General features: G+C 67.2%; 43 protein-coding genes (2 of these 43 cut by a window edge). 22 read left to right on the top strand and 21 right to left on the bottom strand.

Features of this window, described 5'->3' with window-relative positions:
• The 13 genes from ACZL02_RS22575 to ACZL02_RS22515 all read left to right on the top strand — a co-directional run.
• Positions 1-1,323, top strand: the 3' portion of a protein-coding gene (locus ACZL02_RS22575) for a response regulator (protein ID WP_472940969.1). The gene continues 699 nt to the left of window position 1, outside the view; only the last 1,323 of its 2,022 coding nucleotides appear in the window; the start codon falls outside the window, past its left edge; the stop codon is at positions 1,321-1,323.
• Positions 1,324-1,511: 188 nt separating this feature from the next.
• The gene (locus ACZL02_RS22570) at positions 1,512-2,393 is read left to right on the top strand and encodes a glycine betaine ABC transporter substrate-binding protein (protein WP_472940952.1); all 882 of its coding nucleotides are present in this window, start codon (positions 1,512-1,514) and stop codon (positions 2,391-2,393) included.
• Between the two features lie 79 nt (positions 2,394-2,472).
• Positions 2,473-3,096 carry an ABC transporter permease gene (locus ACZL02_RS22565; protein WP_472940951.1) on the top strand — a complete coding sequence of 208 codons (624 nt, stop codon included), beginning with the start codon at positions 2,473-2,475 and terminating at the stop codon, positions 3,094-3,096.
• Complete coding sequence (locus ACZL02_RS22560) at positions 3,093-3,740, top strand: ABC transporter permease (RefSeq protein ID WP_472940950.1); 648 nt, start codon at positions 3,093-3,095, stop codon at positions 3,738-3,740. The genes ACZL02_RS22565 and ACZL02_RS22560 overlap by 4 nt, the downstream gene beginning before the upstream one ends.
• A complete protein-coding gene (locus tag ACZL02_RS22555) occupies positions 3,737-4,672 on the top strand; it encodes an ABC transporter ATP-binding protein (RefSeq protein WP_472940949.1) in 936 nt (311 codons plus the stop codon). Before ACZL02_RS22560 ends, ACZL02_RS22555 begins: the two co-directional genes overlap by 4 nt.
• The gene (locus tag ACZL02_RS22550) at positions 4,669-5,568 is read left to right on the top strand and encodes an LLM class flavin-dependent oxidoreductase (RefSeq protein WP_472940948.1); all 900 of its coding nucleotides are present in this window, start codon (positions 4,669-4,671) and stop codon (positions 5,566-5,568) included. The genes ACZL02_RS22555 and ACZL02_RS22550 overlap by 4 nt, the downstream gene beginning before the upstream one ends.
• Positions 5,565-6,773 carry an LLM class flavin-dependent oxidoreductase gene (locus ACZL02_RS22545; protein ID WP_472940947.1) on the top strand — a complete coding sequence of 403 codons (1,209 nt, stop codon included), beginning with the start codon at positions 5,565-5,567 and terminating at the stop codon, positions 6,771-6,773. The genes ACZL02_RS22550 and ACZL02_RS22545 overlap by 4 nt, the downstream gene beginning before the upstream one ends.
• Positions 6,770-7,786, top strand: coding sequence for an ornithine cyclodeaminase family protein (locus tag ACZL02_RS22540; RefSeq protein WP_472940946.1), 1,017 nt, complete (start codon positions 6,770-6,772; stop codon positions 7,784-7,786). The genes ACZL02_RS22545 and ACZL02_RS22540 overlap by 4 nt, the downstream gene beginning before the upstream one ends.
• Before the next feature lie 301 nt (positions 7,787-8,087).
• Positions 8,088-9,251 carry a glycosyltransferase family 4 protein gene (locus tag ACZL02_RS22535; protein ID WP_472940945.1) on the top strand — a complete coding sequence of 388 codons (1,164 nt, stop codon included), beginning with the start codon at positions 8,088-8,090 and terminating at the stop codon, positions 9,249-9,251.
• A 214-nt stretch (positions 9,252-9,465) separates the two neighbouring features.
• Positions 9,466-11,721 carry a UDP-galactopyranose mutase gene (gene glf / locus ACZL02_RS22530; protein ID WP_472940944.1) on the top strand — a complete coding sequence of 752 codons (2,256 nt, stop codon included), beginning with the start codon at positions 9,466-9,468 and terminating at the stop codon, positions 11,719-11,721.
• Positions 11,721-14,963 (top strand): glycosyltransferase, encoded by a 3,243-nt coding sequence (locus tag ACZL02_RS22525; protein ID WP_472940943.1) that lies wholly within the window; start codon positions 11,721-11,723, stop codon positions 14,961-14,963. Before glf ends, ACZL02_RS22525 begins: the two co-directional genes overlap by 1 nt.
• A 5-nt stretch (positions 14,964-14,968) precedes the next feature.
• A complete protein-coding gene (locus tag ACZL02_RS22520) occupies positions 14,969-17,236 on the top strand; it encodes a glycosyltransferase (RefSeq protein WP_472940942.1) in 2,268 nt (755 codons plus the stop codon).
• A 519-nt stretch (positions 17,237-17,755) separates the two neighbouring features.
• Positions 17,756-18,871, top strand: coding sequence for a helix-turn-helix transcriptional regulator (locus ACZL02_RS22515; protein ID WP_472940940.1), 1,116 nt, complete (start codon positions 17,756-17,758; stop codon positions 18,869-18,871).
• 151 nt (positions 18,872-19,022) lie between these two features.
• On the opposite strand, the gene ACZL02_RS22510 is transcribed toward ACZL02_RS22515, so the two are convergent.
• The 9 genes from ACZL02_RS22510 to ACZL02_RS22470 all read right to left on the bottom strand — a co-directional run bounded on the left by ACZL02_RS22510 (position 19,023) and on the right by ACZL02_RS22470 (position 28,586).
• Positions 19,023-20,756 carry a nitrilase-related carbon-nitrogen hydrolase gene (locus ACZL02_RS22510; RefSeq protein ID WP_472940968.1) on the bottom strand — a complete coding sequence of 578 codons (1,734 nt, stop codon included), beginning with the start codon at positions 20,754-20,756 and terminating at the stop codon, positions 19,023-19,025.
• 117 nt (positions 20,757-20,873) lie between these two features.
• The gene (locus ACZL02_RS22505; RefSeq protein ID WP_472940939.1) at positions 20,874-21,872 is read right to left on the bottom strand and encodes an acetamidase/formamidase family protein; all 999 of its coding nucleotides are present in this window, start codon (positions 21,870-21,872) and stop codon (positions 20,874-20,876) included.
• Positions 21,873-21,965: 93 nt separating this feature from the next.
• On the bottom strand, positions 21,966-22,682 hold the full coding sequence (locus tag ACZL02_RS22500) for an ABC transporter ATP-binding protein (protein WP_472940938.1): 717 nt from the start codon (positions 22,680-22,682) through the stop codon (positions 21,966-21,968).
• Positions 22,675-23,391, bottom strand: a complete 717-nt coding sequence (locus tag ACZL02_RS22495; protein ID WP_472940937.1) for an ABC transporter ATP-binding protein — start codon at positions 23,389-23,391, stop codon at positions 22,675-22,677. Before ACZL02_RS22495 ends, ACZL02_RS22500 begins: the two co-directional genes overlap by 8 nt.
• The gene (locus ACZL02_RS22490; RefSeq protein ID WP_472940936.1) at positions 23,391-24,470 is read right to left on the bottom strand and encodes a branched-chain amino acid ABC transporter permease; all 1,080 of its coding nucleotides are present in this window, start codon (positions 24,468-24,470) and stop codon (positions 23,391-23,393) included. The genes ACZL02_RS22495 and ACZL02_RS22490 overlap by 1 nt, the downstream gene beginning before the upstream one ends.
• Entirely contained in the window at positions 24,470-25,342 is an 873-nt protein-coding gene (locus tag ACZL02_RS22485) for an ABC transporter permease subunit (RefSeq protein WP_472940935.1), read from the bottom strand. The genes ACZL02_RS22490 and ACZL02_RS22485 overlap by 1 nt, the downstream gene beginning before the upstream one ends.
• 92 nt (positions 25,343-25,434) lie before the next feature.
• Positions 25,435-26,670: an urea ABC transporter substrate-binding protein gene (locus tag ACZL02_RS22480; RefSeq protein WP_472940934.1), complete on the bottom strand. Its 1,236-nt coding sequence runs from the start codon at positions 26,668-26,670 to the stop codon at positions 25,435-25,437.
• Between the two features lie 114 nt (positions 26,671-26,784).
• Positions 26,785-27,432 carry an ANTAR domain-containing response regulator gene (locus ACZL02_RS22475; protein ID WP_472940933.1) on the bottom strand — a complete coding sequence of 216 codons (648 nt, stop codon included), beginning with the start codon at positions 27,430-27,432 and terminating at the stop codon, positions 26,785-26,787.
• Positions 27,429-28,586 carry a transporter substrate-binding domain-containing protein gene (locus ACZL02_RS22470; protein WP_472940932.1) on the bottom strand — a complete coding sequence of 386 codons (1,158 nt, stop codon included), beginning with the start codon at positions 28,584-28,586 and terminating at the stop codon, positions 27,429-27,431. Before ACZL02_RS22470 ends, ACZL02_RS22475 begins: the two co-directional genes overlap by 4 nt.
• A 309-nt stretch (positions 28,587-28,895) precedes the next feature.
• Between ACZL02_RS22470 and ACZL02_RS22465 the strand changes: the two genes are divergently transcribed.
• From ACZL02_RS22465 to apnL, 6 genes are all read left to right on the top strand, one after another.
• Positions 28,896-29,657, top strand: coding sequence for an SDR family NAD(P)-dependent oxidoreductase (locus ACZL02_RS22465; RefSeq protein WP_472940931.1), 762 nt, complete (start codon positions 28,896-28,898; stop codon positions 29,655-29,657).
• 497 nt (positions 29,658-30,154) lie between these two features.
• On the top strand, positions 30,155-30,361 hold the full coding sequence (locus tag ACZL02_RS22460) for a hypothetical protein (RefSeq protein ID WP_472940930.1): 207 nt from the start codon (positions 30,155-30,157) through the stop codon (positions 30,359-30,361).
• A gap of 28 nt (positions 30,362-30,389) precedes the next feature.
• On the top strand, positions 30,390-31,217 hold the full coding sequence (locus ACZL02_RS22455; RefSeq protein ID WP_472940929.1) for a phosphogluconate dehydrogenase C-terminal domain-containing protein: 828 nt from the start codon (positions 30,390-30,392) through the stop codon (positions 31,215-31,217).
• Between the two features lie 191 nt (positions 31,218-31,408).
• Positions 31,409-32,740, top strand: a complete 1,332-nt coding sequence (locus ACZL02_RS22450; protein ID WP_472940928.1) for an MFS transporter — start codon at positions 31,409-31,411, stop codon at positions 32,738-32,740.
• 70 nt (positions 32,741-32,810) lie between these two features.
• Complete coding sequence (locus ACZL02_RS22445; protein WP_472940927.1) at positions 32,811-33,842, top strand: Gfo/Idh/MocA family protein; 1,032 nt, start codon at positions 32,811-32,813, stop codon at positions 33,840-33,842.
• A 3-nt stretch (positions 33,843-33,845) separates the two neighbouring features.
• Positions 33,846-35,789, top strand: coding sequence for a D-apionate lactonase (apnL, locus tag ACZL02_RS22440; RefSeq protein ID WP_472940926.1), 1,944 nt, complete (start codon positions 33,846-33,848; stop codon positions 35,787-35,789).
• Positions 35,790-35,812: 23 nt separating this feature from the next.
• Here the strand turns inward: apnL and ACZL02_RS22435 are convergent, their stop codons facing one another.
• Positions 35,813-36,526, bottom strand: a complete 714-nt coding sequence (locus tag ACZL02_RS22435; protein WP_472940925.1) for a transcriptional regulator NanR — start codon at positions 36,524-36,526, stop codon at positions 35,813-35,815.
• Between the two features lie 117 nt (positions 36,527-36,643).
• Between ACZL02_RS22435 and oiaX the strand changes: the two genes are divergently transcribed.
• Complete coding sequence (gene oiaX / locus ACZL02_RS22430; RefSeq protein WP_472940924.1) at positions 36,644-37,918, top strand: 3-oxo-isoapionate-4-phosphate decarboxylase OiaX; 1,275 nt, start codon at positions 36,644-36,646, stop codon at positions 37,916-37,918.
• A gap of 42 nt (positions 37,919-37,960) precedes the next feature.
• Entirely contained in the window at positions 37,961-39,292 is a 1,332-nt protein-coding gene (locus ACZL02_RS22425; RefSeq protein ID WP_472940923.1) for a four-carbon acid sugar kinase family protein, read from the top strand.
• A gap of 153 nt (positions 39,293-39,445) precedes the next feature.
• Here ACZL02_RS22425 and ACZL02_RS22420 read toward each other — a convergent pair whose 3' ends face one another.
• The 5 genes from ACZL02_RS22420 to ACZL02_RS22400 form a co-directional block, all read right to left on the bottom strand.
• Complete coding sequence (locus tag ACZL02_RS22420; RefSeq protein ID WP_472940922.1) at positions 39,446-40,246, bottom strand: ABC transporter permease; 801 nt, start codon at positions 40,244-40,246, stop codon at positions 39,446-39,448.
• Between the two features lies 1 nt (position 40,247).
• Positions 40,248-41,429, bottom strand: coding sequence for an ABC transporter permease (locus ACZL02_RS22415; protein WP_472940921.1), 1,182 nt, complete (start codon positions 41,427-41,429; stop codon positions 40,248-40,250).
• Positions 41,426-42,499, bottom strand: coding sequence for an ABC transporter ATP-binding protein (locus ACZL02_RS22410; protein ID WP_472940920.1), 1,074 nt, complete (start codon positions 42,497-42,499; stop codon positions 41,426-41,428). The genes ACZL02_RS22415 and ACZL02_RS22410 overlap by 4 nt, the downstream gene beginning before the upstream one ends.
• 96 nt (positions 42,500-42,595) lie before the next feature.
• Positions 42,596-43,645, bottom strand: coding sequence for an ABC transporter substrate-binding protein (locus ACZL02_RS22405; RefSeq protein WP_472940919.1), 1,050 nt, complete (start codon positions 43,643-43,645; stop codon positions 42,596-42,598).
• Between the two features lie 170 nt (positions 43,646-43,815).
• Positions 43,816-44,364 (bottom strand): cupin domain-containing protein, encoded by a 549-nt coding sequence (locus tag ACZL02_RS22400; protein WP_472940918.1) that lies wholly within the window; start codon positions 44,362-44,364, stop codon positions 43,816-43,818.
• Positions 44,365-44,517: 153 nt separating this feature from the next.
• Here ACZL02_RS22400 and hisD point away from each other — a divergent pair, with 153 nt between their 5' ends.
• Positions 44,518-45,804 (top strand): histidinol dehydrogenase, encoded by a 1,287-nt coding sequence (hisD, locus tag ACZL02_RS22395; RefSeq protein ID WP_472940917.1) that lies wholly within the window; start codon positions 44,518-44,520, stop codon positions 45,802-45,804.
• A 166-nt stretch (positions 45,805-45,970) separates the two neighbouring features.
• Here hisD and ACZL02_RS22390 read toward each other — a convergent pair whose 3' ends face one another.
• The 6 genes from ACZL02_RS22390 to ACZL02_RS22365 all read right to left on the bottom strand — a co-directional run.
• Complete coding sequence (locus ACZL02_RS22390; RefSeq protein WP_472940916.1) at positions 45,971-51,043, bottom strand: DUF4011 domain-containing protein; 5,073 nt, start codon at positions 51,041-51,043, stop codon at positions 45,971-45,973.
• 232 nt (positions 51,044-51,275) lie between these two features.
• Positions 51,276-52,265, bottom strand: a complete 990-nt coding sequence (locus ACZL02_RS22385; protein WP_472940915.1) for an ABC transporter permease — start codon at positions 52,263-52,265, stop codon at positions 51,276-51,278.
• A complete protein-coding gene (locus tag ACZL02_RS22380; RefSeq protein ID WP_472940914.1) occupies positions 52,262-53,242 on the bottom strand; it encodes an ABC transporter permease in 981 nt (326 codons plus the stop codon). The genes ACZL02_RS22385 and ACZL02_RS22380 overlap by 4 nt, the downstream gene beginning before the upstream one ends.
• Positions 53,239-54,870: a sugar ABC transporter ATP-binding protein gene (locus ACZL02_RS22375; RefSeq protein ID WP_472940913.1), complete on the bottom strand. Its 1,632-nt coding sequence runs from the start codon at positions 54,868-54,870 to the stop codon at positions 53,239-53,241. Before ACZL02_RS22375 ends, ACZL02_RS22380 begins: the two co-directional genes overlap by 4 nt.
• A gap of 60 nt (positions 54,871-54,930) precedes the next feature.
• A complete protein-coding gene (locus ACZL02_RS22370) occupies positions 54,931-56,019 on the bottom strand; it encodes a sugar ABC transporter substrate-binding protein (protein ID WP_472940967.1) in 1,089 nt (362 codons plus the stop codon).
• A 606-nt stretch (positions 56,020-56,625) separates the two neighbouring features.
• Positions 56,626-57,671, bottom strand: partial view of a M20 family metallopeptidase gene (locus ACZL02_RS22365; protein ID WP_472940912.1) — the 3' portion only. It continues 100 nt past the right edge of the window; the window shows 1,046 of its 1,146 coding nt (coding positions 101-1,146); its start codon lies off the right edge, out of view — the gene reads right to left on this strand; the stop codon is at positions 56,626-56,628.

The following is a 57,671-nucleotide window of genomic DNA, read 5'->3' as shown; positions in this document are numbered from 1 at the left end:
GAGACAGGGCTGCCGACCCGCTTCGAAAACCGGATCGCGACGTCGGACGGGGGCTGGAAGCCGATCGAGTGGACCGTGGCACCGGAGGAGGACGGCTTCCACTTCATCGCCGTCGGACGGGATCTCAGCGCGGTCAAGCAGCAGCAGGCGGAAGTCGCGCTGATGCAGGATGCCTTGCGGCAGAGCCAGAAGATGGAAGCCGTCGGCCAGTTGACGGGGGGCCTCGCGCACGACTTTAACAACCTGCTCGCCGGGATCTCCGGTAGCCTGGAGATGATACAGAACCGGATCACGCAGGGCCGGATCGGCGATATCGAGCGCTACATGATCGGCGCACAGGGTGCCGCCAAGCGCGCGGCGGCCCTGACGCACCGCCTCCTCGCCTTCTCGCGCCGGCAGACGCTCGCGCCCAAGCCCACGGATGTGAACCGCCTCGTCCGGGACATGGAAGAGCTGATCCAGAGAACGGCAGGTCCGCAGATCACCGTGGAGTCGGTTGCGATGGCGGGCCTGTGGACCACGCTCGTCGATCCGCACCAGCTCGAGAACGCACTCCTCAACCTCTGCATCAACGCGCGCGACGCCATGCCGGACGGCGGCAGGCTGACGATCGAGACGGCCAACCGGTGGCTCGACGACCGGGCGGGCCGCGAGCGCGACCTGCCGCCGGGCCAGTACGTTTCCATGTGCGTTTCCGATAACGGAACGGGAATGACGCCCGACGTCATCGAGCGTGCCTTCGATCCGTTCTTCACGACCAAGCCCCTCGGCGTTGGCACCGGACTGGGTCTGTCGATGATCTACGGGTTCGCCCGGCAGTCCGGCGGGCAGGTGCGGATCTACTCTGAAATCGGGCAAGGCTCGATGGTCTGCGTCTACCTTCCCCGTCACCACGCCGAAGCGGCCGTCGATGCCGAGACGGCGCCCGAGCCGCCCGATGGCAACGGGTCCGGTGAAACCGTCCTGGTGGTGGATGACGAACCGCTGGTGCGCATGCTCATCGTCGACGTTCTCGAAGACCTCGGCTACACCGCGATCGAGGCGGGCGACGGACCGCAGGCGCTGAAGGTCCTTCGGTCGGAAACACGCCTCGACCTCCTCATCACCGACGTCGGCCTGCCCAACGGGATGAACGGTCGTCAGGTTGCGGATGCCGCCCGGGAGCTTCGGCCGGACCTGAAGGTCCTCTTCGTCACGGGCTATGCCGAGAACGCCGTGCTCAGCCACGGCCATCTCGATCCCGGCATGGCCGTCGTCACCAAACCGTTCGACATGGCGGTGCTCGGCAGACGGATCGAGGCGATGTTCAACAGCACCCCGTGACGAGGGATAAAGACGGTCATGCCGAAGGAGCGGCTGCGCTCGGCAACGCGCCACCCAACGCAGCGAGCTCCCGAGCATTCCATTCCCCACGGCGCACCGAATAAGGAAACGAGGTGCGCGAAACCTCGCTCTCGATCCCCTACTCTGACACCGGCCATCGCCGTCGCGCATTCCACGAAAGTCGAGACATGACGCTCAGATCACTGCTGTTCGCCGGCCTCGCCGCTGCCTTTTCACTGGCGGTTGCGGGCAACTCTGTCGCCGCGCCGGTCAAGGTCGGCAGCAAGAACTTCACCGAGCAGTTCGTGGTCGCCGAGATCTATGCGCTGGCCCTGGAGAAGGCCGGCATCGAGGTCGAGCGCCGGCTGAACCTTGGCGCCACGCTGATCGCGCATTCGGCGCTGGTGAACGGCGAGATCGACCTCTACCCGGAATATACCGGGACGGCGCTGGCCGCCGTGGTGAAGGGCGATCTTCAGGGTGACGAGACCACGATCTACAACCAGGTCAAAGACTTCTACGAGAAGAACCTGAAGCTGACCCTGTTGGACCCGACCAAGATCAACAACGGCTATGCCATCCTGACGCTCCCCGAGACCGCCGAGAAGTACAAGCTGAAGACGCTCTCGGATCTCGGTCCCGCCTCGAAGGAGCTAAGCTTCGGTGCCGAGGGCGGCTTCGGTGACCGCGCCGACGGCCTGCCCGGCCTGAAGCGGGTCTACGGCATCGAGTTCAAGGATTTCCGGATCTTCGCCAAGCTCGGCATCCGCTACAAGGCGCTGGAGAACAAGGACATCGATGTCGGCTACGGCTTTGCCACCGACTGGCAGATCGCCGACGGCAAGCTCGCCGTGCTCGACGACGACAAGAAGCTCTTCCCTCCCTACTTCCTCGTCCCGGTCGTTCGGCAGGATGCGCTTGCCGCCAATCCGAAGATCGCCGAGGTGCTGAACAAGATCAGCCCGCTGCTGACCACCGACAATGTGCGCGAGCTGAACGCCCGCGTCGATCGCGACAAGGAGGAGCCGGCCGACGTCGCCGCAGCTTTCCTCGAGGCCAACGGCCTCTAGCTATGCGCCGGCCGGATCTTCCGGCTCCCTTGGCGGCGCGGGATCGATCCCGCGCCGGATTATCTCGGACTGCGCGCGTTTGACCTGGGCACCCCGTCACCTTCCGGAAATTCTCGAGGCGCTCTGGGAGCATCTCGTCCTGTCCTTCTCCTCCGTCGCGATCGGCTTTGCGATTGCCCTCGCGCTCGGCATCGTCTGCGCCCGGCGGCCGAGGCTCTACGCCTTGGTGCTGACGATCACCGGGATCATCTTCGTCATCCCGAGCCTTGCTCTGTTCGCGCTGCTGATCCCGATCATGGGGCTCGGCGCCGCGCCGGCGATCACCGGCCTCTCCTCGTATTGCCTGCTGATCCTTCTGCGCAATGTCGTAACGGGCCTCCGCGGCGTGCCGGCCGAGGTGCTCGATGCTGCGGACGGCATGGGCTACAGCCGAACCCAGCGCCTCCTGCGGATCGAGCTTCCGCTGGCACTGCCGCTGATCGTCTCGGGGCTGCGCATCGCCCTCGTCACGGTGATCGGCATCGCGACGGTCGCCGCCTTCATCGACGGCGGCGGCCTCGGCACGATCATCCTCACCGGCCTCGACCAGGACCATATCGAGAAGATCCTCGTCGGCGCCCTCCTCACCGCGGCCCTCGCAACCGGCATGGACATCATCCTCGGTCGCGGCGAGAAACTCCTCTCCCGCTGGCGGCCGGCATGACCATTGTCACCAGCGCCGTCGCCTGGATCTGGGAGCATCCCGATACGTTCGGCCAGGCGCTCGGCCGCCATCTCGTGATGTCCTCGGTCGCCATGGTGGTGGCACTCGCCATCGGCTTCCCGCTGGCGATCCTCATCATCCGCCACCGCAAGCTCGCCGTGCCGGTGGTCAACGCCGTCAACGCGCTGCGCACGGTGCCGAGCCTTGCCATCCTCGCCCTGATGATGCCGCTGATCGGCATCGGCCTGTGGCCGACCGTGGTGGCGCTGATCGTGCTGGCCTTACCGCCGATCCTGATCAACACCTTCGTCGGTCTTCGCGATGTCGACCCGGATGCGGTCGAGGCGGCGACTGGCATGGGCATGACCGAGAGCGAGGTGCTGCGCCGCATCCGCCTTCCGCTCGCGGCGCCCGCGATGTTCGCCGGGGCCCGGACGGCATCGGTTCAGGTGCTCGCGGGCGCGACGCTCGCGCCGTTCATCGGCGGCGGCGGGCTCGGCGACTTCATCGCGGTCGGCATCGGCATGATGGACATGTCGCGCCTTCTCGTCGGCGCGGTGCCGATCGCGATCCTGGCGCTCGGCTCCGAGCTGATCCTCGGCCGTCTCGAGAAGACCTTCTTTCCCGAAAGTGCCACCGCATGATCCAGATGAGCCATGTCTTCAAGCGCTTCGAGGGAACGAGCGGCGCCGCGGTGGACGATCTCTCGCTCGAGGTCGCCGAGGGCGAGACGGTCGCGCTGATCGGCCCCTCCGGCTGCGGCAAGACCACCACGATGCGCATGATCAACCGGCTGATCGACCCAAGCGCGGGCAGCATCCACGTTGCCGGCCGCGACATCGCCGCGGTCGATCCCGTCACCTTGCGGCGCGGCATCGGCTACGTCATCCAGCAGGTCGGCCTGTTCCCGCACATGACCATCGGCGAGAACATCGCCGCCGTACCGCGCCTTCTCGGCTGGGCGGAGGCCCGGATCCGGCCGCGCATCGAGGAACTGCTGCATCTCGTCGGCCTCGATCCGGCGGCGATGCGCGACCGCTATCCCCGGCAATTGTCGGGCGGCCAGCGCCAGCGCGTCGGCGTCGCCCGGGCGCTAGCGGTCGACCCTCCGGTGCTCCTGATGGACGAGCCTTTCGGCGCGCTGGACCCGATCGCCCGGGCACGGCTGCAGGACGAGTTCCGGCAGATCCTGCAGCGGGTGAAAAAGACCGTCGTGCTCGTCACCCACGATCTCGACGAGGCGATCCGCCTCGGCGACCGGATCGCACTGATGCGGGCCGGGCGGATCGTCCAGTATGATACGCCCGACGCCGTCCTGTCGCGGCCCGCCGATGCCTTCGTCGAGAGCTTCGTCGGCGTCGACCGCGCCATCAGGCGGCTTGGGCTCTTTACGGTCGCCCAGGCGATGGCGCCTTCGGAGACGGCGCCGGCGGGCGCCAGTGCCGTTGCCAGCACGGCGAACCTGCGCGATGCGCTGGCGCTGATGGTCGGTGCGAACGCGAGCGAGCTTGCGGTTGTCGACATCGGCGGAAAACCCGTCGGCCGCCTGACGCGTGACGCGATCTTCGCCCTGTGACCCGTGCCCCCATCCTCGCCTTGTCGATCACCGCCGGCGCCGAAACCTCTTTCGCCGAGCTTCGCGATCTCGTGCTGTCGGCGGAGGCGTGCGGCGTCGATTTCATCCAGCTGGGCAGCCAGACGGCCCCGGACCTCGACGCGACGATGCTCGCCTCGGCATTGGCCGCGGAAACAAAGCGCATCGGCATCGTCGCCGCCGCCGCCCCCGGTTACCACCGGCCCTACAATCTCGCCCGCCGCTTCGCCTCGCTTGATCTCCTCACCGCCGGACGCTCCGGCTGGGCGGTCCAGGGCCTGGGCGAAGAAGACGGGGAATATCTCACCGTCGTCGCCGCTCTCTGGCAAAGCTTTGAGCCGGACGCCTTCGCCTACGACAAGATCTCGGGCCAGGTGTTCGAGCCGGCGAAGATGCACGTTCTCGGCCACGAAGGGCCCCGCTTTTCCGTCCGGGGGCCGCTCAACGTGAACCCCTCGCCCCAGGGCAGCCCGCTCGTCGTCATCGAGGCCTGCCCGAAGACGCTGAGGCTGGCGGCAGGCCATGCCGACGTGGTCGTGTTCCGGACCGGCCAAGACGGGATCGACGCCACGAGGATCGAAGCGATGCTGACCGAGGCCGGACGGGACCGGGCGGCGGTACGCCTGCTCGAAGTCCGGCCGATCGCACAGGCAGGCCCGGCACCCTCCCCGTCCGGCGGGGCTGACGGGCGGCTGTTGGAAGGATCGCCGTCTGCTATCCGGAGCTTCCTCTCGTCGAGCGGCAGGCTCGACGGCACCGATGAGGCGATGACGCTGCGCGCCCGGCTCGGCCTGGCCGAGCAGCGGACGCCCACTGCCGGACGGGCGCATGCGCCGCACCCGTCGGACGCCGGGTGCGGCGCCGGGAGCCGCCGATGACCGTTCGCCGCATGAGGCTCGGCGCCTTCCTGATGGCCGGTGGCCACCACATCGCCTCTTGGCGGCATCCGGATGCGGAGGCCCGTGCCGGGATCGATCTGCCGCATTTCATCGCGATGGCGCAGCTGGCGGAGAGTGCCGGCTTCGACCTCCTCTTCCTCGAGGATGCGGCGGCGATCCGCGAGCGTGATCCGGAGATCGCCTCGCAGGCGGCAAGGTCGACGACGTTCGAGCCGCTCAGCCTGCTGGCGGCTCTGGCGCCCCGGACACGCCGCATCGGCCTCGTCTCGACCGCCTCCACCAGCTACAACGAGCCCGAGACCCTCGCCCGTTCGCTGGCGACGCTGCAGCATGTCAGCGGCGGTCGCGGCGGCTGGAACCTCGTGACCTCGGCAAGCGAGCTCGAGGCAGCAAACTTCGGCTCCAGCCTCCGCCCCCCGGCCGAGCGCTACGCCCGGGCGGAAAGCTTCATCGACGCGGCGATGGACTACTGGACGGCCAAGGGGATCGAGCGGCCGCTGATCGTCCAGGCCGGCGCCTCCGAGGCCGGGCGGGCGCTGGCGGCCCGCACCGCCGAAGTGGTCTTCACGGCGGCACAGACCCTGGAAGAGTCCCGCATGGGCCTTCGCGCCCTGAAGGATATCCTGCCGCGTTTCGGCCGCCAGGATGCCGATCTCATCGTGATGCCCGGCGTCTGCCCTTACGTCGCGGAGACGCGCGAGGCCGCCCGGGCGAAGTACGAGACGCTGCAGCAGCTGATCCCCGATGCCGTCGGCGCCGCACTGCTGGCGAGCTATCTCAGCCTGCCCGACCTCAGGGAGCATTCCCTCGACGGGCCGCTGCCCGACATGCCCGCCAATGCCGGCATGCAGAGCCGGCAGCAGCTGATGGTCGATCTCGCCCGGCGCGACGGCCTGTCGATCCGGGACCTTTCCCGCCAGTTCGCCGGCGCGCGCGGCCACTGGCAGGTGATCGGCACGCCCGAGGACATCGCGGACGCGATGGAGGAAAGGTTCGAGGCCGGCGCCGCCGACGGTTTCAACGTGATGGCGCCGTTCTTCCCCGGCGGTCTCGCGGATTTCGTGCGCCTCGTCCTGCCCGAACTCCGCCGCCGTGGCCTGGTTTCCAAGCCCCCGGATGGCGGCAGTCTGCGCCAGCGCCTCGGCCTTTCCACCCCGCCTTCTCCTCGAGGACATCCCGCATGACCGATACCGCCCACGATCCCATCTACATCGACTACCTCAACGCCCTCGACATCGAGGCGTTGAAGCTGACCGATGCGGAGATCCTTTCCGCCGTCGAGGCGGGACTGGCGGCGCAAGGGCGCGGCGAGACGGTGATCGAGCCGCGCGTCCACCTCGAGCCGGATCCGGCTTTTCACGGCCACTTCAACGTGCTGCGCGGCTACGTCGCGCCGCTCGGCCTTGCCGGGGTGAAGGTCGTCGGCGACTTCGTCGACAACTACAAACAGAACCTGCCGTCCGAGTTCGGTGTCCTCAACCTCTTCGATCCCCGCACCGGCGCGCCGAAGGCGATCCTCGATGCCACCGCGATCACCGACATGCGCACCGGCGCCGTCACGGCGCTTGGCGCCCGGCACCTCGCCCGCAAGGGGTCGAAAGTGCTGGGGCATATCGGCGCCCGCGGCACCGCCTACTGGAACGTCCGGCTGCTCGACCACGAGTTCGACTTCGACGAGATCCGCATCCATTCGCGCCGCCCGGAGAGCCGCGAGGCTTTCGCCGCCAAGCTCGAGCGTGATCTCGGCAAGCCCGTGATCGTGACCACGGACTGGCGGAGTTGCATCGAGGGCGCGGACATCGTCGTCGAGGCGTCCCGCCTGCCAGTGCCGGAACCCTTGCTGCTGACCGAATGGATCAAGCCCGGTGCGCTGGTGGTGCCCTACGGCACGATGAGCGCGGTCGAGCTCTCGCTGACCGATATCATGGCAAAACTCGTGGTCGACGACTGGGGCCAGTGCAAGGGCGGCAAGTTCGGATCGCTCCGCGCCCATGTCGAGGCCGGCAAGCTCTCGGCGGAAACCCTCCACGCCGAACTCGGGCAGATCATAGCCGGACTGAAGCCCGGACGCGAGAACGACGCCGAAACCATTCTCTTCTGGCACCGCGGCCTATCGTTGAGCGACATCGCTCTGGGTGCCGCGATCCTTCAGAAGGCGGGGACGGCTGGCATTGGAACGCGGTTGCGGTTCGCCTGATGCGGCGAGCCGTGTCTCTCCGCATGCAATCCGACTGACGGGCTCTCTCCCCGAGCAGCTCAAGTCGCAGCAGCGAAGACATCAGCTTTTGCGCAGCCGCCGCGCCGCGAACACGGAATGTTGAACGTGCGGGGCAAAAGGGCGTTACGGTCGTCGGAACGCTGCCGGCCGGTGGCTCCTTGCTGTGCCACGGAGGACGCCTTGGCATGACACATTCGCGCTTTGATAGAGATGATGGCCTTGCCGGCATCCCGCAGGATGGACTTCTACAGCCGCTCGGAGCGCCGCGTCGGATCGAAGCATGACGGCGCAGCCGCTGACGAAGGTGCCGTCGATCGTCGTCATCAGCGATTTCGTCGACGACAGCCCTCCGCGCAATTCTGAAGCGGCCGTTGCGACGGGCGCGGACAGCCGCCATCCACACGAGGCTTTCGGGCCAGCTGAGGAAGTTTCTGGTGCGCGCGAAGGGCTCGACGTCGTCGGCGGTTATCTCGAACGGCTGCCGCTGGCCTGCATCAAATCCGGCATCGTCGACTACGCTGAAATCTGGCATCACCGGAGGAGCCATGGCGCTGAGCGGTTTCGCCGCGACGGGCCGCTGCTCTCGCGCCGCAGTTTCCAGCTGGACCGAGAACCGGCGCCTTTCGGCTCGCGCGACATGCTCGGCTTCCTCGAAGCCAACGGCGCGCCGCACATCCTCTGCGTATACGGGCTCGGCGTCGATGCCGACATTCTCCGCGCCTGCCGCAACAGCTTCAAGATCTACAACTCGATCGACGCGCCGGCGCTGCGGGTGCCACCGGACGTCAGTGGGCTCTTCGACCTCGTCCTCACCGGCGCCGAATGGCAAAGCCGGGAAGTCGAGGAGCGCCATCCCGGCATGGCGACGGCGATCATGCCGATCGGCCCGGAATTTGCCGATCCGCTGACGTTTCGCCCGCTCGGCATCCCGAAGGACTACGACATCATCTATGTCGCCGCGGCGCAGCCCTACAAGCGGCACGATATCCTGTTCGACGCGCTGGAGCGGCTGCCGCGCTCGCTGCGCACGCTCTGCGTCTTCGGCTATGGCGAAATGGCCGGCGATCTCCGCCGGCGTGCGGAGGAGAGCGGCCTCGATGTCGACTTCGTCGGCCCGCCGGGCGTGCCCTTCGAGGAGGTCAACCGGCTGATGAACCGCGCCCGCATCGGGGTCGTCTGCGGCATCGACGATGGCGCGCCGGCGATCCTCACCGAGTATATGCTGGCGGGCCTGCCGGTCCTCGCCAATGCCCGGTTGAGCTGTGGACGGCAGTTCATTCTCCCGGCGACGGGGAGCCTGGCGGAGGCCGGGGACTTTGCCGGCGCCATCACGGCGATGCTCGCGGACACCGATAGGTTGTCGCCGCGACAGGCGGTTCTCGACCGCTGGATCTGGCCGCGGACGATCGAACGGCTCCAAGAGTTTTTGCCCCAGTCAGGCTAGGGCGGCTACGTACGCTTTCGTACAGGAACACGCCCTTCACCTTGCTGTTCAGTTTTACCTGCTTATGAGAGAATTCCCCTTGTCGAAGCCTACGCACTATAATTCCGGATTAGTTGACGTCAGCGCTGTCGATACGAAATTTGCAGACCAATCGCCGATCATTTGCTTCTCCCATCTTCGGTGGGACTTCGTCCTGCAGCGGCCGCAACATCTTATGCGCCGTTTTGCTGCAGGACGCCGGGTCTTCTTCTTCGAGGAGCCGATCGGGTGTGACCACCCCTTGCCCTATCTCGAATATCATCCCTTCCCCGCCGACAACGTGATCGCGCTGCGGCCCCGGCTGCCGCACTGGTGGAACGAGGCGGAACGCGAGGCCGGGCTGCGACAGTTGCTGGAGATGCTGGTTGAGACCAGCATGACCACGCCGCCGGTGCTGTGGTTCTATACACCGATGATGTTCGCCTTCGCCGGGACGCTGCCCGCCGCCGCGGTGGTCTATGACTGCATGGACGAACTCGCCGGCTTCCGATTTGCCGATCCGAGGCTGCAGCAGCAGGAGCGCGCTCTGCTGGCCCGGGCCGACGTCGTCTTCACCGGCGGGTACAGCCTGTACGAGGCCAAGCGCCATCTGCACGCCGCCGTCCACCCTTTCCCCTCCGCAGTGGATGCGGTGCATTTCGGCGCCGCCCGCGACAGCGGCGCCATCGTGCCAGCCGACCAGGCTGCCCTTTCGGGACCCATTCTCGGCTTCTTCGGCGTCATCGACGAGCGTATCGACCTCGCGCTGGTCGAGGCAGTCGCGACAGCGAATCCGGACTGGACGATCGTGATGATCGGCCCGATCGCCAAGATCGATCCCGCCAGCTTGCCGCGCCGGCCGAACATCCATTGGCTCGGCAACCGGTCCTATGCTGAACTACCGGCCTACCTCTCCGGCTGGGATGTCGCGCTGATGCCATTCGCGATCAACGAGGCGACCCGCTTCATCAGCCCGACCAAGACGCCGGAATATCTCGCCGGCGGCGTTCCCGTGGTCTCGACCGCGATCACCGACGTCGCGCGCCATTACGGCGCGCTCGACGCCGTATCGCTGGCGCACTCGCCGGCCGAATTCATCGCCGGCTGCGAAACGGCTCTCGCCTTGCCGCCGGACGGTGTGTGGCGGGATGCGGCCGATGCCGTGCTCGCCGACATCTCCTGGGACCGCACGTTTGCCGCGATGGACCGGCTGGTTGGCGCCGCGGTCCAGCGTGCCCGTGCTGCGCGGGCGGACGCCGCCAATGACGAGCGTCCAGCGGCTCCGGCGGTGCACAGCCCGGGTCGTCCGGCCTACGACGTGCTGGTGGTGGGCGCAGGCTTTGCCGGCGCGGTGCTGGCCGAGCGGCTGGCTTCAGGCTCCGGCAAACGCGTGCTGGTCGTCGATCGCCGCGATCACATCGCCGGCAATGCCTATGATCATCTCGATGACGCCGGCGTGCTGGTCCACCGCTATGGCCCGCACATCTTCCACACCAACAGCCAGCAGGTGGTCGACTACCTCTCCCGTTTTACGCAATGGCGTCCCTACGAGCACCGCGTGCTCGCGAGCGTCGGCGATAAACTCCTGCCGATGCCGATCAACCGCACGACGTTGAACCTCCTCTACGGCCTCGACCTCGCCGACGAGGCGGCTGCCGCCGCGTTCCTTGCGGCGCGCGCCGAGACGGTCGAGACCGTCCGAACCTCCGAGGATGTCGTCGTCGCCGCGGTCGGGCGTGAACTCTACGAGACCTTCTTCCGCGGCTATACCCGCAAGCAGTGGGGCCTCGACCCTTCGGAACTCGACAAGTCCGTCACCGCCCGCGTGCCGACCCGGACAAGCACCGATGACCGCTATTTCCAGGACAGCTTCCAGGCCATGCCGGCCGAAGGCTACACGGCGATGTTCAAGCGGATGCTGGATCATCCGGGCATCACCGTCGAGACATCAGTCGATTTTCGCGACCTCGGCGACGTCGCAGCCGAACATACGGTCTTCACGGGACCGATCGACGAATTCTTCGACTACCGTTTCGGCAGACTGCCCTATCGTTGTCTCGCCTTCCGTCATGAGACCCATGACGCAGAGCGCTTTCAGCCGGTCGGCGTCGTCAACTATCCGTCGGAGGACGTGCCCCATACGCGGATCACCGAGTATAAGCACCTCACCGGCCAGACTCACCCGAAGACCAGCCTGACCTACGAGTTCCCGTGCGACGAGGGCGATCCCTACTACCCCGTGCCCCGGGCCGAGAACCAGGCGATCTACCGGCAGTACGAAGCGCTGGCGGCGTCGCGGCCGGATGTCAGCTTCGTCGGGCGGCTGGCGACCTACCGCTACTACAACATGGACCAGGTGGTCGGTCAGGCCCTCGCCACCTACCGCCGGATGACCGCACAGCGGGCGGGTGCTCCCGTCAGCGCAGGTGCCGCTGCCAGTCCGACAGCTTGATGCCGGACGGTGGCGTAAGCAGGCGCCTGCGCGTCTGCCTGGCGACGGACAGCCTCGAGCCCTCGGGCGTCGGCGCACATATGCTGCTTCTCGCCGGAGAATTGTCCGGGGGGATCGACGTGTTTCTTGCCGCAGATCCTTCATCGGGCCTGCTCGATGCCGCAGCATCCCGGGGCCTTGCGGTACGAGCTATCAACGATCCCGCCGATTTCACCCGCTGGCTGCGACGAGCCCGCATCGACATCCTGCACATCCACGCCGGTATCGGCTGGGAAGGACATACGCTCGCCCGGATCGGCCGAGATGCAGGCGTGCGGACGGTGTTGCGCACCGAACACCTGCCCTACGTCATCACCGACCCGGATCAGGCGAGAACGCATGCAGAGGGCCTGGCGCTGGTCGACCGGCTCGTCTGCGTTTCGCAGGCGGCAGCCGACAGTTTTCACATTGCCGGTTTGTCGGGCGACCGCCTTGCGACCATTCCGAACGGCGTCGAGCCCAGGCCCTCAGTGCGCGACCGGCGCGAGACGCGGATCGCGCTCGGCATCGCCGACGATGCGCCGGTGCTGCTGACCGTTGCCCGCCTCACCGCACAAAAGGGCCATGACGTCCTGATCTCGGCGCTGCCGGCCATCCGCGCGGCGCATCCGGGCGTTGTCCTGCTGCTGGCCGGCACCGGACCGCTGCAGCCGGCGATCGAAGCCAACATCGCCCGCCTCGGCCTCTCCGACACGGTTCGACTGCTCGGGCAGCGCGACGACGTCGGCGATCTCCTCGATGCCGCCGATCTGTTCGTCCTGCCCTCGTTCTTCGAGGGCCTGCCGCTGGTGGTGCTGGAGGCGATGGCCGCCGCCGTGCCGGTGGTGGGCACGGCGATCGGCGGCACCGCCGAGGCGGTAGAGGATGGCGTCACCGGCTGGCTGGTGCCGCCGGGCCATGGCCCGGCGCTGGCCGCGGCGATCGTCAACGCGCTGTCCGACAGCGCCAAGGCGCAAGCCGCAGGCGCCGCCGGAGAGGCCCGTTTCCGCCGCGACTTCCAGGCATCGGCGATGGCCGACGCCACCCGCCGACTTTACCGCGACACCCTATCGACCCCGGACCAGGACGCTTCCATGCCCCCCATCAGAATTGGCTTCATCGGCGCCGGCGGCATTGCCCACCGCCATCTTGGCGTGCTCGAAAGCTTCGACGACGTTGCCGTCGTCGCCTTCGCCGACACCGACCTTGCCCGCGCCACGGAAGCCGCAACGCGTTTCGGCGCCAAAGCCTTTGCCGACCACGATGCGATGCTGGCGGCCGTCGAGCTCGATGCACTGTTCATCTGCATCCCGCCCTTCGCGCATGGCGCGCCGGAGCGGGCGGCGATTGCCCGCGGCTTGCCGTTCTTCGTCGAGAAGCCAGTCTCGCTCGACCTTGCGACCGCCGAGGAGATCGCCGCGGCCGTCGCGGAAAAGGGCCTCGTCACCGCCGTCGGCTATCATTGGCGCTATCTCGACACCGTCGACGAAGCGCGGGGCTTGCTCGCCGAGAACCCAGCGCAACTGCTATCCGGCTACTGGCTGGATTCCACGCCGCCGCCGCAATGGTGGTGGCACGCGGACCGCTCCGGCGGGCAGATGATCGAGCAGGCGACGCATCTCCTCGATCTCGCGCGCTTTCTCGTCGGCGAAGTCGAAGAGGTCTATGGCCGCGCCAGCCAGATCGACCGGCCGGAGTTTCCGGGCCTCGACGTCGCAACCGTCACCACCGCGACCCTCACCTTCGCCTCAGGGGTCGTCGCAAACCTTTCTTCCACCTGCCTCCTCGGCTGGAGCCACCGTGTCGGCCTGCACATCTTCGCCGACAAGCTCGCCATCGAGCTGACGGACCGCGACATCATGGTCGACACCGGCCGCGGCCGTCCGGTGCGCGGGGCCGATGGCGATCCGGTCTGGCGCGAAGACCGCGATTTCATCGATGCTGTGAAGGGCGGCGAGAACCGTATCCGCTCGCCCTATGCCGAGGCGCTGCGCTCGCACCGCTTGGCGCTCGCCGTCGTCGAGTCGGCCCGCACCGGCGCGCCGGTCAAGCTTTCGCCAGACACCACTTCTGCGACGGCCTACGCCCCGCTGCAGCACCAACCGCGGCCGGCACCGGAGCCGCGCCATGGCCATCGGGAAGTGCGCTCGCTGGGTGTGGAGCGGCCCGGGGAGGCCTATTTCTTCGGCTATGACGAGGGTCCGCCGAGCGACGCGCAGGTGCGGCTGGAAACGCTCTACACCGGCTTTTCCGCCGGCACCGAGCTGACCTTCTACAAGAACACCAACCCCTATCTGCACTCGCGCTGGGACGGCGGCCGCGGCGTGTTCGTGCCGGGCGAGGCAGGCCAGCATTTTCCGGTGCCGTTCCTTGGCTACATGGAGGTCGCGCGCGTTTGCGAGAGCCGGCAGCCGGCCTTTCCCGTCGGTGGCACCGTCGCCTCGGCCTATGGCCACAAGTCCGGTCATACCGCCGACCCGTTCCACGAGGTGCTGATCCCGATGCCCGCCGACATCGACCCGATCCTCGGCATCTATGTCGCGCAGATGGGCCCGATCGCCGCCAACGGCATCCTGCACGCCGACGCCGAGCTCGGCGGCGCCAACGTCACGCGTCTCGGCGAGAGCCTGACCGGCCGGCCGGCGCTGGTGATCGGGGCGGGCGTCGTCGGCCTCCTCACCGCTCTGTTCGCCGCGCGCGCCGGGGCAACCGAGGTGGTGATCGCCGACCCTTCGCCGTTCCGCCGCGCGAAGGCCGAAGCGCTCGGCTTCACCGCCATGGACGAGGCCCAGGCCTGGAACCACGCGAAGGCCAACTGGCATCATGGCGGCGGCGACCGCGGCGCCGACGTCGTCTTCCAGACGCGCGCCGATGCGCGGAGCCTTCACGCCGCGCTGCAGGCGTTGCGGCCGCAAGGGACGGTGATCGACCTCGCCTTCTACCAGGGCGGCGCCGAGGCGGTGCGGCTCGGCGAGGAGTTCCACCACAACGGGCTCGCCATCCGCTGCGCGCAGATCAACCGGGTGCCGCGCGGCCTCGGCTTTGCCTGGAACCGCCGCCGGCTTGCCGCCGAGACGATCGGCCTGCTGCAGGAGCGCGGCAGCGATATCGTTGCCGAGATGATCACGCAGGTCGTGCCGTTCGACGACGCGCCGCGCTTCCTGAAGCATCTCGTCGACGAGAGGCCGGACTTCCTGCAGATCGTCTTCAAGGTGCAGGACTGATGTCGATGGCCGTCAAGGACGAAGAGGCGGCGCCGATCCGCATCCTCTTCGTCTTCGCCTGGCTGGTCGTCGGCGGCGAGGAGACCGAGGTGCGGTTGCTGGCCGAGCACCTCGATCGCCGCCGCACCCGGATCGACGTCGTCGCCTGCTTCCGCAAGCCGAACATGCCGGAGCAGACGCATGCCCAGCTGGAAGCGCTCGGCGTCGATGTCGACCGCACGCCCTACACGCTCTCGTTCGAGGACACGGTCTCCTATCTCGCCGGCAAGATTCCCGGCTACGATATCGTCGTTTCCTGCCAGAACGTCGCCGACATCTACCCGGCGCTGGAGCGGCTGCATCTCCGGCCGCCGCTGATCGAGCATGGCGGCCTCGTCTCCGAGGCACTGGGTGGGCCAAAGCACCTGACGGCGCGCTATGTCGGGGTCTGCCGCTCGATCCGCGATGCCGCGGCCGGCCGCATGCCGGGGCGGGAAGAGCACGCGCTCGAAATCCCGTCGATGGTCGATCTCGCCGCCTTCGATCCGGCTGCCCGTGCACCGGCGCGGCAGGCGCTCGGCATCATGGACGGTGTGCCGCTGATCGGCTGGGTCGGCCGGCTGGACCCGAAGAAGCGCGTCGAGGATTTCATCGACGCCGCAGCGCTGGTCCTGAAAGCGCGCCCGGACGCCCGCTTTCTCGTCATCGGCGGGCCGGACGCCTTCCTGCCGGACTACGCCGAGACGCTGAAGGCCCGCGCGATCGCCGCGGGCCTCGGCACGGCGCTGCGCTTTCTCGGCGATCGCCCGGATATTCCGCAGCTGCTGTCCGCGCTCGACGTCTTCGTCTGGCTGTCGCGCGGCGAAGGCATGCCGCACGTTGTCGCCGAGGCCGGCGCTGCCGGCCTGCCGGTCGTCGTCACCGCCGACAACGGCACGCTGCAGCAGGTGACGGACGGAGAGACCGGCCTCTTCGTGCCGCACGAGGATCCCGCCACCGTCGCCGCCAGCGTGCTGCGTCTCCTCGGCGATGCCAGCCTTCGCACGCGGCTTGGCGAGGGATTGCGGGCAAAGGTCGAGGAAACCTACGTGACCGCCGTCGTGGTGCGGCAATGGCAGGCGCTGTTCACCGAGGTGCTGGCCGAGCGCCATGCCGAGGCTGTCGCGCCAACGCTCTTCCGGAGCTTCTTCCACGGGGGCTTCGAATCCTCAACGCACCGCCGCGCGCATGACCGTCGCCGGCTCGACATGATCGCCGCCACCCGGCACGACACCGAGGCGGAGAGCGATTTCCGCTTGCTGCAGCGTCACGGCATCCTGACCGTGCGCGACGGACTGCGCTGGCATCTCATCGAGACAACGCCGGGCACGTACGATTTCGCCAGCCTGCGCGCCCAACTCGCCGCCAGCCGCGCCACCGGCATGCAGGTGATCTGGGACATCCTGCACTATGGCTGGCCGGACGATCTCGACATCTGGGGCCCGGACTTCCCGCCGCGCTTTGCAGCTTTCGCTGCGGCGGCCGCCGAGGTCATCGCTGCCGAGACCGATGGCGTGCCGTTCTTTGCCCCGGTCAACGAGATTTCCTTCTTCGCCTGGGGCGGCGGCGACGCGTCCTACCTCAACCCCTTCGCACGCGGCCGCGGCCATGAGCTGAAGGTGCAGCTCGCCCGCGCCTCGATCGCCGCGATGGAGGCGATCCTCGCCGTCGTGCCGGGGGCACGCTTCGTCCACGCCGACCCGGTGATCAACGTCATCTGCGACCCCAGCCGTCCCTACGATGCTCCTGCCGCCGAGGGCCACCGCCAGGCCCAGTTCCAGGCCTGGGACATGCTCGCCGGCCACGCCTGGCCGCAGATCGGCGGACGACCGGCACTGCTCGACATCGTCGGCGTCAATTACTACTCGAACAACCAGTGGATCCACGGCGGCCCGCCGATCGATGTCGGACACCCGCTCTACAAGCCCTTCCGCCGCATCCTCATCGAGACCTTCGCGCGCTATGGCCGGCCGATCTTCGTCGCCGAGACCGGCATCGAGGGCATCCGCCGGCCGGAATGGCTCGCCTATATCTGCGCCGAAGTGCGGGCGGCTATGCAGGCCGGCGTGCCCGTCGAGGGCATCTGCCTCTATCCCGTGCTCGACCACCCCGGCTGGGACGACGAGCGCTACTGCCCGAACGGCCTTCTGCAATTCGCGACTGGCGCCCCCGGACAGTCGTCAGAGCGCGATGTGTTCGAGCCCCTCGCCCAGGAGTTGGCAAAGCAGATTAAATTAAACTCGCGTCTATTTTAGTTTTTACTCAATCTAGAGTAAGAAAAAAGCTATAATGAAGACCCAAATGGATACCGAGATAACGGAGCCAATGAAGAAACCTCTGGCAGCACTTAGTTTGCGCCCGGGTTCTTTCATGGCGAAACTCGCCGCGACGTGATGCTGGGTTCTTTCAGGAGGCGAGGAGATTTATTCCCGCTCGGAAGGCTGCGGGACTCGCGGTGGGGGTCGTTTCCGAAACTGGATCTACTTCCCGGCAGCAGTCGGTCGGTCAGATTGCTGTCGCTGCCTGCGAATTCATCCCGCAGGCTGACCGGCAGCAAAGGCGCGCTCGTCAGAGCTTCGTAGATCGTCTTGATGCGGTGTCGGTCTCTATCCATCATACGAAGCCCTTGGGGCAATAACTGCCACGCACAAACGGCTAACAAATGATCGGCTCAGTGACCTCACCCGAAAGGGTGACTCTCAACAATTTCTAGCCTAAACCTTATCGTCGTTCGCATGCATGCGGCTTTTTGCACTGCATAGAGAGAATGACGCATGAGAAATGATGAGGCGTTACGGGATCGAATCTACGAAGCAGCAGTCCTTCCAGAGCTTTGGCCCGAGGCATGCGATCTTATCGCTGCCGAAGTAGGCGCTTACTCTGCGGCAATCATCACTATTTCGCCTCTTGGACATATGGCGTCGGTGAGCAGTCGCCATATCGCCGAAATCATGGACCGCTACTTCGCCAGCGATCTTTCACGGCAGAACGTCCGTATTCCGCGAGCCCTCGCGCAATCCCCTGCGACCTTCTCCCGCGACGTCGACTCCATGACGCCAGAAGAAATCGCGAAGGATCCCATCTACGAGAACTTTCTTCGCCCGATCGGTCTCGGCTGGACAGCGGGCGCGGTTTTCCAGGAGCCGTCCGGCTCGCTGCTGATATTCGATCTGCTGCGGCTGGCGGATCGAGGTGAATTCAGCCCCGACGACATGATCCGTCTCAACTCGATCAAGGCGGACCTGGCTCGTGCCGCCTTCATGTCGACCCGGTTGGCCTTCGATCGCGCCGTCACGACAACGCAGACATTGTCTGCCCTGGGCCTTCCCGGTGCCGTCCTTGGCGAAACCGGCCAGGTGCGCGCGATGAACAGCGAGATGGAAGCGCTGAACCCCCGGATGGGAACCGGCGCCTTCGACCAAATCTTTATTCGCAACGCAAACGCCAACAAGCTCTTCCACGACATTGTCCGGCAGATCGGAATGGGATTGTTGCCGGAGGTGAAATCGGTACCGGTGCCGGCGACCGAGGGGGAGCCGGCGCTGGTCATCCAGCTTGTCCCCGTGAAGCGAAACGCCCGTGACGTCTTTTCACAGGCCTCCGTCATCGTCATCGCGACACCGATCGGTCAGGTCGGCCCGCCGGACCTACGGGTCATCAGCGGGCTCTTCGACCTCACCAGAACCGAGGTCAGGGTGGCGCAGCAGATGATCGCGGGGCAATCGGGCGCCGAGGCGGCGTCAGCCCTCGGCATCACGTCCAACACGTTCCGGACGCATGCAAAGTCCGTCTTCCGAAAAACCGGTGTCAGCCGTCAGACCGAGCTGGCTGCCCTGCTGTCCGGTCTCTGGTCGCGCGAGCAAAGCAATCGACCGGCCCTCGACAGCTGATCGCCGGGTGATCGCCAGGTGATCGCGAAGGCATCCCGATGCTGCGGAACAGGCCAGATATGCCATGAGCCTGCAACTCCGCAGCCAACTGTTCGGCAGGCCACCGTCCGCGTCGCCGCGCTCGCCGACTGCGATCTTCCCGAGCAGCGCATCAACGGCCGCGAACAAGCTCCTGGTAATGATGCGGCTGGCGCATCAGGACGAGGTCTTTCCGGCGCACGACATTCGTCGGATAGACGCTGCCGGTCGTGCCGGTATCGATCTCCAGCACCGCTAGATATGTTTCGCCTGAAACCACGGCTTCCTGGCGCGGGAAGGCAAAACTGTCAGGACCGAACACGCCGCTGAGGCCGGGGTAGCCCGACGCCGCATCCGCGACGTTGGCGAAGGCGAGATAGCAGTTGTTCTCGCCTGCCCGCACCCGGAAATGGTGCCAGTGCAGCGGGTCGGCGCCGGTCGGGATCGGCGCAGGCTGCGCGCTGGCGGTACCGCCATGGCCGAAGTGGAAGCGCGCCTTGATCGCCGCGGGACAGGCGATGACGTCGCAACCGCGCAAGGCGAGCACCCGGCCCGCCTCCGGGAAGGCGGCGTCGTGCCCGATGATCAGACCGAGCCGGCCGAAAGGCAGGTCGAACACGGCGAAATCGTCGCCCGCCGTCGCCCAGGCGCGGTCGGCGGCAGTGAGGTGCGTCTGGCGATAGCGGCCGACCAAGCCTTCTGGCCCGGCAACAACAGCCGTATTGAAGAGAACCTGCCCGTCCCGCTCGGCGAGCCCCGCGATCACATGAAGGCCGCTCGCCGCCACGCGGTCGAGGAAGGCGGAGATCATGGGCCCGTCCAGCGGCACCGCGGTCGTCTCAGGATCGCCGAGGCCGGTCAGGCAGCGCTCCGGCAGCACCAGGAGCTCGGCGCCGGCGGCCTTCGCCTCGTCGAGGAGGGCGGCGATGTGCGAGAGGTTGACCTCGGCATCGCCCGTCGGAGCGAACTCTCCGGCGGCCACCTTCGCCTTGCGCCCAGCCGGCAGCGGCTTCTCTCCGTAGAGGCCGAAGAAGTCGCCGGGGTTCCAGCTGAAGGTGTTGGTCATCAGCTCCATGTAGAGCGCCGGCCGACGCTGCTCGAAGACCGCCTCGCCGAACACCTTGCCAATGCCCAGATGTGCGGGGTCGATCGTCGCCAGCGCGATGCCGTCGCCGCGGTCGATCGAGGCGAGGATCTCGGCATCCGGCGCGATCACGCAGGAGCCGCCTGAGAACTGCACGCCGCGCTCCAGCCCCCAGCGGTTGCTCTCGACGAGGTGGCAGCCGTTCTCGAAGGCGCGGCTGATCCAGTACGGCGCCGGGGTGCGCTCGGCCAGCCAGTTGGAGACGTGGCAGATCACGTCGACCCCGGCGAGCGCGTTGAGCCGCGCAGTCTCGACGAAGTGGATGTCCATGCAGATCAGCAGCGCGATCCGGCCGAGCGGGGTCTCGAAGACCTGGTGACCGAGGTCGCCGGAGGCCGCCCATTTCGGCTCGGAGATATAGGGATGCGTCTTGCGGTGGGTGCCGATCACCCCGTCCGGGCCGATCAGCACGGCCGAGTTGTAATAGAGGTCGCTCGCCGGATCGACCTCGGGCATGCCGATGACGATGTGGATGCCAAGGCGCCTGGCGACCTCTGCGAAGCGGTCCGTCGTCGGGCCGGGGATCGGCTCGACCTGCGGCTTCACCTCGGCCCGGTCGAACCAGCAATAGCCGGTGGTGCCCATTTCCGGCGTGACGATGAGCTTTGCGCCCCTCCTCGCCGCCTCCTCGACCAGCGCCAGCAGGCCGTCGATGTTGGCGGATTTCGCGCCGAGCGTCGGCTCGAACTGCACGGCAGCGGCGGTGTAGGCGGCAAAGGTCATGGCACGCTCCGGCAGCACCGGCGGACCAAGCCTGCCGGACGGGACGACGATCTCAGCGGAAAAGCCGGGGAAGCGGGGCGAGCCCGCTCCCCTGGCCGTCATTGGCAGCCTTGGGCTTTAGGCCGGCGTGCCGGCGATGGTCTTCAGCAACGAGGCGCCGACGGTGTATTTTGGGTCGACCATGTTGCCGAGCCGGACCCGGCCGCACTGCGTCAGCAGCATGTAGGCGTCGATCTCGTCGAAGCCGAAGTCGGCCGCCATCCAGCGGATCAGCTCGCGATAGGCCTGGCGCGTCGCATCCTCCATCGGCCGGGACGAGCCGATGGTCATGTAGAACTTGTCGTTCTCCAGCCGCGGCGTCTTGATCGTCCAGCCCTTGATCAGGTCGATGCGGATGGTGGTCACCGTCGGGTGCTCGATGGCGACGCCGCAGAGCTCGCCGTCGCCCTGCGCGGCATGGCAGTCGCCGAGGTAGAGGTAGGCGCCCTTGGTGTTGACGGGGAGGTAGATCACCGCGCCCGGGCCGATGTCCGGCAGGTCCATGTTGCCGCCGTAATAGTCGGGAACGAGCGAGGAGATCGCCTCGATCTCCGGCGCCGTGCCGATGGTGCCGATGAACGGCTCGTAGGGCAGCGTGATGCGGTCGTTCCACTTCACCCCGGTCTCGGCGTCGACATGTACCTTCTTCACCCGTTCCGGCAGCGGCGCGGTGAGCATCGCGGTATCGTGCGTCGGCACCAGGCCGCCGAACTCGGGCATGATCACGGTCGTGCCGCGCGGCTGCTCGCCCCGCGGGACGATGCTCTCGATGTAGACGGCGAGCGTGTCGCCCTTCTCCGCGCCATTGACCCAGATCGGGCCGTTCTGCGGGTTGAGGAAGGGGAAGTTCAGGATCTCGCTCGGCTTGTCAGTCTCATGCTTGATCGCGCCCTCGAAGGCGTCGTGCGTCTCGGCCGAGACCACGGCACCGGGATCGACGCGCAGCACCGGCTCCACGAAGGCACCGTAGACGTAGTGGTACTTGCCCTGGCTTGCCTCGGTGATCTCGTGTGTCGTCAGGGCCTTGCCCCCGGCGACGCCGCGGCGGGCCATGATCGATTGTTCCAACCAGCTCATGGTTCTCTCCTCTTTGATCCCGGCGGTGCCGGCGGCATGGGACCTCCTCAGTCCCCGCCTGTTTCGCCCGAAAGGTCTTCGCCTTTGCAGGTCTCAGACCGCCAGGAAACGCCGGACCGCATCACGGTCCTCCAGCGTCTCCGGCGGGATTTCGGCGGTGATCCGCCCCTTGTCCATGACGTAGCAGCGCTGCGCCATGGCGCGGATCATGTCGATGTTCTGCTCGACGAAGACGATCGAGACGCCGGTCTTGCGGTTGAGCTCGACCATGATGCGGGCGATGTCCTGGACGATGTTCGGCTGAATGCCCTCCGAGGGCTCGTCGAGCAGGATCAGCGACGGGCCGCCCATCAGCACCCGGCCGATCGCCAGCTGCTGCTGCTGACCGCCCGACAGGGTGCCGGCCCGCTGGTCGCGCCGCTCGGCAAGGATCGGGAAATAGCCGAAGATCTCGTCCAGGCGTCCGTCGGGGGCCGCCTTGCCAGAGATCGAAAGGCCGACCTCGAGGTTCTCGAGGACGCTCATCCGCGGGAAGACGTCGCGGCCCTGTGGCACGTAGCCGATGCCGAGCCGGGCGCGCTTGTGGGCGGGCATGTCGTCGATCGCGGTGCCGTTGAACACCACAGAGCCCTTGTCGGCCGGCAGCAGGCCGATCAGGCTTTTCATCAGCGTCGACTTGCCGACGCCGTTGCGGCCGATGACGGCGACGATCTCACCCGCCGCCACCTGCATGTCGACGCCCTGCAGCACCGGCTTGCCGCCATAGCCGGACCAGAGGCCGACGGTGTTGATGAGGATCTCGCTACGCATCGGACTGCCCCAGATAGATCGCGGCCACCCGGTCGTCGGCGACGATCTCGTCGATCGACCCTTGCGCGAAGATCCTGCCGAAATGCAGGACCGTGACCTTCTGGGCGATCTGCCGGACGAAGGTCATGTCGTGCTCGACGGCAAGGATGGTGACGCCATCGCGGTTCAGCGCCTGGACCATCTCGCCGGTGGCGAAGGTCTCGTCGGGCGTCATGCCGGCGGTCGGCTCGTCGAGGAGTAGGAGTTGCGGCTTCAGGCTGATCGCCATGCCGATCTCCAGCCATTGCTTCTGCCCATGGCTGAGATTGCCGGCGAGCTGCGTGGCGGCGTCGGTGAGCTTCAGGAAGCCGAGCAGCCGGTCGATCTCGTCCGCAAGATCGGCTTTCGCGAGATGATGCTGCAAGGCGATGACGAGGTTCTGCCGGACGCTCAGCGCCTTGAAGATGCCGGGCACCTGGAACTTCACCGAGATGCCCCGGCGGATCCGCTCGAACGGCTTCTTCTTCGTGATGTCCTCGTCGCGGTAGAGGATGCTGCCGGATGTCGGCAGGTGCTCGCCGAGGATCAGCCTGAACAGCGTCGACTTGCCGGCGCCGTTCGGGCCGATCAGGCAGTGGATCTCGCCGGGCTCCAGCGCGAAGTCGACGCCGCCGGTGACGTGCAGGCCGCCGAACCATTTGTTGAGGGCGCGGGTCTCGAGGATCGGCATCAGAGAACCTCCGCGCGGGGGCGGCGGCGAAAAGCCTTGCCGATCAGCGTGCCGAGGCCGAGGACGATGCCGCGCGGCGCCACCAGCACGGTGATCACCAGGAGCAGGCCCATAACCACCAGCGCATACTGGCTGCCGTAGATCGTCAGCGCCTGGAAGCCGGCGAGCACCACCAGCGTGCCGAGAAGCGTTGCGGTGAGGTCGCTGCGCCCGCCGACGGCGACCCAGACGATCGGCAGCGCGGCGGCGGTCATGCCCATCGAGGACGGCGTGATGTACTGGCCCCAGGCGGTGTAGAGCACGCCCGAGAGGCCGGCGAGGCCGGAGCCGATGACGAAGGCGCCGAGCTGGTACTTGCGGATGTCGTAGCCGAGCATTTCCGCCCGCTGCGGGTTCTCGCGGATGGCGACGAGGACGTTGCCGAAGCGCGAGTTCACCAGCACGCGCAGCGCGAGATAGGCGATCACCAGCAAGGCCAGCGTCACGTAGTAGAGCGCCACGTCCGGGAAGAGCACGATGTCGCCGCCGGGCCAGGGGATGGTGAGAGGCGACATGCCACCCATGCCGTTGAAGCCGTTGAGGCGAGCGGTGCCGACCTTCCACTCCGGCCCGGCGGTCTGCGACATGAAGCGCTCGAGCACCAGCGTGACGGAGAGCGTGACGATGCCGAGGAAGACGCCGCTGATCCGGCCGAAGAACAGGAAGTAGCCGAGCACTGCCGCGAAGAGGGCCGAGATCGCCACCGCGGCGACCAGCGAGAACAGCGTCAGGCCGTAGGCGTCGCCGAGGTTGATGGCGAGGATGCCGTAGGAATAGCCGGCGACGCCGAAGAAGGCGGTCTGCCCGAAGCTCAGCGCGCCGCCATAGCCCCAGATCAGCGACAGGCCGAGCGCCATGAAGCACCAGTTGAAGAAGTAGACGTTGTTGCCGACGTCGTAGCCGTCCGCGAACAGCGGATAGGCGGCGGCGAGCGCCAGGACGACGGCGAAGGCGGACCAGAACTTCGGGCCGCTGCCGAAGGTCTGCGGGCCTTCGAAGCGCGCGGCGAACGCTCCGAGGCGGGAGGGTTTGCGGGCCATCAGGCTCTCTCTTTCAGGATCCAGCCGGACAGGCCGCGCGGCAGGATGCGGATGACGACGATGACGGCGACGAGGAGGCCGATCTGGCCGAACAGCTGGCCTTTCCACGAGGTGAGGCCGGCCTTGATGATGCCGAGGATCGCGGCGGCGGGCGCGGTGCCGAGGAAGATGTCGGCGCCGCCGACGACGACGGTGACGAAGGCCTCGACGACGAAGGAGGCGCCCATGGTCGGCACCAGCGTCATGGTCGGCGCATAGAGCCCACCGCAGAGGCCGGCGAGCGCGGCCCCGAGGCCGAAGGTCAGGCTGTAGATCAGCCGCGTGTTGACGCCGAGCGCCTCGGCGATCTCCGGCACCTGGATGGTGGCGCGGGCGAGGATCCCGAAACGGGTGCGGGTGAAGACGAGGTAGAGGCCGGCCAAGGTCGCCGCCGCCGCCAGCATCAGGACGATGCGGTAGGACGAGTAGGAATAGCTGCCGAGGGTGAAGCTGCCGAGCGGCGTGCCGGTGCCTTGCATGGTCGAACCCAGCAGGATCAACGTGCCTTGCGTCGCGATCATCGAGACGCCCCAGGTCGCGACGATGGTGTCGAGCGGCCGGTCGTAGAGATGCCGGATGATCAGCCGCTCCAGGAGCATGCCGACGAGGCCGGCGACGGCGGCGCCGACGAGGATCGACAGCGGCAGCGGCAGGCCCATGCGCGTCGCGGTCGCCGAGACGTAGGCGCCGCAGAGGATGAACTCGCCGTGCGCGAGGTTGATGACGCCCATCATGCCGAAGATCACGGCAAGGCCGCAGCCGGCGAGGACGAGGAAGGCGATGGCATCGCCTGCCTGGTAGAGAAAGGTGAAGGCGTCGTGGAGGACGTCCATCTCAGCGCATATCCTCGGATGAGGGAAATCTGCCGGTCGTGCCGGCCCGGAGGTGCCGCCCGGCAGGACCGGGCGGCACGGTTGTCAGGCGATCAGTTGGCGGCCGGCGGGGGGCTCGACGGCGTGTACTGCGCGCTCGGGTCGTTCTTGGTCAGGTCGCAGCCGGCCTCGCCCAGCCAGTAGGGCTTGATGTCCTGCCAGACCTTGGGGAAGGTGATCGAGTGATCGTCGCCGACCTTGGCGAGGTAGATCGTGTGCGACATGTGCTGGCTCTTCGGGTCGATGCAGACCTTGCCTTCCGGCGCGTCCATGCAGACGTCGCCCTTGGCGATCACCGCGCGCAGGTCGTCGCGCTTGGTCGAGCCTTCCGCCCGCTCGACCATCTGCTTGTAGAGATAGACGGCGAGGTAGGAGTTCTCGGCCTCCTGGTTGACGTAGGGCTCGTCCGGGAACTTGGCGTGCCACTTCTCGAGGAAGGCCTTCGAGGCGGGGGTGTCGACCTCCTCGATGTAGTTGGTGGTGACGTACATGTTGGCGAGCGACGGTGGCTTGAAGCGCTTGTGCTCGTAGCCCTGGCCAACATTGACCGAGGAGGCCATCGGCACCTTGACGTTGGCGGAGGCCGCCTGCTCGTAATACGAGGCCTGGGCGGTGCCGACGAGCAGCGTCACGAGGACATCGGGCTTCTTGGCCTGGATGTTCTGGATGGTCTGCGAGAACTGGGACACGCCGAGCGGGATGAACTCCTCGCCGACCATGGTGCCGCCGTTCTCCTTGACGATGTTGCGGACCCATTCGGCGGAGATCTGGCCGAAGTTGTAGTCGGCGGCGATCGTGTAGACGTTCTTGCCGTACTTTTCCATCATCCACGGGATGAGGGTCGAGAACTGCTGCTCGGGCACCGCGCCGGTGACGACCATGTTGGCGTCGCAGACGCCGCCCTCGTACTGGTTGTTGTAGAAGGCGAAGCCGTCGAACTGGTTGACGATCGGCCGGTAGGCCTCGCGCGAGGCGGAGGAGAAGCCGGCGAAGACGACGTCGACCTTGTCGCGCTGCAGCACGCGGCGCATAAATTCCTGGTAGCGCGTGTTGTCGGACTGGGTGTCGTAGGTGACGAGCTCCAGCGGCCGGCCGGCGATGCCGCCGGCCTTGTTGATCTCTTCGGTGGCCAGCTCGATGCCGTGCACCTTGCCGATCGTGGCGACGGCGAAGTCGCCCGACTGGTCCTCGAGCACGCCGAGCTTGATCGGTTCGGCGGCGAAGGCCGCCCCGGAAACAAGCAATAGTGTCCCTAGCGCCGCGAGGACGCCCTTGGCTCTGGTCTGCATCAGATGCTCCCGTGTTGAGGGGCCGGCGGGGATGCGCGTCATGCGGGCCCTGGCCGGTATCGTTCGAGCAGTCGGGCCCGTCGGCCCGCGCGGATGCTCCTGCCGCGCTCTTGGCTACTCCCCGATCCGCTGCCGAAGCGGCGTCTCGGGGTCTTCCTCGCCGGCCCATTTCTGGACCAGCATCTCGGCAAAGGCCTCGACGCTCAGCCGCGCGCGCATGGCTTCGCGGCGAAGGCGGTCGTAGGCGATCTCGTCTGAAACCTTCTCGGCGGTGACGATCTGCACCACCGCCTTGATGACGAAGCGGCGCTGGCGCCGGCGCTGCTCGTGGCCGGCGATGTCGGCGACGAGCTGGCGCTTGCGGGCGTGCTCGTTGACGCCGAGCACCAGCGCCTGGAACAGCGTCGCGCCGTGCACCGGCTTGGCGATGAAGGCGGTCGAGCCGATCTGCATCAACGCTTTCAGCCGGCTGGGCGCCTCGACGCCGACCATGCCGATCACCGGCACGGGCGAGAGATCGCAAGGCGCGGCGTTCGGCCATTGCAGCGGCCGGTGGAGATCGCCGTCGACGATCAGGATGTCGCGCTCGGGGTCGAGCCCCTCGGCCGACAGCAGCGCGCCGTCCTCACCGAGCGGCACCAGCTGGACGCTGAGGCCGAGCTTCGGCAGCGTCGCCAGGAGCGTGTCGATCGCCCGGCCGTCGCGCGAGATCACCAGCGCGCGGGCTTGGCTGAAGTTCTGGATGAAACGGGGCGCGCTCATGACACCACCCGCAAGGCTGGCCGCGTCATCACGGCGCGCTGCACGGGGTGGCGCACCATGTAGGGATCGGGCCGCAGCGGGGCGCGGGCCTCGACGACGATGTCGAACTGGCCGTCGCGGCGCGAGCGGCCGATACGCGGCGTGAGGTAGGCGTGGAGGGTTTCGGCATCGAGATGCACTCGGCCCTGCGGCGCGTCGATGTGCTGGCGAAGGGCCGCCTGCTGCACGGCCGCCACGTCGTCGCTGCCGGCATCGTTCAGCGCCAGGCCCAGCAGCCGCACGGCGAGATAGGCGGCCTCCGCCTCGACCGATACCGGCGGGCCGGCGGGGAACTGGGCGTCGTAGGCGGCGACGAAGGCGCGGTTGCGGGCGGTGGGGATCGAGGCGAAGTAGACGCTGGAGCTGAGGTGCCCGTCGACCGCGCCTTCTCCGATCTCCTGCAGCTCGGGCTCCGAGAGATTGCAGCTGGCGATCGGATAGCGCGCGACCTGGTCGATGCCGCGGCCTGCGCAGGCAGCCCGGAACTTGCGGAAGAAGGCGTAGGCGGACTGGCCGATCAGCGCGTTGAAGACGAAGTCCGGCTCGGTCTCGAAGATCGTTTCGATCACCCGGTCCATGTCGGTGTCGCCGACGGCGAGATAGCGTTCCGCGACCACCGTGCCGCCGCGGGCAAGAATGTCCTCGCGCAGCACGCGGTTGCTTTCCCAGGCCCAGATGTAGTTGGAGCCGACGCAGAAGGCGCGATCGCCATAGGCCGAGACGAGGTGGCCGATCAGCGGCGAGATGTGATGGTTGGGCGCCGAGCCGGTGTAGACGACGTTCGGCGAGGACTCGAAGCCCTCGTAATGGGCGGGGTACCAGAGCAGCGCGTCGCGCTTCTCGAACAGCGGGATGACGTCCTTGCGGCTCGACGAGGTGTAGCAGCCGACGACATGGCGGATGCCTTGGGCGAGCAGCGCCTCTGCTGCCTCCGCATAAGCCGGCAGCACGCCGGCGGGGTCATGGTGCACGGGCTCCAGCGTCACGCCGAGCGCGGGATCGGCGGAAAGCTCGCGGCAGGCGAGCAGCGCCCCGTTCAGCATCGACCGGCCGACCGCGCCATAGGAGCCGGTGGTCGAGAGGATGAGGCCGATCTGGTGAAGGCGCCGTGCCATGGATATCCAAACGCAAAAAGCCCCTCAGCATGACTGCTGCGAGGCAAAGGTGCCGGTCGATGTCAGGTATGTCGCAAACGTTCTGACGCGATATCAAGCAGCTCTGCTCTGCGCCTATGATTTAAGCTGACGCCGGATCACGCCGATGTCAAGCGGGGATTTTCGCGTTTTGCAAACCCTCGCCAGGCTGGCCGGTGCAGTGCCGGAACGCGCTTGCCAAGCCATTCCAAATGCGAAAGCCTGTCGCCATCGCGGCCGCCGGCAGCGCTCTCCCCCTCCCACGTTCCCTCGTACGAAAAGGCAAATCCCATGGATCTCGGCTTGAAAGGCATGACGGCCATCATCACCGGCGGCACCAAGGGGATCGGCTGGGCGATCGCCGAGACGCTGGCCCGCGAGGGCTGCGCCGTTGCAATCTGCGCGCGCAACCAGGCCGAGGTCGAGGCTGCCGTCGGCCGGCTGGAATCGCTCGGCGTACGCGCCACCGGCTCTGCCGTCGACGTCGCCGACGGCGCGGCGCTGAAGGCCTTCGTCACCGCCACGGGAACCGCGCTCGGCGGCATCGACATCGTCGTCGCCAATGTCAGCGCGCTCGCCGTCGGCGCTGACGAGGACAGCTGGTACAAGGAGTTCGAGACCGACATGATGGGCACCGTGCGCCTCGTCGACGCCGCGATGCCGTTCCTGGAAGCCAGCGGCAAGGGCTCGATCGTCACCATCTCCAGCGTCTCCGGCCGCGAGATCGACTTCGCCGCCGGCCCCTATGGCACGATGAAGGCGGCGATCATCCACTACACGCAAGGATTGGCCTACCAGCTGGCGGGAAAGTCGATCCGCGCCAACACCGTCTCGCCCGGCAACACCAAGTTTCCCGGCGGGATCTGGGACCAGATCGAGGCGGGCAACCCGAAACTCTTCGCCGATTCGCTGGCGCTCAATCCGACCGGCCGGATGGCGACTCCACAGGAGATCGCCAACGGCGCCGTCTTCCTCGCCAGCCCGGCCGCGAGCTTCGTCAGCGGTACCAACCTCGTCATCGACGGCGCCCTCACGCGCGGCGTGCAGTTCTAAGGCTAGCCAGCACCGACACCCCCGGCAGAGCACTTACCGTTCTCTGCCGGGGGGCTCTTCGTCACGCCTTTGGCCAACACAGCAACTCATTATACCAGTTGACGAGTCGATGAGTTTGCGGAAATATGCGGCGGCGGGTGAAAAGCTGGGAGGCTGCCCGCTGAGGAAGACGTTGGCATCGCTCGGCAAGCGAGTATCCAGCCAGCGTCAGGCCCACATGATCCGGGAGGAACATCAGTGCTCGATCATTTTCCAGTTTCCAAACCCGCAGCCGGCATCCGCGTCATCGCCATGCCGTGTGGTACTCTCGCCGCGGACCTGACCGGGTTCCGGCCAAGCTCTTCGCGCCGGTCATCATAGGATTTGCGGCCCTCGCTTCCGCCGCGGGCCCCGGCGCGGCCGCGCATATTCCAAAAAATCATCTCCCGTTCGCCTCCCGAATCGCGCCATCGGCAAGACCTTGGAGCGCATCGCCGCGACCGTCCCCGGCGGCATCAGTGCCCGGCCACCCCGGCAGGGACGGCGACACCGTCAGCCGCGCGTTCGGCATCCTTCCGGACGGCGCGGTGAAAAGGGACATCTCGTCGCTCTCGCAGACCGTCATCCAGGGGCTGGTGATCAGCACCGCCGTGATGGTCGCCCAGTTCCAGCAACGCTTGCAGCAAGGCAACGCCCTGCAGCGGCAAGCGGCTCTCGGCCGCTGACCCGTCAACACCAGTAGAAAGACTGACCATGACATCGATCGCGCTCTTCGGCGCCGGCGGCAAGATGGGCTACCGGCTTTCCTCCAACCTCAAGGGCTCGCGCTTCGACGTCCGCCACGTCGAGCTGAGCCCCGCCGGCCAGGAACGCCTGAAGGCCGGCCTCGGCTTCGACTGCGTTCCCGCCGACGAGGCGCTCGACGGCGCCGAGGTGGTGATCCTCGCCGTTCCCGACACGTTGATCGGCAAGGTCTCCGCCGGCATTTCCGACCAGCTGAAGCCGGGGACGATCGTCGTCGTGCTCGACGCGGCGGCCCCTTTCGCGGGCCACCTGCCGATGCGCCCGGACCTCACCTACTTCGTCACCCATCCCTGCCACCCGCCGATCTTCAACGAGGAGACCGATCCGGCCGCCAAGCGTGACTTCTTCGGCGGCGTCGCGGCCAAGCAGCACATCGTTTCCTCGCTGATGCAGGGCCCGGACGAGCACTATGCGCTCGGCGAAGAGGTCGCCAAGGTGATCTGGGCGCCGGTCATGCGCTCGCACCGCATCACCGTCGAGCAGATGGCGCTGCTGGAGCCCGGCCTGTCGGAGACGGTCTGCGCATCGCTGCTCGCCGTCATGCGCGAGGCGATGGACGAGGTGGTCCGCCGCGGCGTGCCGCACGAGGCTGCGCGCGACTTCCTGCTCGGCCACATGAACGTCTTGGGCGCGGTGATCTTCGACGAGACGCCGGGCGTCTTCTCCGACGCCTGCAACAAGGCGATCGAGTTCGGCAAGCCGATGCTGATGAAGGACGACTGGAAGCGCGTGTTCGAGCCACAGGAACTCGCCGACTCGATCCAGCGCATCACCTGATCGACCAAACCGCCCTCGGCCGGACGATCGCGTCCGGCCGAGGGCGTTTGGCTAACGCCCGCAGATCGGATCGTCCGGCAGGGATACCGACGACCGCTTCAGAATTTTTACGCATCGCCGCCGGGGGCAGGACCCGTCGCTGTGCAGACACATCGGTGCCGCTTCCGGCTGCGCCGACGGGAGGGATATGGATGACCAACGCTGCGAACCCACGAGGCGGGAGCGTCGAGACCTCGGCAATCCGCAAGATTTCCTGGAGGCTGGTGCCGTTTCTCGGCCTGATGTTCTTCATCAACTTCCTCGACCGGACGGCGATCAGCTTCGCCGGCCCGAACGGCATGATGAGCGATCTCGGCCTCAGCGCCGCGCAGTTCGGTTTTGCCGCCGGCATCTTCTTCCTCGGCTACATCCTCCTGGAAATCCCGAGCAACCTTGCCCTCCACCGCTTCGGCGCGCGAAAATGGCTTGCCCGCATCATGATCAGCTGGGGCATCGTCTCGCTGCTGTTCACCTGGGTCGGCAGCGCGACGGAGCTCTACTGGCTGCGGTTTTTCCTCGGCATCGCCGAGGCCGGATTCTTCCCTGGCGCGATCCTCTACCTCAGCCTCTGGGTGCCCTCCCGCCACCGCAGCAAAGTGCTCGCGGTGTTCTATGTCGCGCAGCCACTCACCACCGTGATCGGCGCGCCGATCGCCTCGCTGCTGATCGGGGCGCACGGCGCCTTCGGTCTCGAAGGCTGGCGCCTGATGTTCATGGGCGTCTCGATCCCGGCGATCCTCGTCGGCATCGTCACCTACTTCTACCTGCCGGACCGCCCGAACGACGCCCGCTGGCTGAACGCCGAGGAGAAGGACTGGCTGAACGCCGAGCTCGAGCGCGAGGACAGGGCGAAGACCGCCAAGCATGGCCTCGGCTCGGTCAAGGCCTTGCTCGACGGCCGCGTCTGGGTGCTGGCGCTGATCTACTTCGGCTTCATCTACGGCCTCTACACGCTCGGCTTCTTCCTGCCGACGATCATCGGGGGCTTCGAAGCGAGCTTCGGCACCAAGTTCACGGTGCTGCAGAAGGGCCTGATCACCGCGATCCCCTATCTGCCGGCCGCCGTGGCGCTGCTCTTGTGGAGCCGTGACGCCTCGCGGCGCGGTTTCCGGGCGTGGCACGTCGGTGTGCCCGCCCTGGTCGGGGCGGCGTCGATCCCGCTGGCGCTCGTCATGTCGTCGCCGGCGGCAACGATTGCCGTGATCACCATCACCGCCTGCGCGATCTTCTCGGCGCTGCCGAATTTCTGGTCGATCCCCGGGCGGTTGCTGACCGGTGCCGGTGCGGCCGCCGGCATCGCGCTGATCAACACGCTCGGCAACGTCGCGGGCTTCGCGGCGCCCTTCATCACCGGCGCGGTGAAGGATTGGACCGGTTCCTACGTCGTACCGATGATCATCGTCGGCGGCGCCATGCTGCTCTCGGCCATCCTCACCTTCTCGATTGCCGGCCGGATCCGCGAGCCCGTCGCGACGGTGGACTGAGCCAGAGGCCGGCACCCTAGCGCCCCGCAGCGACAGCCGCGGGGCGCACCTGAAACGAAGGGACGATCCCATGGCAGAGCTTCGCGGCGCCCTCATCGGCTGCGGTTTCTTCGCGGTGAACCAGATGCACGCCTGGGCGGCGATCCCCGGTGTCTCGATCGCGGCGATCTGCGACCGCGACCCGGTCCGGCTGAGTGCGGTCGGCGACCAGTTCGCCATCCGGGCGCGCTATGCCGACGCCGAGACCATGCTGCGGGAGACGCAGCCGGACTTCGTCGACATCGCCACCACCGCGCCGAGCCATCGCCCGCTGGTCGAACTCGCGGCCTCGCTGAAAATTCCGGTGATCTGCCAGAAGCCGTTCGCGCCGACCATGGCCGACGCCCGCGCCATGGTCGCCGCCTGCGAAACGGCCGGCGTGCCGCTGATGGTGCACGAGAATTTCCGCTGGCAGAGCGCCATTCGCGCGGTGAAGAAGGTGCTCGACGCGGGCGAGATCGGCACGCCGTTCTTCGGCCGCGTGTCCTTCCGTTCCGCCTATGACGTGTTCGCAGGCCAGCCCTATCTGGCCAAGGGCGAGCGCTTCATCATCGAGGATCTCGGCATCCATTCGCTCGACATCGCCCGCTTCCTGTTCGGCGACGTCTCTGCGATCACCGCCCGCACCGCGCGGATCAACCCCGACATCCGCGGCGAGGATGTCGCGACCATGCTGCTAGCGCATGTGGGCCACCTCACCAGCGTCGTCGACTGCTCCTATGCGACGCGCAACGAAGAAGAGCTGTTCCCGCAGACGCTGGTCGAGATCGACGGCGCGGCGGGCTCGCTGAGGCTCGGCGCCGGCTACAGGCTGAGCGTCACCACCGCCGCCGGTACCCGGCACGCCGACGTTTCGCCGCCGCTGCTCCCCTGGGCCTCGCGTCCCTGGCACAACATCCAGGAGAGCGTTCAGCTGATCCAAGAGCACTGGGTCGAGCGGCTTGTCGAAAGGCGGGCCCCCGACACCTCGGGCGCGGACAATCTGAAGACGCTGGCGCTGGTCGAGGCCGCCTATCTCAGCGCCGCCACCGGCCGGACGGTCGATCCCGCGGCCGAGGTCTGAACCATGGACGCCGCCGACCGGATCAAACTCTACGGCACCGACGAGCCGCTGCCACCGGTCAGGACGCTGATCGCCGGCGCGCTCAGCGCCGAGCTCGTCGCCGGCGGCTTGCGCGCGATCCGCTGGCGCGGCGTCGAGGTGTTGCGTGCGGTGGCCTACGTGGTGCGCGACCGCGACTGGGGCACCCACACGCCGAAGGTCGAGGATCTCGCCGTCACGCAGCGCGATGATCGCTTCCGCCTGAGCTACAGCGCTTCGTGCCGGGCCGCGGATGGCGCGACGCTGCGTTTTGGCGCCGAGATCTCCGGCGACGCCAGGGGCCAGCTCGTCTTCACGGTGGAGGCGCGGCCCGACGCCGACTTCGAGACCAACCGCTGCGGCTTCTGCATCCTGCACCCGATAACCGGCCTTGCCGGCCAGCCCGTCACGGTCACCCACACCGACGGCACTGTCGAGCAGGCGCGGTTCCCGGACCTGATCGAGCCCTGGCAGCCGTTCAAGGACATGCGCGCCATCGCCCACGGGGTCCTGCCCGGCACCGCCGCGACCTGCACCATGAACGGCGACAGTTTCGAGATGGAGGACCAGCGGGCCTGGTCCGATGCCTCCTACAAGACCTATGTCCGGCCGCTCGCCTTGCCTTGGCCCTACGTGCTGCCCGCCGGCGAGACCAACCGGCAGAGCATCGTCCTGGACATCGCCGAAGCGTCAGGGACCGTCATCGCGAGGGCGGCGACGCGCCCCTCCGCTGGGCTCGCGGAGCCGGTCGCGATCTCCCTCGGCGATGACATCTTCACGCCGATGCCGCGCTTCGGCGTCTCCGTCTCTCCCGACGAAGCCGACGCCGCATTTGCCGGCCTCGACCGGCTTCAGGCGCTCGCGCCCCGGCATCTTCTGCTCGGCGTCGACCCGGCGGCCGGCCACGGCGCCGCGGAACTCGCAGCGCTCGCCCGCGTCGCCGAAGCCTTGCCCGGCGCCGTCGTGATGCTGGAAATCACTCTCCCCGGTATCGGCAACCCCGCAGCGGAGCTTGCCGATATCGCAAATGCCGTCCGCGCGGCCGGCCTGCGGCACGACGCGGTGATGGTCGGCCCGGCCGCCGACCGGCAGTCGACGCCGCCCGGCAGCGACTGGCCGGCCTGTCCGCCACTGGCGGAGGTTTATGCCGCGGCCCGCACCGCCTTCCCCGGCGTCCTGCTCGGCGGCGGCATGCTCAGCTACTTCACCGAGCTGAACCGCAAGCGCGTGCCGACGGAAAACCTCGACTTCGTCGCGCACGCCACCTGCCCGATCGTCCACGCCGCGGACGATCTCAGCGTGATGCAGACACTGGAGGCGATCCCCTTCATCACCCGCTCGACCCGCGCCTTCCTCGGCGCCAAGGCCTATCATCTGGGCCCAACGACGATCGGGATGCGCCAGAACCCCTATGGTTCGCGCACCATGGACAATCCGGACGACCGTCGCATCGCCATGGCGCATGACGATCCGCGCCAGCGCGGCCTGTTTGCCGCCGCTTGGCTGGTCGGCTATGCCGCGCGTCTCGCCGAAAGCGATGTTTCAGTCTGGACCGGCGCCAGCTTCGCCGGTCCGCGCGGCCTGCTCGTCGAAGGCGGAAAGGTCGTGCCGGCCTTTCACGTGGCGACGGCCCTCGCAAAGCTTTCCGGCCTGCCGCGGTGCCGCGTCGTATCGGGCGATCGCACGCGCATCGACGGCTTTGCCGCCCGGCACGCGAACGGTAGCACCGAGCTGTGGCTCGCCAACCTCACGGCAGCGCCGCAGACACTCGATTTCGGCGGTGCATCGCCAGCAGCTGAGCTTGCGATGCTGGATCTGGAGAGTTTTGCCGAAGCCGCAGAAGGCAATATGCCGGTTCGCCACCAGGCACCCGCCCTTCTGACGCTCGGTCCCCATGCCGTCGCTCGCCTGATGGTACCGGCGACATGAGCCGCCGCGGCTTTCCGCGCGCTTCAGGCGTCCTGGTGGACGTAGAGCGCGCGCGATCGTTCGAGGTGCCGCACCATCGCCGCCTCCGCCGCCACTGGATCTCGCTGGCGCAAGGCCGCGACGATCTCCTCGTGCTCGACCAGCGTCAGGTTCTCCTTGCCGGTCCAGATCAGCATCTCGGTATGGTATTGCTTCAGCCAGCCGAGCATGGATTCGGCCACCGCCTCGAAGATCGGATTGCCGGGGATCGCGGCGATCCGCTGGTGGAAGCGCATGTCGGCGGAGACGAACACTTCGGCGTTGCCGAGCGCGATGCGCTGCAAGCCGAGCAGCTCTTCCAGCGCATCGACATCCGCCGCGGTGGCTTTGGCCGCTGCCTGCACGACGATGCCGCGCTCGAAGAAGATGCGGGCTTCCTTCAGATGCCCGAGCGCTGCGGGCGATGTCTGCAGCATGATCTCCGCCGCCGCGTCCACCTGTCCGAACAGCGAGCGCGGCGTCATCGCCAACACCCGCGCCCGCTCGCCGTGCGAGATCGCCAGAAGACCGATCTGGGCCAGCGACTGCATGGCCTCGCGGATCGCCGGCCGGCCGACGCCGAACCGCTCCATCAGGTCCCGCTCGGAGGGCATGGCATCGCCGGGCTTCAGTTCGCCGGTGGTGATCATCGTCTTCAGCCGCGCGAACACCTCGGTCGAGAGTTTGCGGCGGATGATCGGATGGGTCGGAGCGGACATGTGTTTTCCATGACAGGCGGCAATCCAGGGCACCGCAGAACGACGGATAACCTGGTATGATGATCATACCAGAAGTTCACAGCCAGCAAGAGTGCCCTCGGCAAAAGGACATATAGGATGCGGGACGAAATCGTCGTCACCTACCGGATCGAGACGACCGGCAGCGTCGAAAAGCTGGCGGAGAAGATCGCCTCCGACCAGTCGACCGGTACCTTCGTGCCGCTGCCGGGCGAAACGCCGGCGCTGAAGGCCCGCGTCGCGGCGCGCGTCGTCGCGGTCCGCCCGATGGGCACGACGAACGAGGCCGGATTTGGCCGCGAGGGTGCCGGCGTGCCAGGCCCGTACAACCGCGGCGAGGCCGATATCGCCTATCCGCTCGACGCCGTCGGCACCGACCTTGCCGCGCTGATGACCATCGCCATTGCCGGCCCCGCCGCCATCAAGGGTTTCACCGGCTTTCGCGTCGTCGGGCTGACGCTGCCGCCGGCCTTCCTCGCACGCTACCCCGGCCCGCAGTTCGGCATCGACGGCTCGTTCGCGCTGACCGGCGTGCCGCGCGGCCGGCCGATCATTGGCACGATCGTCAAGCCGGCGCTCGGCCTCTTGCCGGAAGAGTCGGCCGCGATGATCCGAGAGCTGGCGGAAGCCGGCGTCGACTTCGTCAAGGACGACGAGAAGCTGATGAGCCCGGCCTATTCGCCGCTGGAGGACCGGGTGAAGGCCGTCATGCCGGTAGTCCTCGACCACGAGCAGAAGACCGGCAAGAAGGTGATGATCGCCTTCGGCATCTCCGCCGTCGATCCCGACGAGATGATGCGCAACCACGATCTCGTCGTCGCCGCCGGCGGGAATGCGGCGGTGGTCAACATCAACTCGGTCGGCATGGGCGCCATGCTGTTCCTGCGCAAGCGCTCGCAACTGGTGCTGCACGCCCACCGCAACGGCTGGGACGCGATGACCCGCCACCCGGCACTCGGGCTCGACTTCTCGGTCTACGAGACGATTTGGCGGCTGCTCGGCGTCGACCAGTTCCAGATCAACGGCATCGCGGCGAAGTACTGGGAGCCGGATGCGTCCTTCGTCCGCTCCTACGAAGCGCTGCAGCAGCCGCTCGCAAATCCTGCCGACCGTCCGCTGCCGGTGGTCTGCTCCGGCCAATGGGGCGGCCAGGCACCGGAGACGTTCCGGGTCACCCATGGCTCGACCGACATCCTGTACCTCTGTGGCGGCGGGGTGGTCAGCCATCCCGGCGGCCCGGCCGCCGGCGTGCGCGCCGTCGCGCAAGCCTGGGAGGCCGCCCGCGCCGGCATCGACCTCGGCGTCTACGCCCGCGATCATCCAGAACTCGCCGCCTCGCTGGAAAAGTTCGGCGGCAACGCTTCCGCCGCCTGACACCACCGCTTCCGTTTGCCCGCCCCCCTGACAAGGCCTGACATGACCGCTCCCCTGCTCCTCACCTATTATGGCGACGACCTTACCGGCTCGACCGACGTGATGGAGGCCCTGTCGCTGCGGGGCGTCGAGACAGTGCTGTTCCTCGACCTGCCGACCGACGCGCAGCGCGCCCGCTTCGCCGACGTTCAGGCGCTCGGCATCGCCGGGACCAGCCGATCGGAGACGCCCGAGTGGATGACGGAAGAGCTCGCGCCGACCTTCGCCTGGCTGGCGCGGCAAGGCGCGGAGTTCTGCCACTACAAGGTCTGCTCGACCTTCGATTCCGCGCCTGGCATCGGCAATATCGGCCGCGCCATGGAACTCGGCCGCGCGGCCTTCGGCGGCAAGACCGTGCCGATCGTCGTCGGTGCGCCGCAGCTGAAGCGCTACACCGCCTTCGGCGAGCTGTTCGCCGCCTTTCGCGGCGAGATCTTCCGCATCGATCGCCACCCGGTGATGCGCCGGCACCCGGTGACGCCGATGCACGAGGCGGACCTCCGCCGTCATCTCGCCGGCCAGACCGACCTTTCCATCGCCCTCGTCGACCATCTCGCCCTCGCCGACGGCGACGCCGACAAGGCCGTCGATGCGGCGCTGGCCGAGAATCCCGGCGCGCTGCTGCTCGACGTGCTCAACGCGGCGACGCAGGCTGCGGCCGGCCGGCAGCTGCAGCGCCTTGCCGACGCCGGGTCGGGCTTCATCGTCGGCTCGTCCGGCGTCGAGTATGCGCTGGCCGATGCGTGGAAGAAGGCCGGCCGGATCGGCGCCGCCAGGACATTTGCACCGCTGGCGCCGGTCGAGCGCCTCTCGGTCGTCTCCGGTAGCTGCTCGCCCACCACCGAACGCCAGATCCGCCATGCCGAGGCGCACGGCTTCGACGCCATCGCCTTCGATCCGCGCGCCTTCATCGCCGGCGACAGCGCTGCCATCGCAGCGCTCACCGGGAATGCTCTCTCGCGGCTTGCCGCAGGACGTTCGGTCATCGTCTACACCGCGATGGGCCCGGAGAGCGATCTCGGCGCGGAAATCGCCGGGCAGGAGCGCCATGCCATCGGCGTCGGCCTTGGCCGCCTTCAGGCACGACTCGTCGCCGAGACCGGCCTTCGTCGCGCCGTCATCGCCGGTGGCGACACCTCGAGCCATGCGCTGCCGCAGCTCGACATCTACGCCCTCACGCCGCGCTTCCCGCTCGCCGAGACGCCGGGGTCGCCGGTCTCGCTGACGCACAGCGACACGCCGGCCTTCGACGGCCTGGAGATCGCGTTGAAAGGCGGACAAGTCGGCAACGACGATTACTTCGTCCGCCTCCGCGACGGCATTGCCGGACACTAGCCAGCTCGAAACGTGACCTCGCGGCTTTCGACCTTTGCGGGGTAAGCCGATCCAATGCCTCCCGGAAGCGGACATCGGGTCAGCAGGTCAACGGCAGCCTAGCACTGGCCGGCCCCCTGCCCGAAGGCACCCGCTGGTACACGACCCTTCAGCCTAGGGCTGCGTCGTGGTGGCCGCACCACTCTTCGGCTTGCGGCGGTTGAGCAAGGCCGCAAGGCCCGCGAGCAGCAGCGTTCCGATGATCAGCAGCACCGCGGCGGCCGCCACCGCCGGGCTGATATTCTCGCGGATCGAGGAGAACATCTGCCGCGCCAGCGTCCGCTGGTTCGGACCGGCGACGAACAGCGTCAGCACCACCTCGTCGAGCGAGGTTGCGAAGGAAAACACCGCACCGGTGACCATGCCCGGCATCGCGAGTGGCAGCGTCACCCGCCGGAACACCGTGAGGGGCGAGGCGCCGAGGCTTGCCGCGGCCCTGCCGATGCGGGGGTCGATGCCCTGCAGCGCGGTCGACACGCTGACCACGACGAAGGGCACGCACAGCACGCTGTGGGCGAGGATGACGCCGAGATAGGAGTTGGCGAGGCCGAGCTTCACCAGCGAGATCTGCAGGCCAACGCCCAGCACCACCGCCGGCACCACCATCGGCAGCAGGAACACGGTTCGCAAGAGGTCCGGGAAGGGCAGGCGCGCGCCGTTGAGACCGAGCGCCGCCATGGTGCCGAGCACCACCGACAGGAGGGTCGCCGACAGGCCGATGACCAGACTGTTGAAGATCGACAGCCGCCAGACGTCGGCATCGGCCAGCACCTCGAACCAGCGCAGCGAGACCGAGGGGATCGGGTAGTTCAAGAAGATGCTGGAGGTGAAGGCGAGCGGCAGGATCGCCACCAGCGGCAGCAGCAGGAAGGCCATCGCGAGGAGGCCGAAGAGGGTCTGGAGACTGCGCAGCATCTCAGGCCCCCGTCGGCGCGCCGGAGCGGGAAAGCCGTCCGTAGATGAGATAGAGGAGGGTGGTGACGACGAGGAGGATCAGGCCAAGCGCCCCGGCCATGCCCCAGTTCGCCGTCTGCAGCGCGTAGAAAGCGATGATCGAGGAGATCATCTGGTCGTTCGGCCCGCCGACCAGCGCCGGGGTGATGTAGTAGCCGAGCGCCACCATGAAGACGAGAAGGCTGCCTGCGAGGATCCCGGGGACGCTCAGCGGCAGGAGGATGCGCCAGAAGGCCCGCAGCGGGCTTGCGCCCATCGAGGCCGCCGCCGGCATCAGCGATCGGGGGATGGTGGAGATGACGCTGTAGATCGGCAGCACCATGAAGGGCAGCAGCACGTGCGTCATGGCGATGATCACGCCGGCCCGGTTGAAGATCAGCGGCAGGGGGCCGGAGATCAGGCCGAGGTCGATCAGCGTCCGGTTGATGATGCCCTGGTCCTGCAGGAGGATGAACCAGGCCGCCGTGCGCACCAGGAGCGAGGTCCAGAGCGGCAGCAGCACGGCGAGCAGCAGCGCGTTGCGCTTCCAACCGGTGGTGGCGGCAGCGAGCATCGCATAGGGCAAGCCGATGGCGAGGGTGCAGAGCGTGATCAGCCCGGCGATCGAGAAGGTGCGCCAGATGATCAACCGGTTGGCCGAGCTGCCGGCCGGCATCGACTCGATGGCGCCGGCCGCATTGCGGGTGAGGTCGAGCGAGGCGAGAATGTTGCGGTCGGTATAGGCGGAGGTGCCGTTGCGGATCGCCGACCAGAAGCGCGTATCGGCCCAGCGTGGATCAATCGCCGCAAAGTCGACCGTCGCGGGATCGGCCGCGTCCTCGGCAGCGCTCGTGGTCTTGCCCATCAGCGAGCGGAAGCCGGCGACTTCACTGTTCAGCCGCCGCACCGCGGGGCCGATGCGGCTCGCATCGCTGGTCTTCAGATCGGTCAGCAAGGCCGTCTCGATCGCCTTGCCCGGCGCGCCCTCCCCGTTCCAGCTGCCGATGGCGGCGGCCGTCTGCGGCAACGCGGTGGAGATCGCATCGTCGCGCACGGAGACCGAGATCATCGTCCACAGCGGCCAGAAGAAGAACACGGCGAGAAACACGAACATCGGCGCGACCAGCGCCGCGGCGCGGAGGCGGCCGGTTGCGGCCGGGCTCATCCTGGAAACACCGAGCAGTCGGCGGCGGCAAAGCCGACGGCCGTGGTGCTGCCGACCGCCGGCGCCGCCACCGCGCGTTCCGACCGGGCGACGAGCTTCAGGGCGCCGCAGGACAGGTGCAGGCGCAGATGGTCGCCCTGGTAGACGACATCATCGACTGTTGCCGTGAGACGGTTCTGGTGAAGCCCGGCGGCATCGCCCAGCGCGAGCCGCTCCGGCCGGATCGAGACCACGACGGCCGTGGCATCGGCAGGCGGGGCAACCGGCGGGGCAGCGGTCACGCTGATCCCCTCGCCGAGCAGGATCGAGAGATCGCCGCCGCTGCGTCCGGCAACGGTGCCGGCGAAGAGGTTGGTCTCGCCGATGAACTGCGAGACGAACTGGCTGGCCGGTCGGTCGTAGACCTCCGAGACCGTGCCGATCTGCGCGATGCGGCCCTTGTCGAAGATGGCGATGCGGTCCGACATGGTCAGCGCCTCGCTCTGGTCATGGGTGACGAAGACGATGGAGAGCCCGAGCCGGCGATGCAGGTCGCGGATTTCCAGCTGCATCTGCTCGCGCAACTGCTTGTCGAGCGCCCCGAGCGGCTCGTCCATCAGCACGACTTTCGGCTCGAACACCAAGGCGCGGGTGAGCGCGACGCGCTGCTGCTGGCCGCCGGAAAGCTGCTCCGGCTTGCGGCTGCCGAGATGGGAGAGTTGGACCCGGTCGAGCGCGGTGGCGACGCGCCGGGCGATCTCGGCGCGGGGAAGGCCGCGCATCTGCAAGGGGAAGGCGACGTTCTCGGCGACGGTCATGTGCGGGAAGAGCGCGTAGTTCTGGAACACCACGCCCATGCCGCGCTGGTGCGGCGGCAGTTCGTGGATGCGCTGGCCGTCGAGCCAGATCGTGCCGGAGGACGGCGCCTCGAAGCCGGCCAGCATCATCAGGATCGTGGTCTTGCCTGAGCCGGAGGGCCCGAGCAGCGACAGGAACTCACCCTTCTCCACCTCCAGGTTCAGCTGCTCGATCACCTGGATCGGGCCGTAGCTCTTGGAGACCTCGTGGAAGTGAATGAAGGATTGCGTCAATCTCGGTCCGCCCGTCTTGCTGGTGGGTGCACCGCCGCCAGGAATGCTGGCGGCGATGGATCATGCGACCGCAGCAGGGTGCCGCGGCCCTTCCGGCTACTGGGCGACCCAGGCGTTGAAGCGGGTGGTCATCGCCTCGATGTTGTCGACCCAGAAATCGCCGTCGAGCGGGATCGAGACGTCGAGATTGGCCGGCGCGGTCGGCAGGCTCGCGGCAATTTCGGGCTTCAACAGAGCACCGGCCGCCTTGCTGGGCACGCCATAGGCGACGTAGTCCGGCAGCTTCGACTGGTTTTCCGGCGCGCTGGTGAAGGCGACGAGGTCGAAGGCGGCATCCTTGTTGGGCGAGCCCTTCAGCACCACCCAGCTGTCGACCGCATAGATGCTGCCCGGCCAGACGATCTGGAAGTTCTTGCCTTCCGACTTGTTTATGCCGGCCAGGCGTCCGTTATAAGCCGAGGTCATCACCACTTCGCCGGAGGCGAGAAGCTGGATCGGCTGGGCGCCGGACTCCCACCAGGTGATGTCCTTCTTGATGGTGTCGAGCTTGGCGAAGGCGCGGTCGACGCCTTCCGGGGTCGCGAGGACGTCGTAGACCTCGGCAGGCTTGACGCCGTCGGCGATCAAGGCGAATTCCAGCGCGTATTTCGGACCCTTGCGCAGGCCGCGCTTGCCGGGGAACTTGGTGGTGTCGAAGAAGTCGGCCCAGCTCGTCGGCGCCGTCTTCAGCTTATCGGCGTCGTAGCTGAGGCCGGTGGTCCAGACGATCGCGCCGACGCCGCACTTGCTGACAGCCGAGTCGATGAACTTGTCCTTGCCGCCGAGCTTGTCCCAGTCGACCGGCTCGTAGATGCCGTCGGCGCAGCCGAGCGCCAGTTCCTCGGACTCGACCTGGACCAGATCCCAGTTCGGCGTGCCGGCCTGCAGCTTGGCGGCGAGGACGCCGTAGCCGCCGTCCCAGGATTCGTCGAGCACCGGCTTGCCGCTCTTCTCGGCGAAGGGCTTGAAGAAGATTTCGCGTTGCGCGTCCTGATAGTTGCCACCCCAGGAGACGACGGTGAGGTCGCGAGCGGAGGCCGGTGCCAAGGCCAGCACGCTGCCGATCAGCAGGCCGCCAAGCCCACCCAGAAACTTCTTCGACTGCATCGCTCTTCCCCCATCGGTTGATCAGATGCACCGACTGAACCACAAAAGCGCCGCCCTGCGGAGAACGCAAAGCGTTCTGGTGAAAATAATCTCCGGATTTGAGTCTATCCCGGTCAGCAAATACACCCAGGGGAGGTATTTTACCGCTTTTGGTTGCAATTTCCCTAGCGCTAATACGTTGGCGGGGTGATGGCGCTGATGATCTCCGCGACCTCGCTCCCGGCATTGCGAAACTGATGCGGTGTCTGGCTGTCGAAGTAATAGGCGTCGCCGACGCCGAGCGTGCGCATCTCCGCGCCGACCGTCACCTCCACGGCGCCCCGGATCACAACGCCCGCCTCCTGCGCCGTGTGCGAGAAGGCCTTGCCGGTATCGGCCCCCGGCGCATAGCTCTCATAGAGCATCAGAAGATGCCGGTTCGGATGGTTCATGCCGACCATCCGGTAGGAGATGCCGTCGCTGCGACCGATCTCGGCGAAGTCTTCGAAGCGGTAGAAGGGCGAGTGCGGGAGTCTGGCGGCCACTTCCGAGAAGAAGCCGGTGAGCGTCGACCCCATCGCGTCGAGAATGGCGCTCAGCGTGTCGACCGAGGGGCTCAGGCGGTCGCGCTCGAGCAGCGAGATGGTGGAATGCGAGATGCCGGACCGCACTGCCAGTTCGCGCGTCGACAATTGTCTCCGCCGCCGCAGCTCCCTGATCCCCGCCCCGATCGCCGGCATGGCCTGCTCCTTTGTTGCACCGCAAAAGGGACTGCCGGAATGTTGGGCAGTTTTTCCCGTTTTGGTGAGTATACTAGACAGGACGGCCGTTGTCCTTGTGCAGGTCCCGGTCCTCTGAGAGTTTCTGGGTCTGTTCACAGCGAGAGAAGCGACATGCGCACTGACACCTTCGGCGACCGCGTGCACCATCTGAAGGCGCCGGAGTCGGCGCTGGCCGACGGACAGGCCGTCGAGGCGCTGGTCAAGGAGATCATCGCCGCCGTCCGCGCCGAGGGCGATGCCGCCGTGACGCGCTACGCCGCCGAGTTCGACAAGGTCGAGATCACCCAGTTCGAGGTGACGGCGGAAGAGCGGGCGAAGGCGATCGCCGATCTCGACCCGCAGACCCGCGCGGATACCGAATTCGCCATCGCCAATGTCCGCGCCTTTGCCGAGGCGCAGCTCGCGACGATCCTGCCGCTAGAGGTCGAGCTGATGCCGGGCCTGCATCTCGGCCACCGGGTGATCCCGATCCGCAGCATCGGCTGCTACGTGCCGGGCGGGCGCTATCCGCTGCTGTCGGCACCGGTGATGACCATCGTGCCGGCCAAGGTTGCCGGCTGCGCCGAGGTGATCGCCTGCCTGCCGCCGTCGGCCCATCCCGCGATGATCGCCGGCTGCCACCTCGCCGGCGCCGACCGGATCTTCCGCATCGGCGGCGCCCAGGCGATTGCTGCCATGGCCTATGGCACCCGGACCCTTCCGGCGGTCGACAAGATCGTCGGCCCGGGCAATGCCTTCGTCAACGAGGCCAAGCGACAGGTGTTCGGCCCAGTCGGCATCGACCAGCTGGCGGGCCCGAGCGAGATCTACATCGTCGCCGACGGCACCGGCGACGCCGAGATGATCGCGACCGACCTTCTCGCCCAGGCCGAGCACGACATCCGCACCCGCGTTGGCCTGATCACCACGGACCGGGCGCTGGGCGAGGCCGTCATCGCCGAAGTCGAGCGGCAGCTCCTCGACCTTTCAACCGCCGCGGTCGCCGGGGAGGCCTGGCGACGCATGGGCGAGGTGGTGGTCTGCGCCGACGAGGAGGCCATGATCGCCTATTCCGACTTCATCGCCGCCGAGCACCTGCAGGTGCACACGCTCGACCCGCGCGCCTTCGCGCTGCGACTCAGCAATTACGGCTCGCTGTTCATCGGCACCAATGCCAGCGTCGTCTATTCCGACAAGTGCTGCGGGACGAACCATACGCTGCCGACGATGGGCGCGGGCCGCTACACAGGCGGGCTCTGGGTCGGCTCCTACGTCAAGATCTGCACCCACCAGTGGCTGGAGCCGACGGGCGTCGCTGCGGTAGCGCCGGCGGCGGTCCGCCAAAGCGCCAGCGAGGGGCTGGAAGGCCACCGCCGCGCCGCCGCGCTGCGCCCTGCCCGGCAACAGACCACAAGCTGACTCCGGCCGCCGCCGCCGCCGCCGCCGCGGACGGCGGCGAGCCGTCAAAATGGTTTTGCCGATTATCCCAAAAGGTCATCTCGCGGGGACCGGCCGCAAGCTCAGCCCGTCCCATCGGATGGGCGAAGGCTCGGGCGCATCGTGCTCTGTCTCGCCCGCAGGCTTGTCAGCGCATGCGTTCGAGGATTTCGAAGATCGCCTCCCCGTGTTCCTTCAGCTCGCTTCCTTTGGTCTCCATTCGCAGATCAGGTCGAATGCGATCTCGAAACTCCTTCTCGTCGAGCGGCTTTTTGGTCAGGAGCTCTCCGATCATGCTCTTTCGCAAGACGGAGGTCGCGCGATCGTAGGCCGGGTTGTCGGCGGCAATCCGCTCGCGTAGCTCGATGAGCACTCGCCGTGCCTCCTCCTGCGTCAGGGGGGCTTCGGCCGTTCTCTTGGCAAGCTTGGGCGCGGACTTTGCAAGGGTCGAGTTCGCCCAGTCCGGCGCGGTCGCCTCGAACAGGATGGCCTGTTGCGGCAAGGGCTTGGCCGGCTTCGGAGCAGACGACAGTTCCCGCGCCGTCGCCGTGTGCGATCCATCGCGGGCGGCCCGAGGCCGTTCACCGGCGGTGATGGGGGGCAGCCTTCCCTGCGAAGTCTCCGGCGGCGATACGCCCGCAGGCACGTCTTCCTCGCGCCCGGACGGTCGCCTTTCCTGAAGCCGGCGGCCAGCTTCCTCGATCGCGCTGATGCGGGCGAGGAGGCGCGAGAGCTCGCGATCGGGATCGCGAAACCAGTCCGTCGACCAGACCCGCTCGATCGTCCAGCCTTTGCTTTCCAGGATTTCCTGCCGCAGCCGGTCACGGTCTCTTGCCGAGAGGGTCGAGTGATAGCTCGCGCCGTCGCATTCGATGCCGAGTAGAAACCGTTGCGGATCTATCGGATCGACCACGCCGATGTCGATGAAGAAGCCGCTCGATCCGACCTGCGGGACGCAAACATGGCCTGCCGCGGCAAGACCTTCCATCACGGCCACCTCGAAGTCGCTGTCGGGATCGCGGCCATCCCGGCCCGGCGAGGCCTTCGTGCGATCCAGCCGGCCGGTCTCGGCGAAGTGGAGGAAACTCTTGAGAGCACGCGGCCCCCTTTTCGCGGCCTCGCCGGGCGTGACATCGGCCTCCCGCATCGACGAGACGATGTGCATCCGCTTTTTGGCGCGCGAGAAGAGAACGTTCAGGCGGCGCCAGCCATTCTCGGTGGCGATCGGGCCGAAAGCCTGCGTGACACGCTCGCCGGGCGCCGGCGGACCGTAGGTCATCGAGATGATGATGCCGTCGCGCTCGTCGCCCTGGACGTTTTCGAGGTTCTTGACGAAGAACCGCTCCTGCAGGCTCTCCAGAGCCTCGACCGCATCGATGCCGCCGCGCCCGCTGGCATAGAGGCGTTCGAGCGTTACGAGAATGAGGTCGCGCTGCTTCACGTTCATGGCGACGACGCCGAGCGAGTCGCCGGGATAGCGCTCGAGGTGCTCCAGCACCGCCTTGGCGACCGCCTCCGCTTCGGCAGGGTTCGTTCCGTCGCGAAAGGCTCCCTCGGGAACGTGCTGGAACCGGATGCCGAGGTCGTCCGACTTCTGCGTCGGGCTCGGGTAGAGGACGAGGTCGCCGTTGTAGAACTCATGGTTCGAGAAGGCGATGAGATCGGGATGCTGCGATCGGTAGTGCCAGCGCAGCGAGCGCGTCGGCATGCGCATCTCGGCGATTTCGAGAATGGACTCCGCCCCGGCGGCAATGGCACCGTCGTCACCGCCATCCCCTGTCCGCTGGAAGAAGTCAGTCGGCGGCAGCTGCTTGGAGTCGCCGACGATGACCGCCTGATCGCCGCGCGCCAAGGCACCCAGCGCTTCCTCGGGGCGAACCTGCGAGGCCTCGTCGAAGATGACGAGGTCGAAGCGAAGCCCACCGGGCTTTAAGTATTGCGCGACGGAAAGCGGCCCCATCATGAAGCACGGCTTCAAGGCCTGGAGAGCCGCCCCGGCCCGGTGCACCAGCTGGCGGATCGGGACGTGCTTGGTCTTCTTGGCCATCTCGCGCTTCAGCAGCTGGAGCTCCGTCAGATCGGAGACGCGCGCGCCGCTCTGGCCTTCCGGCAGCGGACACTTGGCGAGTTTGGCGGCGATCTCGATCGCCCGCAGATCCATGGCCCGCTCGTCCTGCTCGGCATAGCGGCGGCGGGCATCGTTGATCTCGGACTGGCCAAGTTCCTGCAGCAGGGGCGTCTCGGCGATGGCGAGCCGGGCGAGACCGTCCATGATCGCGAAGTCGAAATGGTCGAGGGCGGAGCGGCAATCGATCCGGCCGGAGAGGATGCCCTGCAGGATCGCCTGCGCCAGCGGCACGTCGATGCGGCGCAGGTGCCTGTCGATCTCCAGCCATTCCGTCAGCCGGTGGGGCGCGTCACCGGCGCGCGACGCGCGCTGCAGCGACGTTCGGAGGTCGTCGTCCCCGGTCGGCCAGAAGGCCGGGTCGAGCCCCGTGCGAGCGGAAAAAGCCTCTCCAGCCGCTTGCTCCTCCGCGAGCGCAAGGACGATGTCGTTCAGCGCCGCGAAGAAGCCATCGCGCTCCCCAGCGGTCATTGCGGCCAGCGTCGTCGCAGCTTTCCCGGCACCCAGATCTACGAGGATCGCCTCGCGTGTCGACATGGAACGGGGGACAGTGTCTGGCTGCAGAAGGTGGGCCAGCCGCTCGCGCACCGTCTGGAGCGCCTCGCCTTCGCGCGTCCGGGCAGCCGAGACAAGGTCGGCGGCGTCGCTCGCGGACACTGCGAGGATGGCACGGGTGAGACGGGCATCCTTCGACAATCTCCGCCCGAACACGGCTTCGATCTTTTCGGCGTAGGCTCGGCAGCGGCCGAGCTGGTCGAGCGAGCGCCGGGCGGCGTCGATGTCGGATGCCGAGGAAGAGCCCGCGAGCTTCAGGAGATCCTCGTTGGCCAGCAGCCTCTGCCCGTCCGCCTGAAGGCGCGCGGCCCGCCGCAAGCGCTCGGGCATCTGATGGAGCGCGCTCTTCGACGCGCCGAGCGCCAAGGCCTCCTGACGCGCCGCACGCCAGCCGGACTTCAGCCAGCGGAAGAAACCGCCCTGCGAAAGGGTTTGGGCGATCTCCTCGAGGTGGCCCTGCCGCGTTGCAAGAGCGGCGTCCACGTCGAGGTCCCGGCTGAGAGCCGTCCGGGTGTCGGCGAAGGCCGAGAGGGAGGCTTCGAGCTCGAGGCGCCGGCTCTCATCGCCGCGGTCGGAAAGAAGGCCGACGGCGAAGCGATGAAGGTCGGGCGGACGGTGCGTCATGAGATCGAGGATCGTCGCCGCCAGGGCGACCTGTCGTGGCTCGGGCTCCTGCGTCAGATCGAACATCGCCGCGACCTGGCCCGGCAGATCGCCCATGCTGTCGACGGCTTGCAGACTATCCTCGACCGACGCGCGCCGGGCGAAGAAGGCCGCGAGGTCTTCGGCGGTTCGGCGGTCGGCCGGCACATCGAGGTCGAAGCGATCGGCGACATCGGCCAGTTGCCCCAGGAGATGCGCGAGGGCATCCCGCCATTGCCCGAGGATGGCCAGCACCTCCTCGCGATCCGGCGCCCCCAGAAGCCTCGCCGAGGAAAGGCCGGCGAAGGGGTGGTCGGCCAGCGTTTCTCCGGCATCGAAGAGATGGCCGGCGACACCGACAAAATTCTCCAGCGACATCGCACCTGCCGACCTCACGGCCGTCGTCATCTGCCCGACCTCCTCCAGGGAGACTTTCAGGCCGATCTTCTGGTGATCCGGCAACGAGCGGCGGAGGCGACCGGCCTCGAAGAAGGCCTTGGATGCTGGAATGCCGAGCGCGCCGATCGTCTGGCCGAGCGCTGCATGGATCGCCTGGGCGCGATCGCGGTCGCGCCCGAGGCTTTCGATGGTCGCCGCAAAGCTCGAGGTCCGCCGGAAGGATGCACCGGCTTCCAGCCGGTGTCGCAGGTCGTCGATCAAGGCGGTCTTGCGGGTCTTGTTTGAGTGAAGCTCCAGCACGAAGTCGCCGAGCCCCAGCGCATCCAGGCGATTGCGGACGACTTCGAGGGCGGCCAGCTTCTCGGACACGAAGAGGACCGTCTTGCCCGCCGACAGCGCGCCGGCGATGAGGTTGGTGATCGTCTGCGACTTGCCCGTGCCGGGCGGCCCCTGGATGACGAGATTGGTACCGCCGAGCGCCGCGTGGACCGCGCCGGCCTGGCTGCTGTCGGCCCGCTCCACCAGGTCGAGATCGAGATCGAGGGTCCGCACCTCCGCGGGCTTCGGATCATCGAAGGCGATGCCGCCGCCCGATGCGCCCGCGGTGATGCGGCGAATGACCGGATGCAGCGCCGGCTCGCCCCCCTCGGGCCAGGAGCGCGGGTCGAGATCGCGGTAGATCAGCAGCTTGCCGAACTGGAACAGCGACAGCGTCGCGAAGCGTCGGACCAGCCAGCCCTCGCGCGGACGGATCAACTCGCGCACCGACTGGAAGTAGCGCTCTGGCGTCAGCCCTTCCTCGAAGTCCTTGAGATCGAGGCCGAACTCCTCCCGCAGCTTCTTCTGCAGCGACAGGTTCGGCTGCAGGTCCTCGCCCGACCAGGAGAGGTCGTAGACGTGATGGCCGGCGGGCGAACGCTTCTGCGTAATCTCGACCGGGACGAGGATCAGCGGCGCGAGGCTGCCCTTCCCGCCCGCGCCCTCTCCATCCTTCCAGTCGAGAAAACCGAAAGCCAGGTGCAGAAAGTTCGTGCCGGTTTCCTCGATGGCAGTCGAGGCGTCGCTGCGCAGCTTGCGCAACCGCGTTTCGAGCGAGGCGGGATAGAGTAGCGTCTGGATCTGCGCGTCCGAATGGTTCCGCTCCAGTTGCTCGCCTTGATCCAGCGGCAGCTCGAAACTGACATCAATGCCGAAGTGCTGGGCCCATTCCTCGGGCTTCGGCGGCTGCAGCGTCGCCGGATCGACGGCGGCGCGCGGCGCGGCCGTCCTCTCCTCGTGCCAGCGGATGATCTCGCGTTCGCTGGGTTGCGGGACGGGTGCGAAGGTAAAGCTCTTCCCGGCCAGCAGCGCGCCGAACAGTTGATCAGGCAGCTCATCGACGATCCGCAGGCAGTTCGTAGCGCTGGCCTTGAAGTTGAGAAGACGATTGTTGCCCGACAGATCCAACAGACGCGTCCGCATCTCCTCGATGACGGATCTGGTATGGGCGACATCAACCATGGGTAGAGAACCTGCCGAAAGCCAAGGACGCGCAGCGCGCGCTTCACTGCGTTACAGAGCTTGGTTTCTGATCGCAATGTCCAGCAAAATGGCTTGTGAGGAGGCATCGCCACCAGCGGCACGGTGCCCGCGGCAGCCCCTTCGATCCGAGAAAGAGGGCAATGCTCTGCGGGATCAAAGGTCCAGGAGCGAAGTCCGCGCGCGTGCCCACAGAGCAAGCGCAACGCCCGATCTATTTCCGGCTGATGTCCCCTCGTCCGTAAGCGAGCAGCATGACGATGATGACGGTTCCGTAGATGATCTGGCGTCCCGCTTCCTCCATCTGCATCACGGCAAGGATCGACTGCAGGAGGGTGATCAGGATGACACCGGCGATCGTGCCGAGATAGTTGCCGCGGCCGCCGAGGACATTCGTGCCGCCCAGCACGACCGCCGCGATGGCCGGCAGGAGATAGCTGTCGCCCATCGTCTGGTAGGCCTTGGTCGAGTAGCCCGCCAGGAGAACGCCGGCGAAGGCTGCCGCGGCTCCGGAGAGCATGAAGCAGCCGATGATGACGGCATTGGTATTGACGCCGGAAAGATAGGCCGCCTGTTCGCGGTTGCCGACGGCATAGATCCGCCGGCCGAAGGCGGTCCGGTTGAGGAGGAAGATCACCGCCGCGCCGACGATGATCCACATGAAGAGCGCATTGGGAATGCCGAGGATCGGCCGCGCGACAGCCAAAAAGTGCATGGCGTCGGTCGCATGGTCCTGCGGGGCCGAGCCACCCGTGTGCAGCACCATCAGCCCCTGGACCACCGCGTTCATGCCCAGGGTGAAAATCATCGACGGCAGCCGCAGATACGCGACGCCGAGCCCGTTCACCAAGCCGACCAGCGCCCCGCAGAGAATGCCGGCGGGAATCGCCAAGATCTCGCCGGGCGTGCCGTACCAGCCCGCCACCGCCGTCGCCATCATCGCGCCCAGCGTCACCGTCCAGGGGATCGAGAGATCGATGTGGCCAATCAGGATCACCAGCATCGCGCCCGAGGCGATGACACCGAGGAAGGCGCTGATCTGCAACTGCTGAAGCAGGTAATCCGGCGACAGGAACTCGCGGGAATACAGCGCGCCGCCGGCCAGGAGCACGGCGATGCAGCCGAAGGCGATGATGACCGAGCGGTCGAGGCCGAAGCGTTTGAGGCGCGCCGGGTGGACGGGAGGGGAGACGAGATCGGTCACGCCAGGACTTCCAGCCGGTTGCGGATGCGCAGCATGCGGATGGCGCCGAGCGAAACCGCGGCCAGGAGAACGACTCCCTGGAACAGCGGCTGCCACAGCGGATCGAGATCGAAGACGAAGAGCAGATCCTCGATCGTCCGCAGCACGAAAGCGCCGAAGATCGAGCCGATCGCCGATCCCCAGCCGCCGAAAAGCGAGGTGCCGCCGATGACGACGGCGGCGATCGAGTTCAGCGTGTAGGTGCCGGCAATCGGCGCCGAGGCTTCGCCCGAATAGGTGTTGAAGGTCAGCATCAGCCCCCCGATCGAGGCGAGCAAGCCCGACAGCGTGTAGGCCAGAAGCTTCGCCCGCTGGACCGGCACACCGGACATGTAGGCAGCCTGCTCGTTCGAGCCCGTCGCATAGGCCGCGCGGCCGAGGACGGAACGGTGGAACGGCACCCAGACGAACAGAACGACCGCCAGCAGGACCGCGAGCGCTGCCGGAACGGTCCCGAACATCTGCCCGGTCAGCATGTCGGCGATGTCGGACTGGACGTCTCCGCCGGGGCCCGGCCGCAGGATGAGGGCAAAGCCGTAGAAGATCGCGCCCGTCGCGAGCGTGGTGATGATCGGCTGCAACCGGCCCCAGACGACGATCGCCCCGTTGAGGAAGCCCGCGAGCGCGCCCACCCCGAGCACCAGAAGGATCCCGAGCGCGCCCTCGGCAGGCGTGCCGACGACGACGGACGAGGCGAGGCAGTTGGCGAGGACGAACACCATGCCGACCGACAGATCGAGACCGCGCGTCAGCACCGGCAAGGTCTGCGCCATCGCTACCAGCGCCAGCAGCACCGCCTTGTTCGCCGCCGTCGTCGCCACAGCCGGCGTCAGGCCGACGGGGTGGTTGGAGATGTAGATGGAGAACATGACGACAAAGAGCACGATGGCGCCGAGGAGGCCGCGGTGATGGCGGACGAAGAAGCCGAGGTCCCTCACGCGGCGCGCTCCCCGACGTTGAAGGCCGACTCGATCATCGTCGTCTCGTTCAACGTCTTGCCCGCCAGTTCGCGCGCGATCTTGCCGCCATACATCACGAGCACGCGGTCGCAGCAGCCGATCAGTTCGGCATAGTCGGTGGAATAATAGAGGACGGCGAGGCCTTGCCCGGCGAGGTCGCGCAGAAGACGGTAGATCTCCTGCTTCGTGCCGACGTCGATGCCGCGGGTGGGATCGTTCAACAGGATGATGCCCGGGCGGGTCATCAGCCATTTGGCGAGGACGACCTTCTGCTGGTTGCCGCCGGAGAGGTTCGAGACCGGCGCCGAGAGATCCCCCACCTTCACCTTCAGGCTCTGCACCATGTCGTCGATGGCGGCCGTTTCGCGGCTCCGGTCGATCGACAGGCCCGACGTGAAGCGCGACAGGGCGGCAAGGCTCATATTGTCCTCGACGCTCATCGGCAGCATCAGGCCCTCGGTCTTGCGGTCCTCGGGGATGAGGGCGATCGGTAGATCGCAGCGCATCGCCGCGCGCGGACCGTCGATCCTCACCGGCTTGCCCCCGACTTCGATCGTCCCGGAGACGTTCTTCAGGACCCCGAAGAGCGCCAGGAGGAGTTCGCGCTGCCCCTGCCCGTCGAGCCCGCCGAGCCCGACGATCTCGCCCTTTCGCACCGCCAGCGATATGCCGCGAAGCTCGCGCCCCCAGGTCAGGTCGCGGGCCGCAAGCGCCACCGGCGCGTCCGGCGCCGGCACCGGCTTGTCGGGATAGGGATGGGTCACCTCCCGCCCGATCATCATCTGCACGATCTCGTCGACCGAGCGGGCGCCCTTCTGGAAGGTCTCGATATGCCGGCCGTTGCGAAAGACGCTGGCGACATCGGCAAGGTCCTCGATTTCCTGCATGCGGTGGGAGACGTAGAGGATCGCCACTCCCTCGCTGCGCAGGCGGCGGATGATCGCGTAGACGCGCTTGACGTCCTCGGCGGTCAACGCCGACGTCGCCTCGTCGAGGATCAGCACCTTCGGCTTCTTGGCGAGCGCCTTGGCGATCTCCACCATCTGCCGGCGCGAGAGCGGCAGGTTCTTCACGAGTTCATTGGGGTGCACGTCTTCGCAGCCGACGAGGGCCAGAAGCGCGCGCGCCCGGCGCCGCTGCGCCCGGCCGTCGATCAGGCCGAAGCGGCGGGGCGGATCGACGATGGACAGATTGTCGGCGACCGTCATGTCCGGGATCAGCGACAGTTCCTGGAAGACGCAGACGACGCCGGCCGCCATCGCCTGGACAGGGTTGCGGAAACTGGCCTTGCGACCGTCGACATAGACGTCCCCGTCGCTCGGATCGGTGACGCCCGATGCGATCTTGATCAGAGTCGACTTGCCGGCACCGTTCTCTCCGAGCACGGCGTGGATCGTACCGGGCCAAGCGGCGAAATCGACACCCGTCAGCGCCGCGACACCGCCATATCGCTTGGAAACACCGCGAAGCTCGAGGACAGGCTGGGGGCGCAGGCCCAAACCGGCATGGTGCGGCGTCACGGAGGCACCGGACGCCAGCCCCGGCACATGCCCGGACGCGGGAGAGAGATCGTTCACGATCGGGATGCCCTTTCCGACAAAGGCCATGGATCCAGAACCCGGGGTCGGCGGTCTACCGTCCCCGGGCCGACTTCAGGTCGCACCGGCCTACTGGTTGGCCTGGCTCTGGCCCATGATTTCCTGCGCGGTGAAGTTGATGCCGCAGGTCGGGAAGGAATTGCCGACGAAGAAGTTGTCGGTTTCCTTGGAGTAGAAGCTTTCGCCGTCCTTGAAGTCGGGATCGGAGACGATCGAGAGCGGCAGCGCGATCGACTGCGGCACGACCTCCCCGTCGAGGGCGGCGAGCGCCGTCTTGATGGCAACGGCGACCTGCGCCGGACCACTGCCCGCCGACGTGCACTTCAGCCCGTCCTTGGAATGCTCCGAGCACAGCTTGCGAAAACCGTTCTCCGTTTCGCCGCCGATCGGGACGAACGGATGGCCGGCGTCGATCATGGCGCGCACCGTTCCCGTCGAGCCGCCCTGCACGGAGACGCCGTCGAACTTCTTGTGGACGGCGATGGCGTCCGCCACGACCTTCTGCGCCGTGCCGTCGTCCCAGCGCCCGACAACCTCGATGCTCTCCCAGGGACCGGGCGAGGCGGCGAGAACTTCCTGAATGCCCTCATGCCGGTCGCGATCGACCGATGTGCCGGTGACGCCGCGCACTTCGAGGAGCTTGCCCTTGCCGCCTGGAACGTTCTTGACCAGCCACTCGCCCCAGAGCTTGCCGAGACCCTTCTGGTCGACGTTGACGTTGATCGCCTCGTCGGAATCCAGCGTGTTGTCGAAGGCCACGAGCACGACGCCGGCGGCCTTGGCGCGCTTGATCACCGGCTTGAAGGCGGTCGGGTTCTGCGCGTTGACGATGACCGCGTCGTATCCCGAATTGATGAAGTTATCGACGGCTGCGATCTGTGCCGCGACGTCGTCGCCCGTCGACACCACCTTGAACTCCTTCAGCTTGGCCTTCACCTCCGGCTGCTCGGCATAGGCCTTGGCCGTCTGCACCATCTGGATGCGCCAGGTGTTGCCGATGAAGCCGTTCGCCAGCGCTACGCGGTAGGGGCCGGCCTTCTTTGGATACTGGAAGAACTTCGTCTCGGTGGTCAGTGGCTTGTAGCATTCCGGATCGGCGCTCGGGCCGGAAACGATCTCTGGCCCGGCAGCCTTCGCGCCGACCGTGAGGACGAGCATGGCCGCGGTCACGGCCAGCCCGGCAGCGAGACTGGCGCGCCCCCGCTTCTTCAATGATACCAGCTGAAATGTCATGTCGTGTTCCTCCCCAGGCTACGATTGAACCATCCGCGCAGCCCCTGTCGTGAGGTCAACGTTGGTCCTCTACCGAGACGCTTTTCTCGCACGGGCCATCTTTGGCGCAGCCCGTTGCAAATCTTGGGTCCAAGCTTCCCGGCAGCTTCCCAGCCACCTGCTGAGATCCGCAGACAGCCTAACTAGGATATGACTTTCGCGGAGGCAGCAAGGGGCAATCGTGCGACTGAACACATCGGCAGCGCATCCTCATCGCCATCGCGATTGAGGCACCTCGACAGTACGCCACGCGATCACAGCCGAAGGGCAGAATACCGGCAATAGGTAAAGCACAACACGCCATGGCGGGTGCTTTCGGATGAAGTCTAAATGAGGTCAAACTGCCACATTGGGCGGAGATGAAAATAATTTCAGGCGTCTTCGGAAGGCTTCAGCCTCGAAGATGACCGAACCGGGATCTAGAGATCTTATCGGCCACACCCCATGGCAACCGGCAGGAGCGCGCTGACGCGCTTGCCCCACAACATGCTGTCAGCTTGTCTCGTGCATCAGCATCAGGTTGGCGAGGAGAGCGGTACGGGCGGCGAGGAAGTCGGTCAGGATATGCTCCTGCAGCGTATGCGCGCCGGCCCCGTCCGCGCCCAGCCCGTCCAGCGTCGGCACGCCGAGCGCAGCGGTGAAGTTGCCGTCGGAACCGCCGCCTGTGGTTTGTCCCCGGAGATCGAGGCCGAGCGGCTTCGCAAGGCGCGCCGCCTTGTCGAAGAGCGACTTTGCCGCCGCGCTCTGGGTAAAGGGCGGGCGGTTCAGTCCGCCCGACACCTCGACCGAGATGTCCGGATCGCTCGGCTGGAGGGATTTGACGGCTCGAAGGATCTCTTCCGCCGCCGCCGCATCCGGCAGCCGCAAGTCGACCTCGAGGCGGCATTCGGCAGGCACGACGTTGCGGTTGGTGCCGCCATGGATGGTTCCAACGGTGACGGTGATGCCCCGTGCGGCATCGTTCAGTGCCTCCAGTGCCAGGACGATCCTCGCCGCCTCCCGGATCGCACTTCGGCCGTCGAGCGGCCTCGTGCCGGCGTGGGAAGCCCTGCCCCGCAGAACGATGTCGATCATTGCGACCCCCTTGCGGGCGACGACGATCTCGCCGCCGTCGCGAGCCGGCTCGACGACGAGGACATGGCTCGCCTGTTCGGCCGCCGCCTCGATTGCGGGACGCGAGCTTCGGCTGCCGACTTCCTCGTCCGGGACGAAGAGGATCGTCACCGGCAGGCCTTCGGCCCGCCCCGTCGCAAGTTCGAGCGCGTAGAGTGCCATCAGCGCCCCCGACTTCATGTCGTAGATACCGGGGCCGTAGATCCGCCCCTGCTGCGCATGCCAGGGAAGATCGTGTTCGAGGGTGCCCACTGGATGCACGGTGTCGAGATGGGCGAGGATCAGCAGCCGCCCCTCCTTCGCGGCTCCCTTGGCGGTCACGGACAGGATGTCGCCATAACCCATCGTCCCGGGGGTCCGCTGAACCGCGAAACCTCCTGCGCGGGCCCGGGCCTCGACCCGGTCGACGAGCGCATTGACCCGTG

The sequence above is a fragment of the Mesocryomonas fontinalis genome, from assembly GCF_055730125.2.
This window is presented reverse-complemented; position numbering and strand designations above follow the sequence as displayed.

Coding starts and splice junctions, on each gene's coding strand:
- ACZL02_RS22570 (WP_472940952.1), top strand. CDS start 1,512: ATGACGCTCAGATCACTGCTGTTCGCCGGCCTCGCCGCTGCCTTTTCA.
- ACZL02_RS22560 (WP_472940950.1), top strand. CDS start 3,093: ATGACCATTGTCACCAGCGCCGTCGCCTGGATCTGGGAGCATCCCGAT.
- ACZL02_RS22555 (WP_472940949.1), top strand. CDS start 3,737: ATGATCCAGATGAGCCATGTCTTCAAGCGCTTCGAGGGAACGAGCGGC.
- ACZL02_RS22545 (WP_472940947.1), top strand. CDS start 5,565: ATGACCGTTCGCCGCATGAGGCTCGGCGCCTTCCTGATGGCCGGTGGC.
- ACZL02_RS22540 (WP_472940946.1), top strand. CDS start 6,770: ATGACCGATACCGCCCACGATCCCATCTACATCGACTACCTCAACGCC.
- ACZL02_RS22535 (WP_472940945.1), top strand. CDS start 8,088: ATGACGGCGCAGCCGCTGACGAAGGTGCCGTCGATCGTCGTCATCAGC.
- glf (WP_472940944.1), top strand. CDS start 9,466: ATGCGCCGTTTTGCTGCAGGACGCCGGGTCTTCTTCTTCGAGGAGCCG.
- ACZL02_RS22525 (WP_472940943.1), top strand. CDS start 11,721: ATGCCGGACGGTGGCGTAAGCAGGCGCCTGCGCGTCTGCCTGGCGACG.
- ACZL02_RS22520 (WP_472940942.1), top strand. CDS start 14,969: ATGGCCGTCAAGGACGAAGAGGCGGCGCCGATCCGCATCCTCTTCGTC.
- ACZL02_RS22515 (WP_472940940.1), top strand. CDS start 17,756: ATGAGAAATGATGAGGCGTTACGGGATCGAATCTACGAAGCAGCAGTC.
- ACZL02_RS22510 (WP_472940968.1), bottom strand. CDS start 20,756: ATGACCTTTGCCGCCTACACCGCCGCTGCCGTGCAGTTCGAGCCGACG.
- ACZL02_RS22505 (WP_472940939.1), bottom strand. CDS start 21,872: ATGAGCTGGTTGGAACAATCGATCATGGCCCGCCGCGGCGTCGCCGGG.
- ACZL02_RS22500 (WP_472940938.1), bottom strand. CDS start 22,682: ATGCGTAGCGAGATCCTCATCAACACCGTCGGCCTCTGGTCCGGCTAT.
- ACZL02_RS22495 (WP_472940937.1), bottom strand. CDS start 23,391: ATGCCGATCCTCGAGACCCGCGCCCTCAACAAATGGTTCGGCGGCCTG.
- ACZL02_RS22490 (WP_472940936.1), bottom strand. CDS start 24,470: ATGGCCCGCAAACCCTCCCGCCTCGGAGCGTTCGCCGCGCGCTTCGAA.
- ACZL02_RS22485 (WP_472940935.1), bottom strand. CDS start 25,342: ATGGACGTCCTCCACGACGCCTTCACCTTTCTCTACCAGGCAGGCGAT.
- ACZL02_RS22480 (WP_472940934.1), bottom strand. CDS start 26,670: ATGCAGACCAGAGCCAAGGGCGTCCTCGCGGCGCTAGGGACACTATTG.
- ACZL02_RS22475 (WP_472940933.1), bottom strand. CDS start 27,432: ATGAGCGCGCCCCGTTTCATCCAGAACTTCAGCCAAGCCCGCGCGCTG.
- ACZL02_RS22470 (WP_472940932.1), bottom strand. CDS start 28,586: ATGGCACGGCGCCTTCACCAGATCGGCCTCATCCTCTCGACCACCGGC.
- ACZL02_RS22465 (WP_472940931.1), top strand. CDS start 28,896: ATGGATCTCGGCTTGAAAGGCATGACGGCCATCATCACCGGCGGCACC.
- ACZL02_RS22455 (WP_472940929.1), top strand. CDS start 30,390: ATGACATCGATCGCGCTCTTCGGCGCCGGCGGCAAGATGGGCTACCGG.
- ACZL02_RS22450 (WP_472940928.1), top strand. CDS start 31,409: ATGACCAACGCTGCGAACCCACGAGGCGGGAGCGTCGAGACCTCGGCA.
- ACZL02_RS22445 (WP_472940927.1), top strand. CDS start 32,811: ATGGCAGAGCTTCGCGGCGCCCTCATCGGCTGCGGTTTCTTCGCGGTG.
- apnL (WP_472940926.1), top strand. CDS start 33,846: ATGGACGCCGCCGACCGGATCAAACTCTACGGCACCGACGAGCCGCTG.
- ACZL02_RS22435 (WP_472940925.1), bottom strand. CDS start 36,526: ATGTCCGCTCCGACCCATCCGATCATCCGCCGCAAACTCTCGACCGAG.
- oiaX (WP_472940924.1), top strand. CDS start 36,644: ATGCGGGACGAAATCGTCGTCACCTACCGGATCGAGACGACCGGCAGC.
- ACZL02_RS22425 (WP_472940923.1), top strand. CDS start 37,961: ATGACCGCTCCCCTGCTCCTCACCTATTATGGCGACGACCTTACCGGC.
- ACZL02_RS22420 (WP_472940922.1), bottom strand. CDS start 40,246: ATGCTGCGCAGTCTCCAGACCCTCTTCGGCCTCCTCGCGATGGCCTTC.
- ACZL02_RS22415 (WP_472940921.1), bottom strand. CDS start 41,429: ATGAGCCCGGCCGCAACCGGCCGCCTCCGCGCCGCGGCGCTGGTCGCG.
- ACZL02_RS22405 (WP_472940919.1), bottom strand. CDS start 43,645: ATGCAGTCGAAGAAGTTTCTGGGTGGGCTTGGCGGCCTGCTGATCGGC.
- ACZL02_RS22400 (WP_472940918.1), bottom strand. CDS start 44,364: ATGCCGGCGATCGGGGCGGGGATCAGGGAGCTGCGGCGGCGGAGACAA.
- hisD (WP_472940917.1), top strand. CDS start 44,518: ATGCGCACTGACACCTTCGGCGACCGCGTGCACCATCTGAAGGCGCCG.
- ACZL02_RS22390 (WP_472940916.1), bottom strand. CDS start 51,043: ATGGTTGATGTCGCCCATACCAGATCCGTCATCGAGGAGATGCGGACG.
- ACZL02_RS22375 (WP_472940913.1), bottom strand. CDS start 54,870: ATGGCCTTTGTCGGAAAGGGCATCCCGATCGTGAACGATCTCTCTCCC.
- ACZL02_RS22370 (WP_472940967.1), bottom strand. CDS start 56,019: ATGCTCGTCCTCACGGTCGGCGCGAAGGCTGCCGGGCCAGAGATCGTT.